The organism is Rhizobium sp. PP-F2F-G48 (assembly GCF_004342335.1).
Classification (GTDB): Bacteria; Pseudomonadota; Alphaproteobacteria; order Rhizobiales; family Rhizobiaceae; genus Ferranicluibacter.
Genome location: NZ_SLVH01000008.1, coordinates 1 through 57,671 on the forward strand (window position 1 = coordinate 1; position 57,671 = coordinate 57,671).

The 57,671-nt window shown below is 57.8% G+C and carries 48 protein-coding genes and 5 pseudogenes (1 of these 53 running past the window's edge); 26 read left to right on the forward strand and 27 right to left on the reverse strand.

Translation table 11 applies throughout. The features are described 5' to 3' along the window. Positions 1-238: 238 nt before the first annotated feature. Both C8J36_RS17325 and C8J36_RS17330 read right to left on the reverse strand, forming a co-directional pair. Positions 239-859 carry a cytochrome b gene (locus C8J36_RS17325; RefSeq protein WP_132536666.1) on the reverse strand — a complete coding sequence of 207 codons (621 nt, stop codon included), beginning with the start codon at positions 857-859 and terminating at the stop codon, positions 239-241. 118 nt (positions 860-977) lie between these two features. Further along, complete coding sequence (locus C8J36_RS17330; protein WP_245506623.1) at positions 978-1,784, reverse strand: MipA/OmpV family protein; 807 nt, start codon at positions 1,782-1,784, stop codon at positions 978-980. Positions 1,785-2,131: 347 nt separating this feature from the next. Here C8J36_RS17330 and C8J36_RS17335 point away from each other — a divergent pair, with 347 nt between their 5' ends. From C8J36_RS17335 to C8J36_RS17350, 4 genes are all read left to right on the forward strand, one after another. Then, positions 2,132-2,872, forward strand: a complete 741-nt coding sequence (locus tag C8J36_RS17335; protein WP_132536668.1) for a response regulator — start codon at positions 2,132-2,134, stop codon at positions 2,870-2,872. Continuing rightward, positions 2,869-4,266, forward strand: a complete 1,398-nt coding sequence (locus tag C8J36_RS17340) for an ATP-binding protein (RefSeq protein WP_245506607.1) — start codon at positions 2,869-2,871, stop codon at positions 4,264-4,266. The genes C8J36_RS17335 and C8J36_RS17340 overlap by 4 nt, the downstream gene beginning before the upstream one ends. Positions 4,267-4,386: 120 nt before the next feature. Further along, entirely contained in the window at positions 4,387-4,833 is a 447-nt protein-coding gene (locus C8J36_RS17345; protein ID WP_132536669.1) for a hypothetical protein, read from the forward strand. A gap of 64 nt (positions 4,834-4,897) precedes the next feature. Next, positions 4,898-5,635: a VTT domain-containing protein gene (locus tag C8J36_RS17350; RefSeq protein WP_132536670.1), complete on the forward strand. Its 738-nt coding sequence runs from the start codon at positions 4,898-4,900 to the stop codon at positions 5,633-5,635. Here C8J36_RS17350 and C8J36_RS17355 read toward each other — a convergent pair. Further along, entirely contained in the window at positions 5,568-6,671 is a 1,104-nt protein-coding gene (locus tag C8J36_RS17355) for an aldo/keto reductase (RefSeq protein ID WP_132536671.1), read from the reverse strand. The genes C8J36_RS17350 and C8J36_RS17355 overlap by 68 nt on opposite strands. A gap of 98 nt (positions 6,672-6,769) precedes the next feature. Here C8J36_RS17355 and C8J36_RS17360 point away from each other — a divergent pair, with 98 nt between their 5' ends. Further along, a complete protein-coding gene (locus C8J36_RS17360; RefSeq protein ID WP_132536672.1) occupies positions 6,770-7,660 on the forward strand; it encodes a LysR family transcriptional regulator in 891 nt (296 codons plus the stop codon). 262 nt (positions 7,661-7,922) lie between these two features. Here C8J36_RS17360 and C8J36_RS17365 read toward each other — a convergent pair whose 3' ends face one another. The 5 genes and pseudogenes from C8J36_RS17365 to C8J36_RS17385 form a co-directional block, all read right to left on the reverse strand. After that, complete coding sequence (locus C8J36_RS17365; protein ID WP_132536673.1) at positions 7,923-8,408, reverse strand: hypothetical protein; 486 nt, start codon at positions 8,406-8,408, stop codon at positions 7,923-7,925. A 42-nt stretch (positions 8,409-8,450) separates the two neighbouring features. Next, the gene (locus tag C8J36_RS17370) at positions 8,451-9,434 is read right to left on the reverse strand and encodes an aldo/keto reductase (RefSeq protein ID WP_132536674.1); all 984 of its coding nucleotides are present in this window, start codon (positions 9,432-9,434) and stop codon (positions 8,451-8,453) included. A gap of 65 nt (positions 9,435-9,499) precedes the next feature. Then, positions 9,500-10,255 carry an SDR family oxidoreductase gene (locus tag C8J36_RS17375; RefSeq protein ID WP_132536675.1) on the reverse strand — a complete coding sequence of 252 codons (756 nt, stop codon included), beginning with the start codon at positions 10,253-10,255 and terminating at the stop codon, positions 9,500-9,502. Between the two features lie 122 nt (positions 10,256-10,377). Continuing rightward, positions 10,378-11,796, reverse strand: a pseudogene (locus C8J36_RS25725) (MFS transporter). An 83-nt stretch (positions 11,797-11,879) separates the two neighbouring features. After that, a complete protein-coding gene (locus tag C8J36_RS17385) occupies positions 11,880-12,413 on the reverse strand; it encodes a TetR/AcrR family transcriptional regulator (RefSeq protein WP_132536868.1) in 534 nt (177 codons plus the stop codon). A gap of 295 nt (positions 12,414-12,708) precedes the next feature. Between C8J36_RS17385 and C8J36_RS25730 the strand changes: the two genes are divergently transcribed. Next, the gene (locus tag C8J36_RS25730) at positions 12,709-12,999 is read left to right on the forward strand and encodes a hypothetical protein (RefSeq protein WP_348631364.1); all 291 of its coding nucleotides are present in this window, start codon (positions 12,709-12,711) and stop codon (positions 12,997-12,999) included. On the opposite strand, the gene C8J36_RS17395 is transcribed toward C8J36_RS25730, so the two are convergent. From C8J36_RS17395 to C8J36_RS17405, 3 genes are read right to left on the reverse strand one after another with little or no spacing between them, the layout of a single operon-like run. Continuing rightward, a complete protein-coding gene (locus tag C8J36_RS17395) occupies positions 12,996-14,252 on the reverse strand; it encodes an HWE histidine kinase domain-containing protein (protein WP_245506624.1) in 1,257 nt (418 codons plus the stop codon). The two genes, C8J36_RS25730 and C8J36_RS17395, sit on opposite strands and share 4 nt — an antisense overlap. A 5-nt stretch (positions 14,253-14,257) precedes the next feature. After that, positions 14,258-14,626 (reverse strand): response regulator, encoded by a 369-nt coding sequence (locus C8J36_RS17400; protein WP_132536676.1) that lies wholly within the window; start codon positions 14,624-14,626, stop codon positions 14,258-14,260. Further along, positions 14,626-16,029, reverse strand: coding sequence for a histidine kinase dimerization/phosphoacceptor domain -containing protein (locus C8J36_RS17405; protein ID WP_207897554.1), 1,404 nt, complete (start codon positions 16,027-16,029; stop codon positions 14,626-14,628). The genes C8J36_RS17400 and C8J36_RS17405 overlap by 1 nt, the downstream gene beginning before the upstream one ends. A 308-nt stretch (positions 16,030-16,337) precedes the next feature. Between C8J36_RS17405 and C8J36_RS17410 the strand changes: the two genes are divergently transcribed. Together C8J36_RS17410 and C8J36_RS17415 are read left to right on the forward strand one after the other, a co-directional pair. Continuing rightward, complete coding sequence (locus C8J36_RS17410; RefSeq protein WP_132536678.1) at positions 16,338-16,916, forward strand: alkylhydroperoxidase; 579 nt, start codon at positions 16,338-16,340, stop codon at positions 16,914-16,916. 140 nt (positions 16,917-17,056) lie between these two features. Beyond that, positions 17,057-17,926, forward strand: a complete 870-nt coding sequence (locus tag C8J36_RS17415; RefSeq protein ID WP_132536679.1) for a transglutaminase family protein — start codon at positions 17,057-17,059, stop codon at positions 17,924-17,926. 132 nt (positions 17,927-18,058) lie between these two features. Here C8J36_RS17415 and C8J36_RS17420 read toward each other — a convergent pair whose 3' ends face one another. The 3 genes from C8J36_RS17420 to C8J36_RS17430 all read right to left on the reverse strand — a co-directional run bounded on the left by C8J36_RS17420 (position 18,059) and on the right by C8J36_RS17430 (position 20,155). Next, positions 18,059-18,250 (reverse strand): NAD(P)-binding domain-containing protein, encoded by a 192-nt coding sequence (locus tag C8J36_RS17420; RefSeq protein ID WP_132536680.1) that lies wholly within the window; start codon positions 18,248-18,250, stop codon positions 18,059-18,061. Between the two features lie 70 nt (positions 18,251-18,320). Then, complete coding sequence (locus tag C8J36_RS17425) at positions 18,321-19,103, reverse strand: NAD(P)H-dependent oxidoreductase (RefSeq protein WP_132536681.1); 783 nt, start codon at positions 19,101-19,103, stop codon at positions 18,321-18,323. A 44-nt stretch (positions 19,104-19,147) separates the two neighbouring features. After that, a complete protein-coding gene (locus tag C8J36_RS17430; RefSeq protein ID WP_132536682.1) occupies positions 19,148-20,155 on the reverse strand; it encodes an NAD(P)-dependent alcohol dehydrogenase in 1,008 nt (335 codons plus the stop codon). Positions 20,156-20,221: 66 nt separating this feature from the next. Between C8J36_RS17430 and C8J36_RS17435 the strand changes: the two genes are divergently transcribed. Both C8J36_RS17435 and C8J36_RS17440 read left to right on the forward strand, forming a co-directional pair. Beyond that, entirely contained in the window at positions 20,222-21,175 is a 954-nt protein-coding gene (locus C8J36_RS17435; RefSeq protein WP_245506609.1) for a LysR family transcriptional regulator, read from the forward strand. A gap of 337 nt (positions 21,176-21,512) precedes the next feature. Further along, positions 21,513-21,656 (forward strand): annotated as a pseudogene (locus tag C8J36_RS17440) (DJ-1/PfpI family protein); the annotation flags it as partial. A gap of 518 nt (positions 21,657-22,174) precedes the next feature. On the opposite strand, the gene C8J36_RS17445 reads toward C8J36_RS17440, so the two are convergent. Further along, positions 22,175-23,074, reverse strand: coding sequence for a LysR family transcriptional regulator (locus C8J36_RS17445; protein ID WP_132536684.1), 900 nt, complete (start codon positions 23,072-23,074; stop codon positions 22,175-22,177). A gap of 214 nt (positions 23,075-23,288) precedes the next feature. Between C8J36_RS17445 and C8J36_RS17450 the strand changes: the two genes are divergently transcribed. The 4 genes from C8J36_RS17450 (at position 23,289) to C8J36_RS17465 (ending at position 25,760) form a co-directional block, all read left to right on the forward strand. After that, positions 23,289-24,023 (forward strand): SDR family oxidoreductase, encoded by a 735-nt coding sequence (locus C8J36_RS17450; RefSeq protein WP_132536685.1) that lies wholly within the window; start codon positions 23,289-23,291, stop codon positions 24,021-24,023. Between the two features lie 130 nt (positions 24,024-24,153). Further along, positions 24,154-24,567 (forward strand): GFA family protein, encoded by a 414-nt coding sequence (locus C8J36_RS17455; RefSeq protein WP_132536686.1) that lies wholly within the window; start codon positions 24,154-24,156, stop codon positions 24,565-24,567. 89 nt (positions 24,568-24,656) lie between these two features. Beyond that, positions 24,657-25,256, forward strand: coding sequence for an NADPH-dependent F420 reductase (locus tag C8J36_RS17460; protein ID WP_132536687.1), 600 nt, complete (start codon positions 24,657-24,659; stop codon positions 25,254-25,256). Between the two features lie 87 nt (positions 25,257-25,343). Beyond that, the gene (locus C8J36_RS17465) at positions 25,344-25,760 is read left to right on the forward strand and encodes a nuclear transport factor 2 family protein (RefSeq protein WP_132536688.1); all 417 of its coding nucleotides are present in this window, start codon (positions 25,344-25,346) and stop codon (positions 25,758-25,760) included. Positions 25,761-25,808: 48 nt separating this feature from the next. Here the strand turns inward: C8J36_RS17465 and C8J36_RS17470 are convergent. Beyond that, a pseudogene (locus C8J36_RS17470) lies at positions 25,809-27,137 on the reverse strand (glucoamylase family protein). A gap of 163 nt (positions 27,138-27,300) precedes the next feature. Continuing rightward, complete coding sequence (locus C8J36_RS17475) at positions 27,301-27,723, reverse strand: helix-turn-helix domain-containing protein (RefSeq protein WP_245506610.1); 423 nt, start codon at positions 27,721-27,723, stop codon at positions 27,301-27,303. Positions 27,724-27,820: 97 nt separating this feature from the next. Here C8J36_RS17475 and C8J36_RS17480 point away from each other — a divergent pair, with 97 nt between their 5' ends. Beyond that, a complete protein-coding gene (locus C8J36_RS17480; RefSeq protein WP_132536689.1) occupies positions 27,821-28,549 on the forward strand; it encodes an SDR family oxidoreductase in 729 nt (242 codons plus the stop codon). A 52-nt stretch (positions 28,550-28,601) separates the two neighbouring features. On the opposite strand, the gene C8J36_RS17485 is transcribed toward C8J36_RS17480, so the two are convergent. Continuing rightward, positions 28,602-29,351 (reverse strand): helix-turn-helix domain-containing protein, encoded by a 750-nt coding sequence (locus C8J36_RS17485; RefSeq protein ID WP_132536690.1) that lies wholly within the window; start codon positions 29,349-29,351, stop codon positions 28,602-28,604. Positions 29,352-29,465: 114 nt separating this feature from the next. Between C8J36_RS17485 and C8J36_RS17490 the strand changes: the two genes are divergently transcribed. Next, the gene (locus C8J36_RS17490) at positions 29,466-30,383 is read left to right on the forward strand and encodes an NADP-dependent oxidoreductase (protein ID WP_132536691.1); all 918 of its coding nucleotides are present in this window, start codon (positions 29,466-29,468) and stop codon (positions 30,381-30,383) included. 126 nt (positions 30,384-30,509) lie between these two features. On the opposite strand, the gene C8J36_RS17495 is transcribed toward C8J36_RS17490, so the two are convergent. Further along, positions 30,510-31,451 carry an AraC family transcriptional regulator gene (locus C8J36_RS17495; RefSeq protein ID WP_132536692.1) on the reverse strand — a complete coding sequence of 314 codons (942 nt, stop codon included), beginning with the start codon at positions 31,449-31,451 and terminating at the stop codon, positions 30,510-30,512. A 145-nt stretch (positions 31,452-31,596) separates the two neighbouring features. On the opposite strand from C8J36_RS17495, the gene C8J36_RS17500 reads away from it, so the two are divergent. Then, positions 31,597-31,947 carry a nuclear transport factor 2 family protein gene (locus C8J36_RS17500; protein ID WP_165915094.1) on the forward strand — a complete coding sequence of 117 codons (351 nt, stop codon included), beginning with the start codon at positions 31,597-31,599 and terminating at the stop codon, positions 31,945-31,947. Between the two features lie 278 nt (positions 31,948-32,225). Here the strand turns inward: C8J36_RS17500 and C8J36_RS17505 are convergent, their stop codons facing one another. Then, positions 32,226-33,659 carry a hypothetical protein gene (locus tag C8J36_RS17505; protein ID WP_132536694.1) on the reverse strand — a complete coding sequence of 478 codons (1,434 nt, stop codon included), beginning with the start codon at positions 33,657-33,659 and terminating at the stop codon, positions 32,226-32,228. A gap of 191 nt (positions 33,660-33,850) precedes the next feature. Further along, the gene (locus tag C8J36_RS17510) at positions 33,851-35,974 is read right to left on the reverse strand and encodes an XRE family transcriptional regulator (protein WP_245506611.1); all 2,124 of its coding nucleotides are present in this window, start codon (positions 35,972-35,974) and stop codon (positions 33,851-33,853) included. 232 nt (positions 35,975-36,206) lie between these two features. Here C8J36_RS17510 and C8J36_RS17515 point away from each other — a divergent pair, with 232 nt between their 5' ends. From C8J36_RS17515 to C8J36_RS17525, 3 genes are read left to right on the forward strand one after another with little or no spacing between them, the layout of a single operon-like run. Next, positions 36,207-36,689, forward strand: a complete 483-nt coding sequence (locus C8J36_RS17515; RefSeq protein ID WP_132536696.1) for a hypothetical protein — start codon at positions 36,207-36,209, stop codon at positions 36,687-36,689. Further along, the gene (locus tag C8J36_RS17520; protein WP_132536697.1) at positions 36,686-39,172 is read left to right on the forward strand and encodes an N-6 DNA methylase; all 2,487 of its coding nucleotides are present in this window, start codon (positions 36,686-36,688) and stop codon (positions 39,170-39,172) included. The genes C8J36_RS17515 and C8J36_RS17520 overlap by 4 nt, the downstream gene beginning before the upstream one ends. Before the next feature lie 5 nt (positions 39,173-39,177). Next, complete coding sequence (locus tag C8J36_RS17525; protein ID WP_132536698.1) at positions 39,178-39,681, forward strand: PIN domain-containing protein; 504 nt, start codon at positions 39,178-39,180, stop codon at positions 39,679-39,681. Between the two features lie 153 nt (positions 39,682-39,834). Here C8J36_RS17525 and C8J36_RS17530 read toward each other — a convergent pair whose 3' ends face one another. Together C8J36_RS17530 and C8J36_RS17535 are read right to left on the reverse strand one after the other, a co-directional pair. Continuing rightward, on the reverse strand, positions 39,835-43,275 hold the full coding sequence (locus C8J36_RS17530) for a type ISP restriction/modification enzyme (RefSeq protein ID WP_132536699.1): 3,441 nt from the start codon (positions 43,273-43,275) through the stop codon (positions 39,835-39,837). A 248-nt stretch (positions 43,276-43,523) separates the two neighbouring features. After that, positions 43,524-44,660 (reverse strand): RHE_PE00001 family protein, encoded by a 1,137-nt coding sequence (locus C8J36_RS17535; RefSeq protein ID WP_132536700.1) that lies wholly within the window; start codon positions 44,658-44,660, stop codon positions 43,524-43,526. Between the two features lie 500 nt (positions 44,661-45,160). Here C8J36_RS17535 and C8J36_RS17540 point away from each other — a divergent pair. The 4 genes and pseudogenes from C8J36_RS17540 to C8J36_RS17555 all read left to right on the forward strand — a co-directional run bounded on the left by C8J36_RS17540 (position 45,161) and on the right by C8J36_RS17555 (position 51,734). Further along, positions 45,161-47,509 (forward strand): annotated as a pseudogene (locus tag C8J36_RS17540) (hypothetical protein). 120 nt (positions 47,510-47,629) lie between these two features. Next, a complete protein-coding gene (locus tag C8J36_RS17545) occupies positions 47,630-48,076 on the forward strand; it encodes a DNA-binding protein (protein ID WP_132536701.1) in 447 nt (148 codons plus the stop codon). Further along, the gene (locus C8J36_RS17550; protein WP_132536702.1) at positions 48,066-48,644 is read left to right on the forward strand and encodes a PIN domain-containing protein; all 579 of its coding nucleotides are present in this window, start codon (positions 48,066-48,068) and stop codon (positions 48,642-48,644) included. The genes C8J36_RS17545 and C8J36_RS17550 overlap by 11 nt, the downstream gene beginning before the upstream one ends. Positions 48,645-48,827: 183 nt before the next feature. After that, the gene (locus C8J36_RS17555; protein ID WP_132536703.1) at positions 48,828-51,734 is read left to right on the forward strand and encodes a hypothetical protein; all 2,907 of its coding nucleotides are present in this window, start codon (positions 48,828-48,830) and stop codon (positions 51,732-51,734) included. A gap of 114 nt (positions 51,735-51,848) precedes the next feature. On the opposite strand, the gene C8J36_RS17560 is transcribed toward C8J36_RS17555, so the two are convergent. Continuing rightward, positions 51,849-52,538, reverse strand: coding sequence for an SMC-Scp complex subunit ScpB (locus tag C8J36_RS17560; protein WP_132536872.1), 690 nt, complete (start codon positions 52,536-52,538; stop codon positions 51,849-51,851). Positions 52,539-52,540: 2 nt separating this feature from the next. Continuing rightward, positions 52,541-53,494: a DUF1403 family protein gene (locus C8J36_RS17565; protein ID WP_132536704.1), complete on the reverse strand. Its 954-nt coding sequence runs from the start codon at positions 53,492-53,494 to the stop codon at positions 52,541-52,543. Positions 53,495-53,617: 123 nt separating this feature from the next. Between C8J36_RS17565 and C8J36_RS17570 the strand changes: the two genes are divergently transcribed. Further along, positions 53,618-54,763: a tyrosine-type recombinase/integrase gene (locus C8J36_RS17570; RefSeq protein ID WP_132536705.1), complete on the forward strand. Its 1,146-nt coding sequence runs from the start codon at positions 53,618-53,620 to the stop codon at positions 54,761-54,763. Between the two features lie 343 nt (positions 54,764-55,106). Here C8J36_RS17570 and C8J36_RS17575 read toward each other — a convergent pair whose 3' ends face one another. Beyond that, positions 55,107-56,951 (reverse strand): methyl-accepting chemotaxis protein, encoded by a 1,845-nt coding sequence (locus C8J36_RS17575; protein ID WP_132536706.1) that lies wholly within the window; start codon positions 56,949-56,951, stop codon positions 55,107-55,109. 333 nt (positions 56,952-57,284) lie between these two features. Here C8J36_RS17575 and C8J36_RS17580 point away from each other — a divergent pair, with 333 nt between their 5' ends. After that, positions 57,285-57,494, forward strand: coding sequence for a molybdopterin-binding protein (locus C8J36_RS17580; RefSeq protein WP_132536707.1), 210 nt, complete (start codon positions 57,285-57,287; stop codon positions 57,492-57,494). A 5-nt stretch (positions 57,495-57,499) separates the two neighbouring features. On the opposite strand, the pseudogene C8J36_RS25385 reads toward C8J36_RS17580, so the two are convergent. Beyond that, a pseudogene (locus C8J36_RS25385) lies at positions 57,500-57,671 on the reverse strand (TrmO family methyltransferase) (its annotated part continues 52 nt past the right edge of the window); the annotation flags it as partial.

Genomic DNA, 57,671 nt, shown 5'->3' on the forward strand with positions numbered 1-57,671 from the left:
CCCGTTCCGTGATCTGACGAACCGCGTCCCGCTTAAACTCTTCGCTGAAATTCGATTTGCTCATGATGCTCTTCTTGCCTCAATTTAGGAAAGAAGGTGTCTACAAATCTCGGGGCTATTCACTCCTTCTTCAGAAGAGACTGAACTAGCTCGGTTTTTGAGCCTCGCGATGTCGAAAGGCGGACAAAAGAAAGGCGGTCGATCCAGATATGTTGCCACAACGTTTGTCTGAGAGCAATCAGCGTAAATCTTTGCGCGCTTTCGGTAAAATCTGCCTTGGTTGTGACGGCGTCGATGAGCCTTTTACCATCGGGTTCATACGACCCATTAATCTGTCCTTGTCCCATAACTGATGTTTTAGGGCGGCCAGCACGTGGACGATCACCAAAAGCTTGGCGATGTTGGTGAGGAGTTCGTGGGTAGCACCGGTCCAGGCTCCGAGATCGGGCATGAAGCCAATCGGAATTAGATTGAGAAATCTGACCTGTTCCACATCAAGCCGCTCGCCGCCATACGGCACGAGCGCCAGCATCCCGGTGACAGGGAGGCCAATCATCAAAAAATAGAACATCCAGTGGACGAGATGGGAAGCCCACACCTGCCACTTGGGCATGGCGGTCGGCAGCCTGGGAGGCGGGTTTGCAAGCCGCCAGAACAGCCGGGCCAGGCCAAACAGCAAGATCAATACCCCGACTGACGCGTGGGCAGAGGGCTTCCACCCCGCCATCGACCCACCGACCGGCACCCTGATCCAGTTGTCGCCAACCGTCTGCTGAAACAGCATGACCAGCATAAGAATGGCGGTGATCCAGTGCAGCCAGATGGCCGTGCGGGTGAAGCGTTCGGCACGATCAGTCATCGGCGTCTCCCCCGGAAACTAGGTGTTTTAGGGCGCCACTATCCCAGGCGCGTGCCAACCGCTCGCCAGAGCGGAGGTGAGCAATTACGCGAGGAATGAATGAACCGGCACGGTAAGTCTAGAACTTGTACCCGACCATCAACATCGCTGACGGCTGCACATCGTCCTGAACGATCGGGCTGTCGGTGGCATCGCCCGTAAGGAAGCCAACACCGGCCTGGCCACGAATGAGCCAGTTCTCCGTTGCCATGTAGGTGACGGATGCTTCGATATCGAAGCGCTTCAACCCGGCGCCGGCGTCATATTGGCTGAGGCCAGAGCGGGCGGACTGCTCGGGCGTAACGCCAAAATAGCTTTCCATATGATTGTCGTCTGCAACGGTCGCAGATGCCCCGGCAGACAGGATGAACCGGTCGTATCGCTGAGAAATGTTGGCACCGAACTTGCCTACCAGTCCGTCGCTTCCGCCGATGGTCTTGTCGATGGATGCGTAGAATTCAGCAGGGCCCGCTTGATAGGAGAGCTTACCGCCGATGACACCGCCGGCATCGACGTCACCAAGCCCTCTGAGATGATCGGAGTCATCTTCGGACCGGCCCATTTCATATCCGCCCTTGATGGAAAGGGTAAACCCGTTCGACTGGAGCACGTCGACGGTCACCCCGGTCGGATCGATCCCGACCCTGTCGCCAATTCGTGCCGAAATGACGGGAATGGGGCGGACGTCGAATTCATCCGACCCTTCGAACTTCGGCGCATACATCGCACCGGCGCCAACCACGACATTCCACTCGTGAAGCTTCTGACCGATCGCGCCGAAACGACTGTTGTCGAATCCTTGAGACGGCGGACCCGCGATAGCGTCCTGTTCATCGAGATCTGCGGCTTGTGTGCAGGTCGCCGGCGATAGCGCGATGATGGTCATCGCCAACAACGTGGCCCTCGTGGGTCGAACTGGCGTGATTTTACTTGGCGACATTGGGCGAGGCTCCTGAGGGGACGGTGCATGGGCATGAGAAGCGAACACAACGGGGTGCTTGCTGAACTCACTATCTCAGAGCTTGCGGCTGTCTTGGGTTTTGTGATGTTAAGAGATGTTGCCGCGAGAATTGGATCCGAACTGCTGGGACGTAAGTCCCGTCGGTCGGAAAGCGGCTTACGGGTGCCGCCATATGCAGCCTGGGCTTAATATTAAAAAACAAATCTTCTCGTGACGGGGCTCGCGTATTTCGCGACTATACTTGGCAAATTTTCTGGACTTGAAGGCACATTATGAGCGCGCATCTGCATCTCGTCGCCCCGGAAACCGGTTCACGCATTTTGCTTGTCGAAGATGATCATCAGATTGCCTCGATGGTCGTCGAAATGCTTGCCGACAACAACTTCGAGGCAATCGCGGTGGGTTCGGCGGCCGACATGGACGTCGTGATGCGCAATCAGTCCTTCGATCTGATCGTGCTGGACGCGATGCTGCCTGGGGAAGACGGCTTCAGCATTTGCCGGCGTCTCCGAGCGGCGTCGGTGACGCCGATCATTATGCTCACGGCCCTCAAGGACGATATCGATCGCATTATTGGGATCGAGCTCGGCGCCGATGACTACATTACCAAGCCGTTCAATCCCCGCGAACTGATGGCTCGGATAAAGGGGCTTTTGCGACGGGCATCGTACAGCAGCGATCAGCGCGTTCCCCAAGGCCCGATGGAATTCGCTGGATGGGTGGTCGATCCTATCCCACGCCAATTGATCAGCCCGGATGGTGTGCACGTCTCCATGACAACGGCAGAGTTCGACGTGCTTCTGGCCTTTTGCCGTAATCCAGGCCGCGTTCTGACACGAGAACAGTTGCTGGGATTAACGCATGCAGGTCTGGCGGGCCCGGTCGAGCGCAGCATCGACGTTCACGTCAGTCGCGTGCGTCAGAAGATCGAGCCCAATGTCCGGGAGCCGACGTCCATCAAGACTGTTCGGCTGGGTGGATACCTGTTCACGCCGAAGGTGGAGATCCGATGATGCTCAACCGAATGAAAGCCGGATCGATCCGGTGGCAAATTGCAGCCTCGGCGATCGCGCCGGTTATCGCCGTTGCCCTCCTGTTAATCCTGACCCAGCCTTTGACACTCTACGAACCGGAAAGCCTGTCCTACGCGCGAGGCACGGCAGTCAAGATCGAGATGGTGACCGAACAGGTCCGGGCAGCAGGGACCCCGGAACAACTGGCAGCACTGTTTGCAATTGTTTCCAAAAGCGGGCTGCCGGTTGAAGAGGTTTCGACCGCTGAACTGCAACCCGACGCCAGTCTGTCAATCCCTCGCACAGATGCCCGCCAGCTGGTGCGAAGCAATTTGCCGGATGCAATCCTCACCAGTTTTCGCGCTGCGACGTCGTCCGGGAAACTGCTCGACGTGCTCGTGGTTGCGACCGGCGACGGCAGAGCTCTTGCGTTTGCCCCGCCCTCGCCTCCACCCGAACCCTGGATCACCGAAAAGCAGATCAGCCTGACTCTGAAGCTTTTGGTTGTGCTCTTGCCCGTGCTGCTCGTGTCTCTCTATGCTGCGTCGACAATTACAGCGCCTCTTCTCAGATTCGCCGAGGCTGCGCGGACACTCAAACCGGACGAAGGGCCGGATCGCCCATTCGACGAGAACGGTGCGGCGGAAATACAGACCCTTGCAAAATCGCTAAACGACATGCGCACCCGAGTGCGCGGTATGATCGAGGATCGGACCCGCATGCTAAGAGCGATCAGTCACGACCTCCGCACACCTCTGACCCGCCTCAGCTTACGGGCCGAAAGATCCAACCAGCCAGAGCTCAAGGCATCGTTTTTGGCGGATATCGCTATTTTGAGCGATATGATCGACGATACGCTGATCTATCTCAGCAAGGAGATGGGAGCCGACAAAATTCTCAACGCTGACCTGCCGAGCCTGCTCGAAACGGTCTGCGCCGACTTTAACGACCTGGGATACGAAGTCGAGTACATTGGACCCGAACGTCTTGCCTATCATTGTAAGCCGCGATGGTTGGCTCGCGCCGTGACCAATCTTGTCGAGAACAGCACCAAGTTCGCACAGCGGGCCACCGTCACCCTCTCGTTGACCGAAAGCAAATCGGTGCGCATCAGTGTAACCGATGATGGTCCTGGTTTGCCCGCCGACTTGCGCACGCGCGTGCTCGAGCCGTTCTTCAAAGTCGATACCGCCCGGACGTCGTCCGATCGAACCGGCTTTGGCCTCGGACTTTCCATTGTCGATGACATTGTCCGCGCCCATGGCGGTCACATCGAACTTATGAATGCCTCGCCCCATGGCCTGATCGTGCACATCGATCTTCCGGCCGAGGAATCGTTATCGGTGGCCTCGCTGCCTTGGCCCAAGAGCAGTGCGAGCCGGGCGACCGCTTAATTCGTAGCGTGAAGTTTCAGACTCCACCAACCGCCTCTCGCGCAATAAAACTAAATCTATCCAAACACACAGAGGCTAGGCGTTTGCGTATCGTGGTGCCATTCAATCAAGGATATCGCCATGGAATACACATCCGGACAGCACATCCTCGTCTTCCTACCACAGGCAGCAGCAGCTTTGATTGCCGCCAGACTGAGCGAGATCGGTTACCTGACCTCCGTCGCATGTTCCGTGCCCGAACTCCACAAGGCCCTCATCTCGGGGGATCATAGGCTGGTTGTCACCACGCGACCCGACATTGATACCGTGCGCGATATCAAGGCGCTCCCGGTTCTCAATCTGGAGATCTTCTTCCACCCGGATCCACACGGCACGTCGGTTGAGGTCGGAACGAAGCAGTTCGATGCCAGGGCATTTCTATCCAGGGTGAGAATGCTGACGGATCCGGCCAGGGCAAAAGACAAGCCGCTGATCGCCAAAAACTCGACGCCGGCCGAGGGGCGTGGCCGCTGGTTACCGAGATTGTTTGGTATCGTCCAGCTTAACGCCGCGAAACCCTCTTCCTGAGAAAATCCAACCTCCCGTCATTCCAACGGACGCTTCCTCGTAGGGAGCCACGAAAGGTTATGTCATGAATATCGATATCATTGGCGCGTGGATGGACGCTTTGCTCGACGCCGTCGATCTGAAGACCGTGTTTCTCGCATCCGTGCTCGAGAAATTCATCCCCTTGCTGCCGTCGTACGTTTTGTTTCCGGCAATCGGCGCCGGAGCTTCGACTGTCGAAGACCTGATCGTGAAATGCCTGATTGCCGCCTCGGGGTCGCTCTGTGCCGCACTCGCCTGGTATGGCGTTGGCGTCGCTGTTGGCGAGCAACGTGTGAGATCTGTCGTCGAACGTTATGGGAAATGGCTGCTTCTCAAAACAAGCCTCTACGAGCAGATGTCTTCGTCCTATCGCAATAATCCCTTCATGATCACCGTGCTTGGCCAAATGGTACCAACGGTGCGCATCTTCCACGCGCTTCCTGCCGGCGTGCTGAGATTGCCGCTTGCGAAGTTTTTAGTTGCATCAGCGCTCGGCTCTCTGATGTGGGTGAGCATTCTCGCCGGCTGTGGCTATGCCTTGCATCTGCAGGGATGGTCGGTCTCGGAAACCGGCGCAGGACTTCTTGTCGTGCTTATCGTGACCGAGGGGGTGGGACTAACGGTCGTCGTCACCGTGAACAGGTTACGCAAGCATCTATCAACGAAGCGCGGCACCACCGCCGTCGCAATGCGCGGGCGGTGGTGCCTCTCGATCATGCAGGATGCCAGGCTTCAACCGTCTTTCCTCCGAAAATCCGCTCTGTCGGCATTTCGAAAATGAAATACGGGTTCAACACGGGCAACGCTGTTGCCTGCTCCAGTCTCTGGAGATGATTGTCCCCCAGCGCTATGTCGAGCGAAGCGATATTCTGGGACAATTGCTCGACCCGGCTGGCGCCAATCAGGACCGACGATACGCCGGGTCGTCTCGCCACCCAGGCAAGCGCTACCTCTGCCGGCGAACGGCCAACCTCTGCGGCAACCGCCTTCAGCACATCGACGACATCGAAGTTTCGCTCGGTAAACAGCATACCGCCAAACGGATTGTCGCCGTTCAACCGGCCGTCGCTGTCGCCTTCTGGCGCGTCTGCGGCCTTGTCGGGCAGACCCGTGGCTCGCCCGGCATCGGCAATCTTCTCGCGGCCGTATTTTCCGGTCAACAGCCCAGCAGCAAGCGGGCTCCAGGGCACAAGGCCGAGACCAAATTCGGCGCCAGCCGGGACAAGTTCGAGCTCGACGCCGCGGTCGATCAGCGAATAGGCGTATTGCAGTCCGATCGGTTTCGGCAGACCATGAGCCTGCGCCAAGGTCGCGATCTTTGCGACGTACCAGGCTGGCGTGTTGGAAAATCCGTAATGCAGGATTTTTCCGGCCCGCACGGCGTCAGTCAGCGTCTGCAGCACTTCGTCCGCCGGCGTCGTCCGGTCCCAGACATGCATCCAGTACATGTCGATGTAATCCGCCTGCAGGCGTTTCAGCGATCCCTCTATGCCGAGACGAATGTTCTTGGTACCATTACCGCCCCAAAGGGGTGTGCCCTGACCACGCGGAAAACCTGACTTTGTGGCGACCACAAGCCGGTCGCGCAGGCCACTATCAACCAGGAACGTGCCAAGCATCTCTTCGCTGCGGCCGGCGGAATAAACGTCAGCCGTATCGAGAAAATTGCCGCCGGCATCGACATAGGCATCGAATAGCGCGCGCGAGGTTTTTTCACCGGCACCCCAGCGTTCGGCGCCAAAAGTCATGGTGCCGAGTGCCAGCGGGCTGACGATCAGGCCCGAGTTGCCGAGTGTGCAATAGCTGGTGAGATCCATGGTCGTTCTCCTTCATGTTTGCACCGAGGCATGTAGCGCTGCCGGCGACTAAGAATTAGCGGTTGCCTGTTGCATGAACTTGTGAGCAGCATGCATCAATGGAGCGGAACGAACTCAACGATCTTTTGGCTTTTGCCGCAGTTGCGCGCGAGCGCAGCTTCACCCGCGCAGCAGCCATTCTGGTAATGTCACCGTCTGCGCTCAGCCATGCCATGCGTGGGTTGGAGGAGCGGCTGGGTGTGAGGCTTTTGGCGCGGACGACACGCAGCGTATCGTCGACCGAGGCGGGTGAACGGTTGCTGCAGTCGCTCAGTCCGGCCTTTGCAGATATCGAGAGCGGGCTGGAGGCTCTGGCGGAATGGCGCGACAATCCGTCCGGCACGGTGAGGATTACCACATTTGCCTATGCGGCAAAGATGGTGCTGGTGCCGAATCTGCCGGCCTTCCTGCTTGCCAATCCGGACGTGCGGGTCGAAGTGAATATCGATGACGGTCTGACCGATATCGTCGCGGCGGGCTTCGATGCTGGCATCCGGCTCGGCGAGACCGTCGAGAAAGACATGATAGCGGTCAAGATCGGACCGGACCTCAGAACAGTGGTGGTCGGAACGCCCTCCTATTTTGAGCGCATTGCGCCGCCAAAGACGCCTTACGATCTCGATCGCCACGCCTGCATCGGTTACCGCCTGACGACATCGGGCGGATTGCTACCTTGGGAGTTTGAAAAGGACGGCAAGGACATCAAAATCCGCACCAGCGGACCCTTGGTTGCCAACGACGGCGACCTGCCCGCCGCAGCCGTCAGGGCCGGCGCCGGGCTTGGGTATATCATGGAGCATGATGTAGCCGACGAGATCGCATCAGGGACACTGGTGCAAGTGTTGGCGGACTGGTGTCCGACGTTTCCGGGGTTTCATCTTTACCATCCGAGCAGGCGTCAATCACCGCCCGCGCTTCGGGCTTTGATCGCTGCGTTGCGGTTTAGATAGAACGGCAAGGCTAGCTACCTGTTGGCCGAGGCGCCGTCCAAAGAGAGCACCCTGGTCTTGATAGGAATCGAACCAACGACCCCGCTCTCATATGTCTAACCTATTAAAGGTGTTCCTATTCACGCCTATTGGAGCGCGGTCGCGCTTTATGGTTTGGCAGCAAATTACTCCTCCCACATCGCCCTGGCGATCCCATCACCCAACGGCTTGAGGAGATACGTGACAATATTCTGGCGGGATTGCCACATACGCTAACCGAATGTCAGCGTGCGCGATCGCCGTAACGGGCCAAACAGTAGATCTGAGCTGCAAGACCCGATACAAATACTGCCGCTATGAGCCCGACAGCGCCCTTTAAAACAACCGAATTTGGGTCTGTTACAAACGGATGACCGTCGGGTACGCGTCGCAAGGTCTCAGAAACGGATGGAACCATCAACAAGAAGACAGTCAGGCTCAAAAATGACGTCTCGATATACTTCCGAAGCCGCCCCAGAAATGCGTACCTGTTTGCTGCGTAGCCGCCGAACAGACACAACATGGTAACGATCGCGATAGCCGGGCTGATTGGCGCCTTTGCCACGAGAAAAATTGTCAAGCTCCCGACCAGCATGCACACAAAATAGATGTATCCCGGCACGCTGTCCGGCTTGATCCGCCCAAATCGAAAGATCATGTAGGCGGCTGCGGGTATTGCCGGAAGACTTCCTAACGTGTGGAGCCAGCCGAGTGGTGTTATTCCGAACATAATCATTCCTTCAATAGGTAAGCCGGCTTCAAAGCCAAGCGGTCATGAAAACCCAACCACAGAGTGGGGAATGTAGCTGATCTCAAGAGCTTGTATCTCCGCAGCAGTGAGCCTGATGCGCAGCGCCGCGACAGCGTCATCCAGGTGATGCAACTTGGTCGCCCCGATAATCGGCGCCGAAATTTCGGACTTCGATATTAGCCATGCGAGGGCTATCTGGGCTCTTGGAACCTCCCTATCCTGCGCGATCTTTGCTACTGCCTCTACCACCCGCTTGTCGGCATCCTCTGTGTTTCGAGTGTAAAGGCCTTTACCGAACTCGTCGGTTTGGGAACGCTCGCTTTGCTCGCTCCAAGCGCGGGTCAGACGACCACGCGCAAGCGGGCTCCACGGTACGACACCGATACCCTCTGATTTGCAGAGCGGCAGCATTTCCCTCTCCTCCTCGCGGTACAGCAGGTTTAGATGGTTCTGCATGGAGACGAACCGTGTCCAACCGTTTGCCTGCGAGACAGCCAGCATTTTCGAGAACTGCCACGCGTACATGGAAGACGCTCCGAGGTAACGGGCCTTGCCTGCCTTAACGACGTCATGCAAGGCTTCAAGGGTCTCCTCGATCGGTGTGTGGTAGTCAAATCTGTGGATTTGGTAGAGGTCGACATAGTCGGTGCTCAATCGCTTTAGGCTAGCATCGATCTCCGAGAAAATCGCTTTTCGGGAGAGGCCGGCACCATTTGGTCCAGGCTTCATCCGGCCATTGACCTTGGTGGCGATGACGACGTCATCTCTGGCCGCGTAGTCCCGGATGGCGCGGCCGAGAATTTCCTCGCTCGTCCCGTCGGAGTAGACATTGGCGGTATCGAAGAAGTTGATCCCGAGTTCGATCGCTTTGCGGATGAAGGGGCGGCTCTGCTCTTCTGTCAGTGTCCATGGGTGGCTTCCGTGATCGGGTTCGCCATAGCTCATGCACCCGAGGCAGAGGCTTGAAACTTCTAGGCCCGTATTTCCAAGGCGCGTATATTCCATGTCTATCTCCAGTTTCGCTGCGAGAGCGGACCTTCCCAAGGTGGAAGGGCCGCTTCGCGTAATGCTCAGGCGCTAATGCCGCCGTCGACGAGAATGCCAGAGCCGGTGATGTAGCCAGCGCCTGTCCCGGCAAGGAAGGCTACGGCCTCCGCGACCTCTCTGGTCCGACCGTAGCGGGCAATCGACAGGCTCGGCAGGATAGCAGGTGCGAGAGCGCCGTCAGCAGGGTTCATGTCGGTGTCGATTGGGCCTGGTCGAACCAGATTGACGGTAATCTCCCGCGGACCCAGTTCTCGCGCGAGACCACGTGTAAAACTCTCCAGCGCAGACTTAGTCGCTGCATATACAGCAATCCCCGCGAACGGGACCGCCAACCCAGCGTTACTGCCTGTACTGATGATGCGGCCTCCGTTCGGGATATGTTTCAGCGCTGCCTGGGTCATCAAGAAGACGCCGCGGACATTGACGTCCAGCTGCAATTGGATCTCTTCCAGAGGCTGTGTGGCAAAATCACCGGCGAACAGGACGCCGGCATTGTTGACCAGGATGTCGAGGCCGCCGAGTTCAGTGACCGTTTGATCGACAGTAGTCTTCGCGGTGTCCGGCCTTGCGGCATCGGCCTGAATGGCGACCGCCTTGCGACCCAGTGCGCGGATCTCTGCGACGAGAGCTTCGGCCTTTTCTGCCGACTTCTCATAGGTGACCGCAACGTCGGCACCATTCTCCGCCAGTTTCAGCGCGATTGCCGCACCGATGCCGCGTGCCGCACCGGTGACAAGCGCTCGCTTACCGCTAAGAGGAAAGTTGGGGATGTAGTCCATGGAGGGTTACCTCAAAATGCTTGGTTTCGATCTGTAGGGAAATGATTATCTGATAGTTGCGACGGCGGAATGGTCACACCGTCAACGGACGAACCGATGTCCATACCCGCCAATATGCGCGCTCATCGAAGCACATCCTTCTTCGCTCCAAGGCCAGTGGAAAGCCAACCTGCAAGGAGAAGACAAAAAGCGATCGCGACTGCTGCAATGCTGTAGGCATGGCCGATGGATCTCACATCGGTTGAGGAGCCCAGGACTGAAAAGAACAGTCCCCCGATAAGAGCTGTCGCTAAGGCGCCGCCGATCTGAAGCATCGAATTGACCAGACCGGAAGCCAAGCCAGATTGCGCCGGATCCACCCGCTGAACGACTGTTCTCACGAGATTGGGAAGCGCTATGCCCTGTCCGGCACCAACGAAGAAAAGTGCTACGTAGAGAAACTCTGGCGTCCCAAATGAGACGAGTGCTGCCGTCCCGAACAATCCGGCCGCCTCCAGGGACATGCCCGCGGCGGTGGAATACCTGCCGAAGACGCGAAAGATGTAGCCACTCGCAAGTGGCCCGAAAACGAAGCGACCGCTGCGGGAAGGATTGCAACGCCAGCCTCGAAAGGTGTGCGACCAAGGCCGCCTTGTTGATAGACAGAGAATGTCAGCCAGAAGGCCGCAAAGGCATAGAAGAACAATGCGGCGAGCAGCCCGCGCTTCAATCCAGCAACCCGAAGCAGGCGCGGTGCGAGGATAGGATCTCTATTGGCCGCCTCCACCTTCTGCTCGTGATGCCAGAACAGGAAAAGAAGCGGCAGCGAGGCGGCGAGCATCAGGAGCGACCAAATCGGCCACCCTTGTTCGCGGCCCTCGATGAGCGGCGAGATCAGCGCAGAAAGCGCGAGTGCGATCAGCACTGCTCCGCCGAGATCCAGCTTGCTTGCGTGCTCTGATCGCGTTTCGCGCAGTATCATCATCGCCGACGGCGCTGCTATGGCGATCACCGGAAGGTTGATAAGGAAAATAGCCCTCCATCCGAGCCCAAAAATATTGAGCGTAATCAGCGCTCCCCCCCAGAAACAGCCCAGCCATCGACGCCACCCCGAATGTCAGCGCATAGAGGCTGAGTGCCCTCGATTTCTCGTGATCGGGAAAAATCGCATTGATGGATGCCAAAGCCTGCGGCGCCATGATTGCCGCAGCAAACCCCTGAAGGACCCGTCCGACAACGAGCACCGTTGGAGACCAAGCAAAGCCGCATAGGGCGGAGGCGGCCGCGAAAGCGAGCATTCCTGCTAGAAACACGTTTCGGCGACCATAGAGATCCTCGAGCCTGCCACCGGTGATCAGCATAACCGCATAGGTGGTAGCGTAGCCGGAGATGATCAGTTGCATCGTCGATGCGGAAGCATGGAAGTCTTCACGGATCGAGGGGAGCGCCAGGTTCACGATGAAGAAATCCAGGGGCGGCAGGAAGGCCCCGGTCAACAGGATGGCCAACGCGGTCCATCGGTGCGGATCAACGTTAGCTTTCGGATTACGGGAATGTTGCAACTTTCTCTCCATATCGACCGGCAAACCGGTCGGGCGATCTACGCGAATACCTTATTTCGGAACCATTCGGTTTCTAAATGAAGTCAGTCGAGCGGTTTCAGCGCGAAGTCGACCAGAGCCTTGGTAGCGTGGCGATCAGCGCCAGCCTTCCCCAGTACCCTCATTCCTTGGATCTGACACACGAGGAACCTGGCCAGGGTTCGCTCGTCCAGCGCGGGATCGACCTCGCCCAGGGCCTGAGCTCTTATGATCGCCGCCGCGTAAAGATCTTGCAGTCGCCGAAACAGTCGCGAAATTCGGGCAGAAACCTCTTCGTCCGCCGGAAGCATTTCGACAGCCGACAATACGACAAAGCATCCGCGCAGCCCCTCTTTGCCGGAGGATTCTTCAACCTGCCGCGAAAATGCTTCTTTGATTGCGGCCTTCGGCGACGGATTGGAGCGCAAGATTTCGCCAACCTTGCGAATGGCATCTTCGATGTAGACATCAAGGGCACGGAGATAGACGCCCCGCTTGTCCACGAAAGCTTTGTAGAAACTGCCTCTCGATAGTTCCATGCCTTGGAGCAGGTCGGGGAGAGACGCATCATGATATCCGCGATCCCAAAAGACTCCCATCGCCTTGCGAACTGCATCATCGAGTTCGAATTCGCGAGGGCGGCCAACGGATGGCGATGTTTGGGTGCGTTTATCCATCACGGCAATATGGAACCATTCGGTTTCTATAGCAAGTAAAATTTCCAGACGCTAGGAGACGGTCGTGATGGCGTGGCGCCGCCCTTCTCTAACTAGGGCGGCCTCTCTCTAACAGGAAAGTGCAGGACGAAGGATCAAGAAGTCAGTATTCCCGAGGAAATGCGCGAGATCGTCTCCCGCGCGGGATATTGCCCCGGCGGTTAACGTCGGCGATACGATCTACGTCGTTGGGCAAGTCGGTCGCACCAGGGACCTGCAGGTTATCGAGGATCCGCAAAAGCAGTTTCGCGCCATATGGGAAAACCTCCGCATCGTCCTAGAGGCCGCGAACTGCACCTTGTTAGTCAACTCCCTCGCTGGCGCAAGGAACTTTGCCAGATCGGCAAGCCAAAGGTCGGACACCGCGACTTTGGTGCCGGTGATGGTGTCCGAGGCCGCCTCCGGCAGCCGTCAACGGCGACCCTTCTCGTCGGAAGCGCCGCGATGTAACGATTGTGGATCGATCTAAGAACCGATATCCTGCACCATGACCATCGGCGCCCTGAATGTCGCCGTGAAGCCAGTAGGCAGATATAACTTTTCGACGTGACCGCTCCCCGCAATTCCCATGCGGATCAGCCGCGATCCGAAACCTCGTCTGGTCGGCTCGGCAATTTCCGGCCCGCCGCTTTCGGTCCAGATCATCGAAAGGGTCGGAACGCCCTCGATATCGTCGACAGACCACTTTACTGAGACGCGACCAATTTCGTTGGAGAGCGATCCATACTTGATGGCATTCGTGGCGAGTTCATGGAGTAGAAGGGAGAGAGACAGCCCCGCCTTGGGCCCGAGGGTGACCTTGGGGCCGTTCAGGTCATAGCGCGTGCCGTCAGCGTGGAGGGTAAGCACACTTAGCATCACCTCGGCGATCTCGGCAGAGGACCAGTTCTCGCGCAGCAGTACGTCGTGTGCCTTGCTGAGCGCATGGAGACGGCCAGTGAACGCGTCCACGGCATCGCGTTCGCTCACGTCCTTCAACGTCTGCGCGGCGATCGCCAGCACCATCGACAGTGTGTTCTTCATCCGATGGCTGAGTTCGGCGTTGAGAATTTTGCGCTCTTCCTCCGCCCGTTCCATGGCCTTTGTCCGAGCGAGACGGCGCTCGCTCAGCCTGCGCTGAGCCTCGGCCTCGCGGGATTTTTCGCGCAGGGATTTGCGGAGTTCGAGTTGAGCCATAACCTGGCGCGCGAGAAGCTTCAACGTGTCCTGCTGCAACTCGTTAAGAACCTGCGGTTCGTATCCAAGGACGCAGACCGTCCCAAGTGCGAGGTCGTCTGAAGTTTTGAGCACCGCACCAGCGTAAAACCGCAGATGGGGCTCCCCGGTGACAAGCGGGTTGCAATCGAACCTGTGGTCCTTGGTCGCGTCCGGGATCATCAGGAATTCGTTTTCGAGGATAGCCTTGGCACAAAACGAGCTGTCCAGCGGGGTCGATCTGACACCGAGACCGACCTCAGCTTTGAAAAATTGCCGCCGATCCCCGATCAGGTTGACGACGGCGATCGGCGTACCGCAGATGCGGGCTGCAATCTGGGCGATGTCGTCGAAGTCCTTTTCCGGCTCAGTGTCCAGAACCTTATAGGAATCCAACGCCGCAAGCCGACGTTCTTCAGAAAACTCTAGCACTGCCTTATTCAACGAAGTGGTCCAGTTGCCCGACAAATTCTGACTCTCGCTGAGCGGTACACCAACGTTTGTCGTGAAGCGATGATTATCGGCCACGCGGCTCAAATGGCAACCGATTTGATGACGGTGAGAACTTCGCGCTCCGAAAAGGGCTTGCCGACGAATCCGATCGGCTGCCACTGCATCGCCATTTGCCTGGTGCGCTCGTCCAGGTTTCCGCTGACGAACAAGGAAGGGATATTCCATCGTTGTCTGAGCGCTGCTGCCGTTTCGACACCATTCGATCCACGTGCCAGATTGATGTCCATAATCGCGACGTCGATCCCACCATCCATATTTTCAGCGAGCGCCAATGCCTGTGGCATGTCCGAAGCCTGGCCTACGACCGTGTAGCCAGCGTCAACCAGCATGTCCTCTAGGTCCAGCGCCAGCAGCATTTCGTCTTCAACGATCATGACCCGCAAAGGCATCAGCTGTCTCTCCCATGGAAGGAAAGGCTGAGACGATAGCCATCGGCGTTGGTTGCTTCGACGACAACGCCATCGAGTTGCGATGCCATCGTGGCGATGAGTCTTTTGCCCAAGTCCCTGTCTTTCGAGGGCAAGATCTCATCCTGCCCGGTCACAGAGAGTTCAATCGTGCCGTCAGGTAGACCTTTCAGCGAAACGGTGATCGGATTGCCCTCTTCGCCGGAGAGGTTCACCGACCCGGCAATAAGCTCATTGACAATGACCGAGATCGGGATCGCACGCTCGGTGTACAACTCCAGAGCATCGATATCGAGGACTACGCGATTGGGGCCGTCGCCCATCAGATCGAGGCACAGCTTCGAAAGATGGTTTTGCATGTCCACGCGCAGCGTGTTGTCGTTTCGGTAAAGCCGCTCGTGAACGGATATGATGGCTCGAACCCGGGAGATCGCTCGGGAAAAGGCCTCGCTCGTCGCCGGGTCTTCCAGTCGCCGCGCTTGCAGGCGCAGGGTGCTGACGACCAGCTGGAGACTGTTCTTAACGCGGTGATTGACCTCGGCGAGCAGAAGTTCTTTCTGCTCGAGCAACTCGGCCTGGGCGGCGAGCGCCTTGCTCAAATCGGCCTCCCTTAGACGGTCGGCGGTGACGTCCATCAACACGCCGATCATGCGAACCTTGCCGGTAGACGTGCGCAACACCTCTCCCCGCGATGAGACGTGCCGCTCGTCGCCCGAAGGGAGAACAATTCGGTAGTCGAAGGACATGGTCGTTCTATCGGGGCAGGCCATGACATCCGTGACAACCTGCGTGACGGATGAGAGGTCTTCCGGGTGCATTCTCGCAAAGAAAGGCGCGGCGACCGGGCCGCCCTCGCCAGGCGCAAAACCGAAGATGGCATCGACTGCGTGGCTCCGCCTCCATATGTCGGTTTCGGGCTCGTATTCCCAGCTGGCAAGGTCGGCGGCGTGGTGAGCGACCCGTAGCCGCGCATCCGCCTCTTTGGCCTTTAAGACGCTTTCGGTGACATCCATCGGATTCTGGATGATGTACTCAATCGAACCGTCGCCCGCGACCACAGGCGTGTGGACAGGTGTCCAGAACTTCTGAGCGAAACCACCGCCCGGCTGCGGGATGTCGTACTGGATGACGGCCATCTCGTGAGGCTTTCCAGTTTCGAGCACATGTCGCAGCGAGACTTCGAGCGGGCCCTGCTCGACCGTTCCAGCCGCATCGGGATTTTCGGGAAAAGCCACCAGAATGCTCTGACCGACGATGTCATCGAGAGTGCGGTCAGTGAGCGCAAGATACGCATCGCTCGCCCCGACAATCGTGAGGTTCGTGTCGAGGACCAGATAGGGCTGCGGCATTCCCTTTAGGATCGCTGCGAAATTTGTAGACGGCATGGACATTGTTCAGCGACACCCGGAAATTCTTTGCCAGCATACACGATCAGGTTTTGAATTCCCTTAAACTTATGCGGACGCGGATGTAGTGCGCCGCTGGTGCCAGACAGGAAGTAGGGATTTTCGATACTCCGCCTCACGAGCTAATGAGCGCGCGTTGCGTGGACAAATGCGAGGTACGTCCGACGCTGAAGGACCAGCATCAGCCGATCGTCAGTCCTCACCAGTTCTACCCATTGCTAATAGGAAGTGTCACCGGGCCAATATTCGGCTACCGTGCTCAAGCTTTGGGTAATTGGAGGCTTTGGATGTTCATCCGGACGGTCGAACTCGACGAGGCAACTGGCGAAATAGCTGAGCTATATAAAGCCGAGAAAAAAGCGATGGGCTGTGTGATGCAGGCCACGCAATGCTGGTCCGCTCGCCCGGATGTCATCATTCCGATCGAGAACCTGCTGGATCAGATACGAGATGGCTTCTCCCTTGGCCTCCTCAATTTTCGCTTGATCACTTTCGTGGTTGCCGGAGACGTGCCATCGAGCTATTGCTCCCACGTGTACTTCCGCAGCCTATCCAGTATGCTCGGGCGTGATCAGGCGCTTGCGATCAGGCAGGATTACCGCAACGCCGGACTGACCGGCCAGCAGGTTGAGATGCTCGCTTATGCGAAACAGATCACGCGCAACGCTTCTCAGATCACGCAGGCCGACATAGAGCGGTTGCGGAATGTGGGCCTTACCGACGTCAACATCGCGGACGTTGCGTTGGCTGCCTCGTTTCGAAACTTCATGAGCCGCTACTTTGACGCGGTCGGGGCGACTGTCGAAGAGGATTTTCTCGATGATGATCCAGAGGTAAGAGAGATGATGGCAGTCGGGCGAAAATAGATCGATCAAGAGCCAGCGTCGTCCAGCTATAACGTGGTGCTCGCGGCATCATTGTCGCCTACGCTAGAAATCGTCTTATAAAATTTCCTCTGACGTCGAAACCGGTTGCTGCGACTTCACACCGTTCCGGATAGGTGCCAATGAGACTCGAGATCACTCACCGAACCGCCTACACGTATTCCAGGCCTGTCGGGCTGCTGTCACACCGCATGTTGTTAGCGCCTCGAAACGACCAACACTTGCATACGATTTCTTTCTCGATCATTTGCTCTCCAGAAGGCTTGATTGATTGGTCACAGGACGTCTTCGGCAACACGGTTGCGAATGTGACGTTTGCCGACCACACAAACGAACTGGTGATAACGAGCACGGCCGTCGTCGAGCAGACGGCGGAAAAGTGGCCAGTTTTTAATATCGACCCCGGTGCACACTCCTACCCTTTCGCGTATTCGGGCGCTGACCTGACGGACCTTGGAGCGTTTGCGATCCCGATCTCTGCCGACGGGCCGGTCGTATCATGGGGCCACACTTTTGTTGCCAGCCGTCCCACTGACACGCTTTCCCTGCTGAAGGACATTAACGCAGGAATTTTGACCAAGGTCAGCTACCGCATTCGAGACGAAGAAGGCACGCAGTCGCCCGAACGGACTCTCGAAATCGCCAGTGGCTCGTGCAGGGACATCGCAGCCCTGTTCATCGAACTCGTCCGCGGTCTCGGATTTGGAGCGCGCGCCGTTTCCGGCTACGTACACGATCCCGACGCTACGGTTGACGATGGCGGATCGACACATGCCTGGGCGGAAGTCTATCTCCCGGGTGCTGGCTGGATCGCCTTCGACCCGACGCACCGCAGGGTAGGCGAAGCATCGCTCATTCCTGTCGCCATTGCCCGAAACAATGGACAGATTATGCCTGTTACCGGTGGCTACACGGGAGTACCTGAAGATTTCGTAAGCCTTGGGGTTTCAGTGCAGGTCACCGAACGTCGTTTGTTCGCAGCGGCGAATTAAACCTGTCGAACGCTTCTACGCGGTTCCGAATGCCAGAGGGAAAATAGGCAAATGAACCGCTTTCCAATCGACCAGCGAAAGAGGCCGCATGCCCCAAAGGTCAAACACTTTTGGTCTTGATGGGAATTGAACTTACGGCATCGTCATGACGGTGACAGCCCGGGCGGGCGTGGCGAGGTCGGCGGCGACCTTCGCAACCCGAGCGGCGAACGGCTCGGCCTTGGCCCTGTCCCGGTTCCAGACGGTGACTTGGTGACCGGCCGCCGCGAGATTGTCGGCCATGCTCGAGCCCATCTGCCCGAGCCCGATAAATAATACGTCCATTTTCATCTCCTTTAGCTCCAAAGGCCCCGGCGATCTGAGTTGACCAACCAGGCGACATCGGCGTTGCTCCCTATGCGTCGCCCAGATCGGCAACGTGCGCGACGAGGCCAGTTTGGCCCGGCGCGACATGGTCGGCCATGGTGTGGCGATCGGGGAAGTCGCCGCCGTTTTGCGAACGGAAGGGAATCGGCTTGTCGGTGAACAGCCCGGCAAGACGCACACGCCATGCAGCCTTGATCGCCTCCACTTCCTCCGCCGTGGAAACGTGACCCGCGCCATAGACCGCGTGCGTCGGGAGCACATCCATGCCGGGGTAGAACAGCGCGCCATGGGTTAGCGGGAACAGCAGTTGATCAAGCGGCCCGTTGATACCCCGCGGTCCATAGTCGGCCGCTGGGCCGCCTGCCTGCACGTTGACCAGCGCTCGCTTGCCCTTGAGGATGCCCTCCCCAAAGCGGAACTGGTTCGAGCCATTCTGATAGCCGTACCCAAAACCGAAGGCATAGACCCGCTCGATCCAACCCTTCAGGATTGCGGGCACGCCGAACCACCACATCGGGAATTGCAGGATCACAGCATCGGCTGCGAGCAGCTTCTGCTGCTCGGCGATCACGTCGGGCGTCTGATGCCCGCTTGCGTAAGCATGGCCGGACTCCATGATGAACGACAGTCGTTCGGGATTGTCGCGCACTGGAAAGTCATCGGCGTCATACACCGCCTTCCACTTCATGCCATAGAGGTCCGAATGGACCACAGTGTGCCCCGCTGCCGACAACGTCTCAGCAGTCACATCGACCAACTGCCGTGTCAGCGAAGTGGGTTCGGGGTGCGCGTAAACAATGAGAATTTTCATGATGACCTCTTATTGATAGTTTGGAGTTTGATAGTTGGGGGTAGTCAGTATTCGACGACAATCTTGCCGAAATGGCCGCCAGATTCCTGGAACCGGAAGGCGTCCGCGATATCGGCCAGCGGAAAGGAGCGGTCGATCACTGGGGGGCTGTGAACGGCGTCGAGACCGCGGATCAGGTCTAATTGGTGCTGGCGACTGCCGACGATCAGGCCCTGGAGCCGTTGCTGCCGCGCCATGAGCATGGCTGTCGGTACAGCGCAAGCGCTCCCGGTCAGGACTCCGATCAAAGAGATGTGGCCGCCGACGCGCGCGGCCTTAATCGATTGCGCTAGTGTACCTGGGCCGCCGACCTCCACGACATGGTCCACGCCCGTTCCGCCCGTCAGGTCCCGCACCCGGTCGCCCCAGTTCTCGTCCTGGCGGTAGTTGATGACGTGTGCAGCGCCTATCGTGCGAAGCCGCTCTAGCTTTTCGTAGGAGGAGGAATTCGCGATGACCGTGGCTCCCATGGCCCGCGCGATCTGCAGCGCGAAGATCGACACGCCGCCCGTGCCGAGGACCAACACACTGTCGCCGACCTTGAGGCCGCCGTTGACCACCAGGCCCCGCCAGGCCGTCACACCGGCCGTAGTCAGGGTTGCTGCCGCGGCCTGGCTCCAGCCGGCTGGCGCGCGCGTGAACGACGTGGCGGGCGCCACCACAAACTCCCGGGCGAACCTGTCGATCCCGTCGCCCGGCGTGGCGGTGAAATCTGCAAGGGAGGCTTCACCGTCCAGCCAGGTTGGAAAAAAGGTGGATACGACATGGTCACCGGGCTCGAACTCCGTGACTTCCGAGCCGACCGCCTCGACCACCCCGGCGCCGTCGGCCATGGGAATGCGGCCATCGACGGCCGTCAGCCGTCCCGTTACCACACCCAGGCCATGGAAGTTCAGGGAGGTCGCATGCACCCGCACGCGGATCGCGTTCGGTCCGGGAGTGCCGGGGTCAGGAAGGTCTATCAGCGTCAGGCCGTCGAGCCCCTGTTGCGGATGAGCCTGAATAGCTTTCATAGGCGAACTGGTATCCATGTCGTCGATTGAGGCGCCGCAGGATCTGACCTGCTCTCCGACAACGTAGTGCAACTACTTTGGGTGTTGAAATCAAACGTTTTATGTGTTGCTATCGACACGATGGATACCAGGAACCTCGATCTCGGACTTCTCGTGACGCTTGAGGTCCTGCTTGCGGAGCGCAACGTCACACACGCCGCGCGCCGGCTGAACCTCAGTCAGCCGGCCTTGTCTGCGCGGCTAGCACGACTTCGCGATGCACTCGGCGATCCGCTTCTGATCCCAGGCCAGCGCGGGTTGGTTCCGACCCAGCGGGCACTCGAGCTGATGCAGCCACTGCACGAGGCACTGGAGGGTGTTCGCCGCGTCGTCGAGCGAGGAGCGACGATCAATCCGGAAACCCTGCGTGCGACCGCGGTGATCGCGGCGAGCGACTACGTCCAGTATGCGCTGCTGGCACGCTACTCGGTCGCCTTGCGGGCGGAGGCGCCGATGATCCGCATCGCCTGGCGTGCGCTCGACGTGATGGCACTCACGACACAGTTGGAGCGTGGCGAGGTGGATCTGGCCTTGGCAACGCCCGAACACGCGCCGGCGGCGATGCGCCAGCGCCGACTCTTCGAGGAAGAATATGTGGTCGTCGCGCGACATGGGCATCCAGCCGTACGCGGCGTTCTTGATCTGGACTTGTTCTGCGCGTTGGACCACGTCGTCGTTTCACCTCAGGGCGGAGGCTTTGCCGGGCCTACCGATGCGGCTCTTGAGGCGATCGGCCGCCGTCGTAACGTCGCCTTGTCCACATCGGGCTTCCTGATCGTGCCTGAGATCGTGTCACGATCCGATATGATCGCGCTAATCCCACGCCGAATCGCAGACGGTTGTTCAGACCGGGTGCAGGTGCTGGGACCGCCGCTCCCCATACCCGGATTTGTCATCGCTAGTATCTGGCACGAACGCACGACCAGCCATCCAGCACAAAGCTGGCTGCGTGACAGGCTCGCGGCGTTGGCACAAGGGTAGCCAGCCTTCCGTCTTGTTCACCAGCGTCCGCGAGGTGGGCGAGACCGAGAGCGCCTCCATGCTTTTGGTCGGCCGCATGACAGCGTTTGTGGTGCCGAAGCGAGCTGCCCGGCAATCAGATCGCCTCTTTCCGCGCCGTCACGCAGGCGTGGCTGCTCGCGTGCCTGCCATGAGCGCGGCCGGCGTATGGCGAGAAGGAGCAGGCCCAGCGGCGCCGCCGCCATCACGGCTCCCGCGACCGCGATGCCAGGATAGCCACCAGCGCTCAGCGCGGCTCCGCCGAGCGCGTTGCCCAGGTTGAACGCGCCGATGAGGCGAGCGTCCGCGCGCCACCGGATATTGGGCGATGATGGATGATCTCACCAATGCCGGCGCGACGGCGATCGACGGGACGGTGGTGGTCAATGGCAACGTTATCACCAGCCGCTATATTTTCGTCATCCCGCAATTCGTCGAAGCAATCATCACCCAGCTTAAATGACCGGCGGCGGAAGGTAAGAGGAGGGCACATGAAACTCGGTCGTCACGGACGCGCCGGGGAAGAACGCCCATCGGTCGTTGATCCCGTCGGGCGGTTGCGCGACCTATCGGATCATTGCGCCGATATCGGCAGGGCCTAACTCTCGCCTGAATTGAACGGCCACCGAAGCGATTGGCCCGTGCCCAAGCGATGGATCTATCCGCTTTGACCATTCCCGTTCGCAGCTATTGCCCTGAATGGATGTGACCCGTCGCCCCCTACTATGATTCGGCTAAGCTGCCGTTTTTCCGCCGCTTTGCGGGACATGAGAATTCTGGAAGTGTTCTTTATGTAGCCGCGGGCGCAGAGACCGTCTTCTGCATCGGGCTCGCGCCTAGTGGATAATCTACGGTCGAAATAGTTGGATTCTTCAATGCTGTAATCGGTGTAAGGCATGTCATTTACCGTATTGCCGCGCTTGTCCCGCGTGTAGAAATTGTTGCAACGGGAGCAGTCGGTATCGTCGGAACTGCGGGCGGTTAGTCCAACGACATGGACTGCCCCGCAAGAAGCTGACCGTAAGCAGTGAGCTTGCGGGATACGAACTCGGTGAAGAGCTGCACGCGCTTGGTCTTGCGTGTTTCCCCCTGCGTAAGAAGCCAGAGCGTCCCGTACTTGTGGAGATCGGTGCCCGGCACCCGCGCCAGGAGAGGGTCGGCATCGCCGAGGAAGCAAGGCAGTGTCGTGATCCCGAGACCTTGCCGAACTGCAGCTATCTGCGCCTCTGCGTCTGTTGTCCTGAACGGAACCCCTGCGGTGCGAACCTCTCCCTCGGTGGCCCAATCCGGAATGCCGTGATTGCTGATGACAATCCACCGGATGGGATCAGGCGCACCTGCACGCCATGTGGCGAGTCGAGCACGGGACATGTAGACGCCGCCACACACCTCCGGTCCCTTAAGGCCGTGAAGATTGAGCGGCAGGGTTTTACGGTCATAAACGACGCGGATCGCGACATCCGCCTCCCGGTTCGTCAGATTTGCCAGCTCGCCGGACGACAGGATGTCCATCTCGACGTCACGATGCAAACGCGCGAACTCGACGAAGTCAGGCATGAGCAGGTGCGCCGCAAGTATCGGCGTCAAGGTAATCCGCAAAAGGCCCTTAACGCTCTGGTCACGCCCGAAGACACGCGTCTCCAGTTGATGCGACGACGCTTCCATTTGGTTTGCAAGTTCGAGCACCTCCTCACCCGCAGGCGTTATGCGGTAGCCAGTAGGGAGTTTTTCGAACATCTGCGAATGGAGGCGGGCCTCAAGTTGCGCAACGCGCCTTAAGACCGTCGTGTGATTGACTTTGAGCTGAGCGGCGGCAGCGCGGACAGAACCATGTCGCGCCACGGCCAGGAAATATCGAACATCGTCCCAGTCAATCGTCATTGTGATCCTGTCCAATGCCCTTGAGCGCTGACGCGGTGCGTCTGGAACCGCGTAGGAGTGCACGCGGTGTTATTATGCACCACGCTTGTGCGCACTTCCACACTAATGCAGCTTCCCTCTCCATCCCACTTTCAGGCTGTAAACAAAGAGCGTCGGCGAACTGTCACATGACGGCTGCCTCAGATTTGGCGCAGGTAAGAGAAAGGTGCATGGCATGAACAGATTGAGTGGAAAGACAGCTGTCGTTACCGGCGGCGCGACCGGCATTGGCCTCGCCGCCGCAAAACGTTTCATCGAGGAAGGCGCTTTTGTGTTCATCTATGGCCGCCGTCAGGAAGCTCTTGACGTCGCCGTAGTCGAACTCGGCCCCAATGCCCGCGCGGTCAAGGGTTCGGTCTCCGACATGGCCGACCTCGACCGCCTCTATGCTTCCGTGAAGGCGGAGCGCGGAACGCTCGATATCGTCTTCGCCAATGCCGGGGCGGGAAGCCCGCTTCCTCTTGGACAGATCACTGCCGCGCACATCGACGAGACCTTCGACACCAATGTGAAGGGTACCATTTTCACGATCCAGCAGGCGCTGCCGCTGATGGGCAAGGGTAGCTCGATCATCCTCACCGGATCCAGCGCCGGTACCACGGGCGCTCCGGGATTCACGGCCTACAGCGCCAGCAAGGCGGCGGTGCGCAACCTCGCGCGGACCTGGGCGGAGGACCTGAAGGGCACCGGCATCCGGGTTAACGTGTTGTCGCCAGGGGCGACGGCGACCGAACTCGCGAAGGAGGCATTGGGCGAGGAGGGCCAGAAGGCCTACGGTGCGATGACTCCGCTGCAACGGATGGCCGATCCCGCAGAGATTGGCGCAGTGGCTGCCTTTCTGGCGTCGGACGACAGCAGTTTCATGACCGCCAGCGAAGTCGCCGTCGATGGTGGCCTGGCTCAACTCTGACGCACCACGCCGGGCGGGCGCTCCACTCGATTAACCGGAACGCCCCGTGGCTCGAGCACTACCAAACGAACTTTGATCCCGGGTGCAAGTCACAGCGATTTTCCACGGCACAACAGAGAGAGGTAATAGAATGTCGAAAGAAACCTACCATGGCTCGTGTCATTGCGGTGCGGTTACGTTCGAGGCCAGGATTGACCTCGATAAGGGAACGACGCGTTGCAATTGCTCGGTTTGCACCAAGTCACGCTTTTGGTTTGCGATCGTGCCGCCTGAAGATTTCAAAGTCGAAAAAGGCGAAGATCAGCAGGGCGATTATTCCTGGATTCCGCCGGGCAAATCCGAATCCCACCTTCATTATCGCTTCTGCAGGACCTGTGGTGTCCGCACCTATGCAGAGGGAAACGGCGGTACGTTCTACGCTGTGTCAATCGCCTCGCTGGAGGGGATTGTGCAAGACGCCGACCGACTCGTCAAAACGCTGAAATACAATGATGGCCGACACGACGACCTCAAGCATGCGCCGCCCGAGACGCGCCTACTGTGAACCTGGCTTAACGCGTTCCAAGTGATGAGCAAAACAACAGTGAAAACAATGATCGGACTCGATCCGACCCAAAAAATGGAGACGTTATCATGAGCTATGCAATTATCGGCTTCGGCAAAATCGGCCAGGCCCTGGCAAAGGCATTTGCCCGCAACGGCATCGAAGTGTCGGTCGCGACCTCGCGCGACCCGCAAAGCTTTGCATCCGCGGCGGCTGCGATCGGACCCACGATCATACCCAAAACACTGACGGACGCCATTAAGGCGGACATTCTCTTTTTGGCCGTCCGTTTCGAGGCGCAGGCCGACGTCGCGAAAGCGCTCTCAACCTGGCAGGGGAAGACTATCGTCGATGTGACCAATGCGTACGGCGTGCCCGCTGAAGAACTGGGAGGACAGCCTTCGTCGAAGTTCATCGCACAAGCCTTTACTGGCGCAAGACTGGTCAAGGGCTTCAACCATTTGGGCGCAGCGGTCCTCGACCAGGATCCGGCCGTGCATAGTGGCAAGAGAGTGGTGTTTCTGGCGAGCGACGACGACGGCGCTCTAGCCGAGATTGCAACGCTTGCGGAGAATCTCGGCTTCGCGCCGATCAAACTTGGCGGGCTTTCGGAAGGTGGACTGCTTGTTCAGGCGCGCGGAAACAGCTGGGGTCACCTGATCTTCAAGGACCTAGTGAAATTCGACTAATCAGTCCAGATCGCATTTTTCCAGTGCGATCCCCGGTAAGTTCAACATGTTTGACAAATTCCTACGCAAGGAACAGGGAGAGATACAATGAGCATCGAAGAAAATGTCCAGATCGTGAAGGATTTCTTTGCAGCAATGGGCAGCTACAATGAGCAAGCTCTGCTGGCGTTGGTTGCAGAAGATATCGAGTGGATCATTCCGGGGAACGGCTGGCCGCTGGCCGGCACCCATCGCGGGCACGCGGAACTGGCGGTGGTGCTTCAAAAGGCGTTCGAGAAGGTGGAAATGTCATACCCAACGCCGCCCGAATTGGTGGCGCAGGGAGACCGGGTTTTCGTCATTGGCGTCGCTACGGGAAAAATCAAAGCGACGAACAGGTCTTTCAGGGACGACTGGATTTTCGACATTACGGTCAGAGATGGCAAAGTGGCGAAGATCAGGGAATATATCGACACGCAAGCGCTGGCTGAGGCTTCTAAGACAGCCGCAGACCCAAGTCATTGACCACAGTCCCGGTATGTCTCTGCTTTAGTCCATTGAAGCGATCGATGTTCAAACGCCGTCGAGCCAGCCACCGGTGAAGCCGGCTCGACGCAGTCCATTGATGATGTAGGGAGAACGCGACACGATCTCTTAGAGGAGATTGGATCGGTAATTTTCGATCATGAGGGCGATTGGCCCCTGATTGACCCCTATATGCTCTGGTGCGACCCAGCCGCGTTCCGACCCGTCGTCACAGAGGGTCGGGTTGAAACTGGCCGTAAACCCGTAAGGATGATCGTCGCGCAGTCCGATCTTGTGGAAGTGACGAAGCGCCGGCATCACGATCTCAGGCGCAAACGGGAGGGACGCGGCTGTTGCCCACGGCGACAACGTACCATCGTCCGGTCCATTGGGCGCACCGCGCGCGATGTACCCATGAAATTCGCGATCTTTGCCATTGATCGTTCGGCGCAATGGACCCGGGCCATCGCTCGCCGTCACACCCCAGCTGTTTTCATGATAGCCGCTGAACCCCTGCGGGTTCTCGCAGGCATACCGACGCTGGGCATAGGTTGCGCGGCGGCTGTTTTCAAAATAATCGATTCCGACTTTCCGCATCGGTGCATCCTGGATGCCGCGGAAATCGATCCAGATATGCGACATCTGGTGAATGAACAGTGGTCCGGCGTGAAAATGCTCTTCACCCCCGACTTTTGCCCAATCGTATCCACTGGAGCGGGCTTGGGGACAGGTGTCGTGTGGGATGGGATGCGTCGGCGAGCCCAGCGCCAGAACATACATGATCATGCTCTCGTCAAAGCCGGTCCATCGGTGTCGGAGAAAACCCTGGTCCGGCATCCATCCATGGGTGAGCGTGGCCTCCCCGTTCAGCGCCCAGGCCCAATCTACACGCCGATACAGCCGGTCGGCATAGTCGCGGATCAAAACCTCGGTCTCGTTGTCCGCTTGGTAATACGCTCCCGCGGTAACCACACCTGCCATGAGAAGTGCGGTATCAATTGTCGAAAGTTCGCAATTCCACACCCTGCGACCCGTGTCGATGTCGAGGAAGTGGTAGAAGAACCCCTTATATCCAGCGGCATCAAGCTCACGGCCTTGAGGCAGCTCGTACAGGAAGCGAAGGACCTTTAGCGTGTATTCCGCCGCTTGTGCGCGCGTTACCACTGAGCGAGCGACACCGACCGGGAGGGCGCTCAGCCCCATGCCAGTTGCCGCGATGGAGGCTGGCGCGCCGTCTCGATTTCGGTCGCGAACGAGACCGTTCTTTGAATTCACGACCTCCATGAAGTACTGGAAGGAGGCATCCTGAAGGTCGGCGAGCAGGGCTTCGTCCGACCAATCACAGCGCTTGTCCGGTTCGACACTATGATGAAGCATTTTCGCCACCTATCGTAAGGGTTCGACTTAAAGCTTGTTTGGCACCCGCTGCTCGTCATACCCCGTAAATACCTGGACATGATTTCCCACTTAACAAGTGGACGAATGCTGATGGTCAGGATATCGCCGGAGCAGTCGAAGCCTGCCGGGGGCCGGGACGCGGTCAGTACCGGCTGCGGTCGTAGTCGTCCTGCGCACGCTCGAGCTCTGGCCCGTAGGTCATGGACCATTCATAAAGCGCCTCGAACGGTTGCCGCAGCGAGTGGCCGAGCGGGGTGATGGTGTATTCGACACCGACCGGCGTCGTCGTGGTCAGCACCTCACGGCGAATGAGACCGTTGCGCTCGAGACGCTTCAGCGCGTCGGCGAGTGCCTTGTGCGTGATGCCGTCCAGGCGGCGCATGATCTCGTTGAAGCGCGTCGGCCGGGTGCAAAGGACGGTCAGGATCAGAACCGACCATTTGTTGGCAATCTGCTCAAGCACAGGGCGCGCCTTCTGAACGTCCAGCAACGCTTCGACGGAAACGGGCTTGGGACGACGCGGTAGGCTGACTTTGACGGGCAGGTCTTCGATTGCAGCGGACATAGGTATACTCCTCGATATCTGCTTTACTTGTAGTGCGTAATTGATCGTAGGTATAGAGAATATATCTAAAGCTCCATCACTATTTAATGGAGTTCACATGAGCAGATTATCAAACAAGATCGCCCTGGTTGTCGGCGGTGTCGGCGGTATCGGTGGGGCCGTTTCACAACGGTTTGCCAAGGAAGGAGCGCAGGTTTACGCGACCAGCCGCAAAGAAGCAGATGGTGCGTCTGAGGCGGCGGGCGCCGGCAGCATTCGCGCCGTCCGGGCGGATGCGAGCAGTAGCGCCGATCTGAACCGCGTCTTCGAGCAGATAAAATCGGAACAGGGTCGCATCGACATCCTTGTCATAAATGCCGGACTTTCTGAATACGCTCCCCTGGAAGATATATCCGAGGACCATTTCGACCGGACATTCGGCCTGAACGTCCGTTCGCTGGTTTTCGCGGCACAGGGCGCAGTCAATCTCATCCAGCCCGGCGGGACGATCGTGTTGATCGGCTCTATTGCAGGCGACATCGGTACCAAGGGATACGGCGTCTACGGTGCCACCAAGGCGGCGGTCCGGTCGTTTACCCGCACCTGGGCCAATGAACTCGCTCCCAAAGGCATTCGTGTCAACGTCGTCAGCCCCGGCCCGACCGATACCGCGATGATGGCCGCAGCCTCGAAAGAGATTCGGGATGCGCTTTCCGGCATGATTCCACTCGGGCGCATGGGCCGGCCGGATGAGGTCGCCGCGGCGGTCCTTTTCCTCGCCAGCGACGAGAGCAGTTTTACGACCGGTTCAGAACTGGCTGTCGATGGAGGTATGGCGCAGGTCTGACATCAGCAGAAAATCATCGGCGGGGTTAGGCGAATACGCTGAAGCCCCGCCTTCAAATTGGATGACCAAGGAACATCGTTGGTGTCATGGCCGTAACCTGTCGGAAAGCGCTTGAGAACGAAGCCGTACTGGAAAAACCGAATTCCACGGACACGCGGGCGATGGCATTGCCTCTTGCAAGCCAGTCCATCGCCTGCACGATCCGCGCCCGTTGTCGCCAGGACTTGAAGGTCATCCCGGTCTCCGCCGGAAACAGCCGACTCATCGTGCGAACAGACGTTGCGGCGCGCGACGCGAGTTCATCGACGTTCAGCCGGTTCTGGCGATCCTCGAAGGCCAGGTCGGCCACACGCCGCCCGACTGGACTGGTGGGTAAGGGCAGAAAGGTCGGCGCGTGAGCTGTTCCAGTCAATTCATGAAGCATGAGCCTGGCCACGAGTTCGGCCTTTTCCGGCGTGATATCTCCGCTAAACGCTGTCGTCAGCAGCGAATGCATCAGCGGTGTCACCCGCAGGGTAAACGGCCGGTCCAATTCGGTCTGCGGTGCCCAATCCTTAGCCACCGATGGTTGCCAATGCACCATCCAAAGTTCCGCATCCGTCAGCACTTCGACCCGGTGCAAAACACCTGCTGGAATCCAGGCGGCAAGCTGAGGCGGAACAAGCCAGCGTCCATCATCTGTATGGACCTGTACCATGCCTGATGCGGCGAAAGTCAGTTGAGCGTCGTCATGGAAATGTGTCGGCATGCCCATGCCGCGCTGCTTGAAGCCACGTTGTAGTGTGAAAGGGTGTTGGGACATGTTTGGCCTCTACGCGACGCGGATTGGCGTCACATCGGTGAACTGCGCGTCTATCATGCAGGTTATCAACAGTCGAGCACACACCAAGGGCGAAGCAAAATCATGTGCGCAGAAATGAAAGCAGTCGTCATCAACAAATATGGCGATAACAACGTGGTCGAGTACATCGATGGCGATCGCCCGGAACTTAAGGCTGGCGAGGTGTTGGTCAAAGTCCACGCTGCGGGGGTCAATCCGGTGGATTGGAAAATCCGTGGTGGTCTGGGCCAGCGCTTAGGAATGTCCTTGCCGATCCACCTGGGCGGTGAAATCACCGGCACTATCGAAAGGCTTGGAGAGGATGTCAGCGAGTTCCAGATCGGCGATGCCGTCTACGGCATCATAAGCTCCGGAGGCTTTGCGGAATACGCCGTTGCCAAGGCCGGAGACCTGTCACGGAAGCCCGCCAACCTCGACTTCGTCCAAGCAGCAGCAATACCGCTTGGTGCGCTGACCGCATGGCAGGCGATATTCGACCTCGCCAAGCTCTCCAGCGGCCAACGTGTTCTGATCACCAACAGCTCCGGCGGCGTTGGCTCGCTTGCCGTGCAACTTGCCAAGGCTGCCGGCGCACATGTCACCGCCATGGCCTCGGCGCACAACGAGGATTACGTCCGCAGCTTGGGCGCCGACGATTTCATCAATTACCGCACTCAGCGTTTCGAGGATGTGGCCCATGATATGGATGTCGTATTCGACACGGTCGGCGGGGAGACGTTTGAGCGGGCATTCTCGACCCTCAAGAAGGGCGGGTTTCTCGTGACGGCAGTGGCGTTCCCGAAAGACGAGGCGGATCAACACGGCGTTGGCGCTGCCCGCGTTTTCTGCAAGCCCAGCGCAGATCAGCTTGCGTCTATTCGCGAACTCGTGGAGGCGGACAAGGTGAAAGGCAACATCGCCAAGGTTTTCCCTCTTGCCGACATCAAGGAGGCGCTTGCGCTATCCGAAGCTGGTCGAACGCGGGGCAAAATCGTCTTGCAGATGATCGCGTAAATCGACCGCATGGCCAACATCGGCCTCGCCGTTGCATCTCGGTATGGTGCTTCGGCGAGGCGAGCGCCGTGCGAAGTCCTCCGCTCGTGTCCTTTTGAAGTCGAAGATATCCGCCGAGCTTACGGTTCAGATACGACCGCTGCCAGATTGGCCCATCGAATATCGGCGAGCAAATTGCGTCGGCGGGCATCCGACTTCTCTAGCAAAAGCCGAGCTGAACGCGCTTGAAGATTGGAAACCGACAGCGTACGCGATCTCCAGAACGCTCTTGCGGCCGGAGCAGAGCTCGTCTTTCGCCAACGCCATTCGCCATTGCAGCAGATATTCGATCGGCCCGAGCCCGACGACGTGTTGAAACCTCGTCGCGAATGTCGATCGAGAGACGCCGCAGAGTTTCGCTAGATCCGCAACTGTCCAACCCCGTGCAACATCTTCATGGATTGCGACAAGCGCATGCCGTGTGACCTTGTCTGCCATACCTGCGAGCAGACCGTTTCGTTCCTCGGCTGATTTCACCTGCCCCTTGCGAAGGATTTCAACGAAGATCAACTCGACCAGCCTGACGATGACGAATTCACTGGCAGGTCCCGGCTGACGCGCTTCCGTTTCATTCATCTCCAACAGAGATCGCACGCGTCCAAGCGCGGGGTCGCCGGCGGCAAGGTGGATCAGCTGCGGCAGCAAGCCAGACAACAGATCTTCGTTTACCGATTCAACGACAAACTTGCCGGCATGAAGCGTGACAGGGTGCTCGTCGCCTGAGCCAAGTCGAAGCCTTTGACGTTTGGATGCCAATACAGCCGCCTCGCTATCGATAGGGTCGATCGACCCCATCGACGCCAGTGTAAACGGGGTCACTGTTCGGATCAGAACGAAGTCTCCCTTGCGGACGGTCAGGGGATCGTTGCCCGGTCGTAACAATTGGCACTCGCCCTCCTCAATCCAGCAAAACAGAAGATCGTCGCGCTTTCGAAAGGATAGGGCCCACTGGCCAGACGCGTCGAAGCCAGCGCCGAACAATGCGGCGCGGGGGCGAAGGACGCGGATAAGGTCCAGCAAGAGATCCATATCAGTTCGGACGCATGATAATTTGTTTTGGGCTCCTGATTATCGACCGTGTGATCACTGTCACTTATTATCGAGAATATTCCTTCGCGCTACGCTTAAGCAGCGCACAATGGGTCACCACACCGAACTAAGTGAGGTTCAAGTCATGGACACACAGACACTCGAACAAAACTGGGCCTCGTATCTCGCCGCGTATAGCGACATTGCCGACGTCGAGCGCAGGCAGCTTCTCGAACAGAGCGTTTCCGACGACATAGTGTTCACAAACCCAGGCGGACAAGGCGAAACTCGGGCTGGCTTGATCGCTCATATCGAGAATTTTCAAAAGACGATGCCTGGGATATATTTCAGCACCGAGAAGGTTTTTGTCCACCATGAAGAACTGCTTGCCATCTGGGCAATGCATAAGCCGGAAGGCACCAAGGTCGCGACCGGTTATAATTTTGTTCGCCCGAACAATGAGGGCCGGTTTATCTATATGACCGGCTTTTTTTGACGAACCGGCTGGCGTCCTCCCGTGATCCAAAGTCATTGAAATGGAGCCAGCGTAGCAGTCAACGCCGATATGGCGCGGGCCGAAGCCCTGCGCACTTCACCAACTCCGAAGCAACGATACCGCATCAATTATTGATGCGGTAGCTCGATCCAAACCGGCGCGTGATCGTTGGTATGGCTTGGCGGCCGACAGCTGTTGGCCGCCTTGAAGGGATACGAACCTACGACTACTACCGCGACTGCTTTAAACGTCTGAGAAGCTTATAAAATCACCGCAGCCTACGACCATCGGATGTAATCTGCAGACAATCGCTTAAATTCGGGGCTTAAAGCGCAACGTCCATCCGCCTCGATTCGATCTATCAGATAAGTTATGCACTCAAGCAGCCGCGGGTTAATGATGTTAGTCCTCGCCGCTTCGAGTGCGAGTTTTGCCTGGGTCCGGCAGACGCCGCGACCGAGTGCGGCTAGTACTTCGTAACCCGCGAATGTTGCCATAATGTGTGGTGCGAATTTGTCGCCTCCAGAGGCCAAAATCATATCGTAATAACGCTTCCCGCCCGGGGAGACGCCGTCATTATAGGTCACCCCACGACCAATTCTGCAAAGGAGGACGGTCTTGAACAAACGTGATGCGAGATTATCGAAGATCGCGTTCTGATCAGGAACGTAGGACCAGAGTTCGGCAGCAACCGGCGGTTCGTTATGAAAATTGTCCCAACCATCATGTTTCTCCTGCAGCGAACCAATGAGATTATCGACAATGATCACTCGCTCGTTCTGCGAGCGGTAGACGTTACCGCCAACGATCCCGAAAAATTGTTCTCCGAGAACATATTTGTCTCGGTAAAGATTGGAGTTGTAGCCTTCAAGAACGATGCCCAGCTTGTATCTCGGTTCGTCGAGGCACCTTGACCATAACGAGACCGCCAGCGATGCGATATTCTTGCGCACCGCCTGATCTGTATCAGGTGCAACGTAGATCCCGAATACTGTGCGAAGCAAGTTGCCACAGAGGTGACTGGGTAATTCTGCGAATCGACGCTCGATCGTCTGCTTAGTGTTTGCGTCAAGCGGTGCAAGGTGGGTTTTCAGGTTCGTTATGAAGACCTGAACCTGGAGAGCTGCCTCGGTCGGTTGATCATTGAGAACGTCTTGGACGCAGGTTTGGAGCCATCCAAGTAGTTCGAAAGCGTTAATCGAATAGGTCGTGGGATGCGAGATCCCGACGTCGTTACGCATGTCCAATATATGCTTGAGTTTTTTATAAGTTGTATCAGAAATAAGTTCAAGCTTGCGGCATGTGTCGAGCAAGACTGAATCTTTCAGAGCCGCGAGGTCATCCTCATTCTTGTAGAATTCTCGAGCTTTCCCTCCACCAACGGCCGCGTCGAAGAAGATATCAAGCCCATAGAGAGCTGCTTTCTTGCGCAGATCCAGAACGACTTCATTCCAGATTGCGTTCAATGAATAATCGAACAGCCCAGATCCAGCACCGATTACAAACTTTGAGAGGTACCTTGCATCGCGTTTGACTTCGGCCGGCAACGCTTGCAGATAAGTCGGCAGATTGGCTGCGATGATCGCTCGCTCCCCCGGATCTGCCATGATGTTATCGTAGGGAAGACCGACGTCGCGAAGGAAGTCAATAAGGCGCTGCGCTTGGGGGTCTACGAGGCTGTTATTTCCGCCTTGAAGAATAATCGAGTTCATGGCGATCCAAAGATGTGAGTGTCGTCGCTCCAACTTGGCGACCGACGGGTGAAGTTACTTCAAGCTAGCATTAGCGCGTAATAGTTGAAAGGGCGAAGGACGGAGCCCACGCGCTATCTGCGCGAATTGAGGATCTCACTCATGGCCGGTCGCGCAGACAACCTGATCGAATGACCGGCCGTTCCGTGGAGCTATGGCTGCACGGCGTTCGCCTGTCCTGCGGCCTGACTCAGTGGCCGAATGAACGTTTTTAACCACGCCCTTGCGATGCGTTGATCGAGCTTTTCCCGCAATTCATCATGTTCTTCGAACCACGTGCGTAAAGTGCGAGCGACATGGTCCCTGTAGTTCCCCTGGCCTCGACCATAGGGGTCCTCGCAAGCCTCCCAGAGATCACGGTCGCCGCTGAGCGCAGTCCTATAGACAGCGATTGCATGGTGTCTTGCCGCGTCGACAAAGTCCGCCTCCCACTGGTTTGCGTTTTCTAGAAGCTCCGTTAGGAACCCGTAAGTGCTCTCCAACTCGGGATCGGCTTTACGGGACTCAATCACTTCGACAAGACCATCGAGAACTTTCCTCGACCTCAATTTTGCAACAGCTGCGGCACCGTCTCCAAGCCTCTGGAATACATCGAAATTCCAGAACTGCCCGGCACGAGTGGTGGCAGCCCAGACGGTGCGGGGATGCAAGTTGCCAACTGCTGAAATCAATCTGTCATGGGCAGGACGAGGTGGCGTGATGAGCCGATGATGCCTTTCAGCGAAGCGACCAAGGTCATTGTTCACCAACTCCAGCGCCGCTAAAGCCTGCTGCTGCTGAAGGTTCGCGAACATTTGTTCGATGGCTGAGATTGTGGCCTTTCCGGCCTCCGTCTGGGTGCGTCGAACAGCCTCGATTCGTTCCATTACGAAGGAAGTCAATAGTTGCGGATCATCTTGGCCCGCATCGTAGACGAAGGCCTTCAGGCCCATCAATCCGATTTTCTGCAAAGCACCTTCGATCTGGCCATGCTTGATGTCGTAGCCCTCTTCCACATCCTCCGCCGCGTCGCCGGAATCGTGGCGCATTGAAAGAGCATCTCCGGGGCGGGCAAGAGCAATCACAGCTGTTCGTGCAAAGAGGGTGGGATCCGCGTCGGTATCTCTTACGTACTGGAGAAGATCTTGGGATGTTGGATCGGGTGCGCTACCCCATTTTGAGCACAACAATGTCACGGCTCGCTGGTTTTTCATGTGTCCAATGATGTCCGAACGGATAGCCGTCCCATCCACACCTCTGGTATCAACAAGAGTGACGGACAGACGCTGATCGGGAACAAGCGCGAATGGAACTGTTACGGTGATCTTGTTCGGCAGTGTGAAATCCTCATGGCGACCGTTGTTGATCTCCGTGAACGTCGTTTTCAGCCACTGACGACCCTCACGTGGGTCCGATCCGTCGAACTCGATAACACGGCGACTCCGCCGCCAAAGACTAAGGCGACTTGCGAACTCAGCAATGAACTCCTCGAGATCGGCAAAATGATTGCATAGCTCAAGCGCCGGGTCGGGCGCAGCAGGAACTCCCTTGCGAGCTCTCGGACGTGGCAATTGCGCCATGTTACGCAATGCTCGCTCCACCTCCTCAGCCGGTTTGAAGTCTCCTTGAGCCGCTCCACTCTCGCCCGACATTTTCTCACGGATGCCGCGGCAGGCTTCGGTGACAAGCTTGTAGACTTCTTCATCTGGGACAGGCTCGACCGTCAGCGAGAAGCGATCACCAGTCTCGACGCGAACATCGCAGAGAGTCGTTCTTCCCCCTCCCGTATCAAGTAAAAGACCCTTAAGATCCGACGCCGTTTGTGGATCAATTACCAAGCCAGCCTGACGGCACGCAGCGGTCGTCTTTCCTGCGCCAATTTCGCCCACGTAGACAGTTTCATGATTCAGTTCGAACAGGAACCGTCCAACATCCTCCAAGCGAGCAAGCAAAAGCTCCGCTTGTCCGGCGAGAACCTTCGGCACCTCGCCGTCCGCTAAGAACGTGCGCAACCGATCCAACGCTGTCTCAATTTCCATAAGAGTTTCGATATCGGGGTGGCGAAGCGAGGGGGTAGGGAGGTTCTTCCAATTGAACTGAAGCTTTGCTGCAAGATCAACTGCTTCCTCAGTCCCAATTGCGTTGAGATAGAGGATTGCATCATCAAGGGCGCCGTCCCCTGCTTCCAGACGCGACACCCTCGTCTGATTCCCACTCATGGCAACGGCGATGTCCTTCTGAGTCTTGTTAGATGCGCTGCGGACGGCAGCGAGCAATTCCCCAATTTCCCTATTCATGTCACATCTCCGTTTATTTTGGCATGATGTGAATATATTCATGTTCACTTTGAATTGTCAACATCTGGTGGCGGCGTTCTGTGGTCTGGCCCGCGCGCACTGTAAGACATCAAGCAGCGGGAGCTCGTTTCGAGAAGCAAGCCAAACTAAAATGGCGTCGGACAGGAGTGGCTTGCCATTACATATCGGCTCGTTTATCTTGTTGTTCACAACAAGATAAACGAGAAAATCCGTGACTGTACTCTATACTCCTGGCCAACTAAGAAACGCAGTGTCGATCGCGCCAGAGACATATCGCCATTGGAAGAAAGCGCTGGGACCGCTGCGACAAACCCGCGGTCACAGCCCATGTTTCAGCTCGGGAGATCTTGTCGCCGTCGCTGTAGTGAGGTTGCTGACCATCGACATAGGCATTCGTGTGGGGGCACTGACGCCGATCAGTGAGCCGCTGTTTGATCTCTGCAATCGTTCGCTTTGGCCAGTGCTTGAGCGGACCAAGCTTGTTATCGATCTGCACAACGCGACGCTGCAGCTCCGCAATGAAGTCGCCGAAGCGGTAGGCGATGGGCCGTCAATCGTAATTCCATTATCACCGCTCGTAGCCGAGCTTCGCGAGCAGCTGCTGAGCGCAACCAGCGTCGAAGAACAAACATCACTTCGCTTCCCGCCTGTCAGCGTTGGTGGGGTGGCTGTGTCACGTGGAGGTCGGCCGTGAACGCAGTAGAACACATTGCCAAAGCGGCTCGCAATGTTGGATATCGGCAGGAAGCGGTCGTGTCCGATTACGCGTTCGCAGACGTGTTGGTTGAGAACAATCCGACTAGGACCGTTCAGCTTGCAGCTTTTACGCGGACGCCGCCCTCCTATCGATCCGCTGCACTTGCAGTCGTAGAAGGCGGGGGTCGTCGTGCTCTAGACGTCGTCAACGAGCATCGAGCCTTGGGCGCACCTCTTCTTTTCGTGATTAATCAAGACGAGGTGACTGTATGGGAAGTCCGCAGCGCAGCACCGCCGCGTGCAATCGAGACCGTCTCTCTCCGCGGCATCGACGATCTGTTCACGCGTCATCGGACTTCTTGGCACCCCGATGCAATTCACCGTGCAAAGTCGGTCGGTCCTTCTGAAGGGGGATACCAGCTCGATTTTGTCGATCTCGGCCTTCTTTCCGCGATCGAAGGTGAAATCCACGTCAAGTTGGACCGACTTCTCACAGAAACCTTGGACCTCTCTCGGAAAGCCCCTGGCGGGGAATCGATCGACGTGCGCACGATGTTCCGAGTTGTTTTCCGTCTTCTCGCCGCCAAAGTCCTTGAAGATCGTCGGCACCCCTATGCAGACGCATGGCACGCCGAGGACCTCTCATCCGTCCTCACGGGTATTGAGACTTTCTATTCCCTCGGACACATCCAAGGTCGCACCCCCGCCGAATTGCCGACTATTTTTAAATCTGCGTGGCAGCACCTGCGCGCCGGTATCAGCTTCTCGAATATTTCGGCGGACGACCTCGCTTTTGTATATGAGAACACGCTGATCACGCCACAAACCCGTAAAGTCTTCGGTACCCACAGCACCCCGCGTCAAGTGGCGGAGTACGTGGTTCAGCGCCTCGAGCTCCATAACCACAAACCCGAGGTCCTGAAAATTTACGAGCCGTTTGCTGGCGCCGGTGTTTTCCTAGTCTCGGCCCTACGCCATCTACGCGACCTGCTGCCAGTGGAATGGTCGGATCAGCAACGGCACGACTTTCTGATCGGGCATATCTCAGGTGACGAGGTCGATCCGTTCGCGTGCGAAGTTGCAACGCTGTCGTTGATCCTCGCAGATTATCCAAATCACAATGGATGGCACGTCAAAGAAGCGGACCTATTCGCCGACGACGTGCTCGCGAGGCGCATCGGCACAAACAACGTGATCCTTTGCAACCCCCCGTTCGAAGCTTTTACTGAAGAGGACAAGGCTCGCTACAAGATCGCGGGCACCACGCACTCGAAGGCGATTGCAGCGCTGAGTGCGGCGCTTGATGCAAAGCCCCTTGCCCTTGGATTCGTCCTGCCGCATTCATTTATCCTCGAACGGCAGTTCATGGAGCAACGTCGGCGAATTGAAAGCCTTTACGGATCTGTTGAAGTTCTGAAACTTCCGGACGGGATTTTTGGCGCGGCGGACACTGAGACGGCGGCCGTAATAGCTCGTGACTTGCGATCCGATGCGACAAAGGCGATCGCGTTACGATCCACTGAGGTGGCGGAACGCGATCGCTGGTCTTTCCTCAAAACCGGGCAGACAACGGTCCATCGAGTGGTGGCTCGGGACATCAGCGATAGCCCGGAAGGGTCCCTCTGGATTCCTGCACTTAACGATCTATGGGAATATTTCCGAGACTACTCGCGGCTTGGTGCCGTGCTGAATCCGAGCGTTGGCCTACAGTGGTACGATCAAGATCAAGGTCGAAGCAGCTTTGACACACCAGGATACCAGCCAGGCTTTGCGAATGCACGACACCTGCATCAATATCAATCTCCCGCCCCTGTGTGGCTCGATTTCCGGGAAGAAAATGTTCGTCGCGGTTTTAATCATGACTGGACACAGCCAAAGCTCATCGCCAGTGCGACGCGTCTGAGACGCGGCGCGTGGTGCATCGGTGCGTTTGTTGATCCCAAAGGCATGCTTTGCTCTCAGCAGTTCTTCGGACTTTGGCCAGTCTCTCCCCTAAACCAATCTGAGCTGTTTGCTCTGTCTGCGATCATTAATGGGCCTATCGCAAATGCATTCCTAGCGGTGAATTCTCCGAAGGACCGTTTTCGCGTATCAGTCCTTCGGCAGGTACCATTCCCGAAGTCAATTCCCACAAAACTGGCAGAACTGGCTGAGGAGTATGCCGAGCTGCTGACCCGTCAAACAATATTCGAAAATCCGGATGAAGACCTGTCGCTATTATTAACGAAGATCGATGCCGAAGTCATAAGGGCCTATGACCTGCCCCTGAGACTGGAGCGGCAACTGCTCGCTTATTTTGAAGGCTCGGAACGGCCTGTCACACACGCTTGGAAGCACTGGAATGACGCCTATCCTGTGCCTGGCTTAAGTCTGGCCGAACGTTTGTCCGGCCGGTTTAATCCCAGCGGAGACTGGGTGAAAAAAGTCTTCCGTCCGCTGCCCGACAGCGAAATTGCCTTGCTCCGCGACTATGTGGCGTAGACGCGATGGAGACCTATCTGCTCGACACCACCATCCTATCAATCTACCTTGATCCAACACATCCTCACCACGCAACAAAAAGCCAATCGCTCGCCGCCTTGTCCGCGGACAGTCCCCGGTTCGTATCGGCAATAGCCCTTGCGGAGCTTGGCTTCGGAACAAGGCTGGCATCGCTTCTCGGAAAAGGGAACCTCTCAGCACTACAGGCAATAATTGCCCAAGCGCAATCCCATGCGGTTCTCGACATCACCCATCATACCGCGTCGGTCTATGCCGAGGTCAAAGCAAACGTCGCGCACAAGTATCTCGCCAAGACGCTCCGGAAGGATCGCCCAAAATACATCGAGGAATGGGTTGACAAGGCGACCGGACAAAAGCTCGCTATCGACGAAAACGACCTGTGGATGTGTGCCCAGGCAAAGGAGCGCGATCTGATCTTCGTGACTGCGGATGCGCGGATGAAACGAATTCCGGATGCCGATCCGGATGTCCGCCTGCTTGTAATTTGACGGCTAGGGCGCTGATGCGTCTGACTCTGTTGAACAATCCAGGCGATCAATAGCAGTTTCGGAAGACCCGCGTACGCCCAAGCGTACAACCGCCGAATATTGGCAGCTCTTCAACAATAGTCCGGTCAGACAGACCAATCAAACAAGTCAAGCTTACGTCTCGACCGAGCTGACAGTCCGCCAAGGCCATGACGCTTCGGCACACGCCTGGTAATTCGCGTCAAGTTCACCAGCCATTAATCGCAGCGTTGCGAGCCGGCGCGCCGTATCTCGAAAATAGTTCACCTCCGACAGACTTAGAGGTCGATCGATCACCGCGTGCGAACGATATGAAAGCCACTTCTTTAGAACTTGAAACCCGCCTATGGTGAAGTCCCAAACCTCTGCAGGTACATTTCGCCAAAAAATCTGCTCGTTCAGATAGACATCGTTGGTTGTTTCGCCAAGAGTCGTAAGCTCTGCGCTACTCGGCAATTCACCCTCCGCATAAGCCCGTTGATCAATGCGACCGGGTCCCGGCATTACCGCGCCTCGGCTATCACGCGCTCCCCATCTCGCGGTCATGGCAAAGTCGATGCCCGCGGCTGATCCACCACCCAGTCGCTCCAGGACTGCGATGTGCCGAAGAACCGGCCAGATAGCACCTGTTGTCACTCCATCCACCGGTTGAGACGGATCAAGCAGATTTGCAACGTGTCGGCCGAGCGCTACCGAGGATTCAAGAACAGTCACGCTTGTTGGCAATGGGATGCGCGGCCAATCGTCAACTATACCTTCTTCGTTCTCGTCCAGCCATGCCGGAGCATAGGCAACTGCTAAGCTATGATACCAAAGGGCATCAAGCTGAGAGTGCCCGGCCGCAAGCCAACTAGCGGCTCCTATTCCGTCTAGGTATTCGCGTGCGCGGTTTGAAAGATTGGGAACAATGTCTCCACCGTGCAATGCCAAGCCCCCTGATCCTGGCAACGCGTCGAGTATCCGCTTTACCGGAAAAGGCCTAGCATTGGGATCAAAAAGGTGATCACCAGGCAGGTCGCTCGTGAAGAACACCGGAATGCCCTCGCCAGCTTTGCGTGATTGCACACGAGTTACAATGAAGCGATTACCTGCAGCTTGCTGCGCCGCCAGCCCTGGACGCGAACGATTCCACAGCGGGGCGGCGTCGGTGTAGAAAACCCACCTCCGATCGAACGGATGCTCCATCATCTCCGCAAAGCGCCCCGAGCTTACTCCACCGCTGGCTAAGAAACGAGCCCGCGCTGTACGAGCATTGAAGCCCGCGGCGTCTATAACGGGACCAATATTTTCAGAGCGCAATGTCTCAAAGCTCACCGCCGGATCCTCGTATCTCTCCATACGATTGCGGATGGTGCCCTCCTCCAATGCCAGTAGTGCGCCTTTTCGTTTCTCAAGTAGACCGCTGCCTTCATCGGATTCGGAAAGTTCGGCGAGCGATGGCCAAGCACGGTAGACAGCGAGTGTTGTATCTGGAGCAAGCTTAAAGCGGTTATCCACGGATGGGTTGGATGGCGTATAGCTATCAACAAACTGCTGCATATCCATTGCCAAGGTCGCCTCGAGGTTTTGGCGCTTTGCTGATCCCCAAAAGTCGCGATGGAATACTTGTGCTTTTTTCGGTTCGCTGGAGTCTCGGCGAACGAGGGTGGCGATAGCAGTGCCGACCCGAATACCCTCGGGATTAAAATCGGTCGAGAAAACTGACGGATCAGGCAGGCCGTCCGGCGTCAGCTTGCCTGTTTGCCGACTATCGCCATGTAGCGCGTCGATAGAAATATGGTCGAAAGCTGTCACTAAGCGCTCTCGCATCACCGTAAATGAGCGATAACCGAGATAGGAAGAATTGGTAATCAGACATACGATACCCCTGCCCGTCACGTCGGCGATACGCCGTTCCGCCACGCGAAAGAAGCGGACATAGAGCTCGTCTAAATTGAATTTACGAACGCGCCAACGTTCGCGAAGCCCCACTTTATAGGGAGCTACAAGATCTCCTTCAGGATTGGGACTGGTCCCATCGAATGCTGAATAGGGAGGATTTCCTATAACAACGAGAACCGGAGAAGATTGCTTCACTGTATTTGCAAGATCGCGTTCTCGCTCCAATTCTGGGAACGGAAGGTGTGGATTGACCGATCCTGCCTCCCAACCAGTCAGCGCATTGGACAAATAGATTGCTGCTCTTTCGCCGATATCGTCGTCGAACGTTGCTCCGACTTCTGCAAGCAGTGATGCGACTTGCCAATGGGCAATGACGAACGGCGCAGGTAAGATCTCAAAGCCAGCTACCCTACGCATCGCAGCATCTTTAAGTTCGGCGCCGAGGGTGGCGCTTGCCCCCTTTGCTTCGAGAGTTCGTCGAATGTGACGAAGCACTTCGATCAGAAACGAACCTGTTCCTGTACAAGGATCAAGCACCCAAACATTGGGATCGGCCAGGCCGTCGGCTATGCCTAGCTCCGTACGCAAAGAACGATCGACCCGTTCAACCATGTAACGTACCACCTCACCGGGTGTGTACCAGACGCCGAGCGCCTTACGGAGGTCAGGATCATATGCAGCCAAGAATGGCTCATAGAAGTGCTGAACCGCCTCCGCCTGGTCAAAGCGACCAAAAAAGGCAGAGCGATCGATCCTATTGAGGGCATCAGCAGCCCATCCAATAACCTCAACCAAACCAAGTGCACCTAATCTCCCTGGTGTTGCTAACTGCTCGAAAAGCGAACGGACCGCAGGAACATGCAGACCCCAAGCCGTCGTGCGCCAATCAAACGGAGTTGATGAGGATCGGGCATGCGAGGCCCAAGCGGAAAATAGACCATAGAACAGCGTTTGCACTAATGTGGATCGGAAGAAGCGGTCTCCCTTTGGACCAGGTTCGAAGTTGAGCCCCAGCGACGATCCCAATGCGTCTCGCAGTGCAGAGAGCGACGGAAGCGCTGAGCTAATGGTGACTCTGGCCAGTCCCTCCCGGGCGTAAGACGCGAGAAGAGCCGCGACATCACGCGGCTCGGCAAGTGGTGCGCGTCGGAGCATGGCACGGCGGAAGAATTCGGTGAACGCCATAGCAATCGGTGCATCTTCCGATCGTCTACTTTGGGCGGCCCAAGCGAAGAAAGCGTTCACATCTCGACCAAAGCTGAAATGTTCAACAACTTGCGGACCAGTGCTACCCGCCTCAAGCAACTCGAAATCGCGAAAATTGGTGATCAGGACAAGGCCGTAAGCGGAAAGATAATTGGTGACCTGCTGCGAACCGCGCTTAATGCCAAGGGAGGCCGGAACGTCATCCGCTTCAATAACGCCGCGCTCGGGACTTGGCCCGCCGTTACGCCAGTTGAGCGGCTGCCCGCGACTAACCTGCTGCTCCACAAACAGACCGAAATCAGGGAAACCAGCGCTTCCTCCAGACAACTGGCTGAGGCAATATACGTGCGGTTGAAGCTCAGAACCAATCGTGTTGAACGCGCCTTGCAGCGCGCCATAATAGGAGGTTTCTGCCGTCCCGGCAGCTGTCGCACGAACTCTCGCGATTTCGCTCAGATATGCAGCGAGTATTCTGTCTTCCACGATCATCGCTTGCCCCGCTTTCCGTGGAGCCCTCGACTTTCAGGACACGTTTCAGCCCCTCAGAAGAAGTTCACCCGAATCATTTTACTTTTGCAAATTCAGGGTAAACAGGCAGCGCCTGGAAGGCTAGCGCCGGTTGTGATTGGAAGTCATTCACACCCCTAATCCATTCAATCCTGTGCGCTGTCGCAACGTCGTTGGAGATCTGAGCAGCGACCATGGATCCCGGCCGCTAGCAGCTCTGTTCAAGCCCGTCAAATTATCCCCCACGCCCGAAACCTCCCCCTCCCCGTCATCTCTCTGAGGCCGAGTTCCAAAACAATCCGCCGCGCCGCCTGCGGCGTCACCTCGAGCGTCTTCGCCACCATCTTGGCCGACACCAATGGCTTCGCCATTACCAGCTCGACCAACTCCGGCAGTTTTGAAGACGTACGCCGTCCATCGAGCTTTCGCTCCATGAGTCTTCGGGCCAGCGCCAGCCGGTCATGTTCTTTCATGCCGATCTCGGCGGCAGCCAAAAAGCCGTGGGCAATGGCCAACAGCCGCTTCCCCCGATCGCGATGCCGGCGCCGATCGACGGGTATCGTTTTAAGGCCAATGTTGATGGCGGCGAGATGGGCGCCGGTGGTGATGCCGGCCTGGCGCAGGATCGAAGCGCACAACAGCCTGCCAAGCCAAGGCGCGTGCTGAAGGACCGAAAGCTCGTTCCAGGCATCGAGGGCGATGATCGCCTGCAGCGCTGCCGGCAGGTTTTCGACCTGGCGCAGCACGCCGCGCCATTCGTCGAGCCGGGCATCCTCGTCCCAGTCCAGATCATAGATCATCGGATCTCTTTCCGCCGCGCTGCCCACGCCGGGCGTCTTGGCTTGTGCGATCGCCGCCTCCGACCGGGCGAGCACTGCATCAATGGCGGCGTAATCCACGCCGGGGGGATTTTCGCCGTCCCCGTCTTCTCCCTCCCCGTCCGGATCAATCGGGACCACGCGCCGAATGGCCGCGGCCGCCTCCAGCTCGCCAGCGTCGGACGACGTGATCTCCGCCGTCTTTCGCAGCGTCCGAATACCCTCGGCCGACAGTGCCCAGGCCGGGAGCTGGGCTGCAATGCGCCGTCGGGTGCGAAGCACGTCACGGGCGATTGTCAGTTCATGAGTAGGTGTGCGAATATCCCGCGTAGCGTCGTGAAGGACGAGGTCTTCGAGGTGGACAAGTTCGCCGTCGATCCAGAGGGAAGCGCAAGCATCGCCGAAATGCGCCCGGTCGATCCAGCCCGCGCCGACCGGCGAACGGGCAACCCGTTCATCGAGACGGGTGAGCGCGACACCGGCGTCAAAAGCCGGGCGCATTAGAGCCGTTATGCTGATTTTCGCGAGATAGTAAGCCATTGATATTATGCTAAATGATCTGTTATAAGAACTCTATATTAATATTACAGCTCCTCACATGGTATGATGATCAGTTGGGCGCATAACCATCGATAAATACTCCTTATCGATGGCATATATACCGATATCCATATTTCTGTACTTAGATATGGGCACTTCTATATTCAAACAGGTGATTGCCTCCGGTGCGTCCTAAAGGGATGTGTGTCATGAGAAAAGACCCAGGAGACGTTTTACCTTTTCCGTCGTGCAGTTTGGCATATGCGCAAAATGCTCATGTCGCCAAACGCTATGCTATATGGCGAGGTCGAGGGCTTCGCTCGCGAGTTTCATGATGCGGATTGCTCCGCCAAACTGGCTTCCAAGACCGCCCGCAGGGCACCATTCATCCGAACCTATGCAGCCAAAATGACATCTCGCCTCCGCGGAAGCGGCCACATCTTTTATTAAGAGATTCCTTTTATTCCGCACGCCCTCGGCATTGGTGCCGAGAGGACCGGATCTCTCGCATGCCAAAACAAGACAAATCTTCCCTCCATTTCGAACGAAAGATATCGCAGTTCTGCGACATCCGCATCGCGCCTATCGCCTCGAAGCGCAGCCTCGAGAGTATCAGACCCTACCTCATCAGCCTCGTGATATATCGCAAAGCACCACCGTTGCTGCATGGCCGCATCGATTGGAAGAAGATCTCGCAAGCCTGTGGGATCGAAAGCGAATTGACAGAGATTCTGAAGAAGCAGCTGCGTCCTGGCCTCGATGCCATCATCCGGTGGCTCGAACTACCGCCCATTTCAGACGAGGTTTCACCGTCAGCCGCAAAGGCCAAGCGCGATCACCCTTCGGCAACCACACTCGCATCCTCTACCCGCAAGCCTCGACGAACAGGCAGCGCCGGTGCGTCAGTCCCATCGACCTCAACCCGGTCTGGCCCTGAGCCCAAGCCAATCAAGGATTTTCCGGATCCGTTGTTTGAGGTGACGGTGGATCCCAAAACGTTCCAGGACGCGCTCGCCTATCACATGCGCCGGTTTGGCGAAACATACTGGCAGCTCTATCGGGCTATCATTCGGCTCGGCGAGACCTTTGACGAAACGACGCTGCTGTCCTGGATCAAGGGCGAGCGCGCCCCGCGATCGTTGGCAAGCTTCGAGATCCTGTCCCGGATCGAGAAACGCTATCGACTGGAGCCCGGATATTTCAAGGCGAAGCTGCCTCACCAATCCCGGTCGCCGCAGGGCCATGACCTGCATGACATCAGCCCCGCAGAACGGCGACGTCTGGCATGGCATTTGCCGGACGACTTTGGCAGCTTGCCGCACACCAAGCGCGAGGAAATCCTCAACTGGGTGCGCCGTGTTGTCATCTCCGGATCAACGGACTACCGGCGCTATCAGGCGGCAGCGATCAAGCAGCGGTACGCTATTCGCTTCCCCGGCGTCACATACGGCGGTGGATCATTGTCACCGCGGGCACCCTCTTTGCTGATGAACAATGGGCAAGATGCCATAGAGACTTTCGATGATCCCGATCTATTGTCCGGCGTGGTCGATGCACCGCCGCGGCTGGCCATGGAAATGGCCGATCTGATCTGCTTCAAGACGTCGACGCTGACGGCGGCCGGTTTCCAGAGAAATGGGGTCTGGGGTGAGGAAACCGCATCGCAGAAAATAGAGCATCTTGGCTTGATGTTCGGCGCGCTGGCCGCCTCGCCCACCGGCATGGTCAAAGGCCGAGGTGTCCCCCTCGGTCACCTGACCTTCGGCCTGCTAATTTTTCCAGGGGTCTGGGACTGGTACCTGCAATGGCGGGAGCGGCGCCGCGGCTTCTAGACCAGATGGGAGGAGGACATGTTGATGATCGCGCAAGCTCTTTCCCGCGCAGAGGTCGGCTGGATTCGACAGCACTCCGAGCTGCTGAAACATGTCAGACCCATCGAAGGTCTGATCGCACGTGAAGAAATAGAGTACGCCGCACGCGACTGGCACGGCGCCTGCGACGCATTTCATCGGCATGCCGGCAATCGGTCGAGGGAAGTCCAGCGCGTCATGCGGGTGCACCGCGATCCGTTTGAACCGATCATGGTCGTCCTTGAGGCAGACAGTCCGCTGGCGGAGTATCGCAAGATCACAGACGAGATTTTAAAGCGCATGCCAGACGAAGATCGCTACCCGCGACCGGCGGCGGAAGCAGTCCGTTCTTTCCTAATGCTTCGCCTGGGCCTGCATCTCGGCCTTCGGCAGAAAAACCTTCGTCAGCTCCGCCTCTGCCCGCGCGGTCATTTTCCGACATCTGAGCGCCGCCTGGAAGATATGAGATGCGGCGAGCTGCGGTGGAGCGACCGCGACCGTGGGTGGGAGGTCCTGATACCCTCCGTCGCTTTCAAAAATGCGGGCTCATCCTTCTTCGGGCAAAAACCGTTTCGGCTGATCCTCCCGGACCTGTTGGGGCTTTACACCTATCTCGAGGCCTATATCGACCGTCACCGTGGCGTGCTGCTCGGGCGGGCCGGCGATCCTGGCACGTTCTTCGTCAAGACGGTCAAAACGACCAGTCTGGACGCGGCCTATAATTCCACGACCTTCTATGAGGCCTGGCGAACCGTGATCCAACGGTATGGCATCTACAACCCCTATACGGGTCGCGGCGCCATCAAGGGCCTGTTGCCGCACGGGCCTCACAATCTCCGCGACATTCTGGCAACGCATATCCTCAAGCAAACAGGATCCTACGAGCAGGCAAGCTACGCAATCCAGGATACCCCCGATGTGGTTCAGCAGCATTATGGACGTTTCCTTCCGCAGGACAAAGCAGCATTGGCGGCAAAAATCCTGAACCAGGTCTGGGAAGCTGCATAATCGACAGCTTGGGTAGCGTGGTTGGATCGCGATATGCCGTGAGCGAGGTAACGTAGACTATTTTCAGTTATTGCAGTTACAGGCCCTTTAGGCCATATTGGCGGTTGAGGAGACACTGTTATGGCTAGTCAGCTCGTTCACTTCGCCGGATTGTCAGATCGCGACCGTAAGGCGGCTTTGCCTCTACCAAAGTTGGCTGCGGGCGACACGCTGGAACTTCGTGTTCGTCATGAAGGCGGCCGGGAGCAGACGCTCTCCATACCGCCCTCGGCCACGGCTGCCGTTGAAACGCTCTTGGCACATATGCTGCGCGGTGAACGTGTCGCCGTTCTGGCCGAGGATCAGGAATTGAGCCCAACCGAGGCGTCCGTCATTCTCGGCATCTCTCGTCCACTCGTCGTCCTACGCATGGACCGAGGCGATCTGCCGTTCCGCTATATTGGTAAGCACCGACGGGCGCTTCTGAGGGACGTGCTCGCGATGAAGGCCAAGCTTGATATGCGACAGGCCGCCATGGATGCGCTGACTGAGGACACCGAAGATCTGATCCAGAACCATGGCCTCTAGCGCGCCCGTCGCGGTCTATGATGCCTGCGTCCTCTACCCCTTTCACCTCCGAAACATCCTGGTACAATGTGCCTTCGACGGACTTGTCGAGGCGCGCTGGACCGATGATATCCATGATGAATGGATGCGCAATCTTGCAGCCAATACGGATTCCTTGTCGATCGAGCGCCTGACGGCTACGCGGGACAAGATGAAGGCCGTCCTGCCGGAAGCGAATGTTGCACATTATCGCTCCTTGATCGCAGATCTTGAACTACCAGACCCTAACGACCGACATGTGCTGGCTGCGGCCATTGCTGGAAAGGCCTCCGTGATCGTCACATGGAACCTCAAGGATTTTCCCGTGCAAGAATTGATGCGATACGGCGTGACCAGCCAGTCACCGGACACCTTCCTGACCGAGCTTCATACGGTGTTTCCCGATGCCCTTATCTCAAGTGTTGAACACGCGCGGCATAATCTGCGCAAGACGGCGTCATCGGTCGAGACGTTTGTCGATGCTCTCAAGCAGAATGGTCTGGAGGCATTTTCGGAGCGGCTTCGCAGAAACATCGCACTCCTGAAATGACCCGTCCACAGCATCTGCAGACGGATAGCTGGAGCCACTGCTCTTTTGAGAGAACCCCGTTGCGCTTGAGCGAAATGTCCACCGCTTAACCTTGATTGATAGATCCATTACAGCAGGCGCAACAGTTGGTTGCAGACGCTCAAACATTGACTACAGTGAGATGGTAATGGGGCGGGGATCGACATGCTTAACATGAGGACAACAGGTTGCTGCGTTCTGCTGGCTGCCAGCCTGTTGGGAGATGTTGCGCTCGCCGCGCCGCGCGCTTTTCTGCATCACCGGCCGGCATTCGGTTCGCCCCTCGCATATAATGTCACTCTACAAGTACCGCTGGCCAATGCGATCTGGTTGGTAGTCTCAAGCAGGCCCACATACGAGCAAGCCAGTATCGTTGCACAATCCTTTGCTGCAACGCTCGGACCGACGTTGATCGCACGTTCGCGCAACGGTTCCTTCGCGGTTCTGGCTGGCACTCTTTTTAAGGACAAGGCAAAGCCGAACCTGCGGACCCTGAAGGAGCTCAGGCTCATCCCGAATGATGCTTTCCTTAGCAATGGCGAAGGCTTTAATGAGCTCATTTCGCACAGCTACACGGCAGGGTCTTCGACGGATCTGATGACGCAGGCCCCTCTGATCAATTCTGTCAAACGACTGCAAATGGCTATGGCACGCGTCAAGCTCTACTCAGGCACGGCAGATGGCCTAATGGGACCTGGAACCGTAAAGGCGTTTACAGCCTACACGTCGGCATTCGGTGGGCCTCCGGGTGACTACCTCGACGCTTATGCCATCGAGATGATCGAGCAGAGCGCCCGAGACGGGTTTCAATCGACAGCGGAACGCCAAGTGGCGCGAGCGATGGGTTTTGAAGATGGCGAAACCTACACCGAAGCTGTGAAGGGCGGGTTTTCTTCCCCGCAAGCTTTGTTTCAGGCGAGGCAACGCGGTTTTCAAACGCAGCAAGATTTCGACGCGGCAATGAGCGGCGGGTTTGACTCCGCGGAAGAGTTTCAGACAGCGCGCTTCGGTGGCTTTCAAACCGTCGATGAGTATCGCACCGCAATCCGCTTCCGGTTCGGAACGCGAACCGACTACGTGGCATTTCGATCGTCTGGGTTTGCTGACAAGGACAGTTTTCAGAAAGCGCGAGAGCGCGGTTTTGTCGACAAAACGAGTTTCGAGCGTGCCGTTGCTGCGGATCTCAAGGCTGCGCGTGCGAAAGCCGGTATCCTGCTTGACGACGCGCAGGTCTTCATCCGCCTCAATCCACAGATCATCAACTTAATCGAGATTGCCGACAAGGCTTCGGTTCTTGGCGTGACGTTGTCGACAGGGAACCCGTCCAACCTTGAACAGGCCTCATCTCAGCTTAGCGTGCTTCTGACACCCTTGCAGGGGTATAGCGAGTTCGTGTCGGCGAGGGACAAGGAACGGGCCGAAGACCATCGCAAGCACGTTTTGGGCGATCAACAAGAGCTGGAGGCGGCACGTGCTGCGCTTACAAAATGGGTCGCCGGCAACATCTCGTCTTCAAAACTCCCGCAAGTGGTTCAGGAGCTGAAGCTCCTCGGCGATGCTATCCCCTCGGATGACCTTGATCGCCTTCAGGATGCCAAGCAATCCGTCAGCGTGCTGATCGTAAAGAACGAGCTGGCGCGGGAACTACCGGGCTACGCTGGGCTGGGTACTGAAGGCGCGCCCATCGAGCAGACAGAACCGAACGCTCCGTTCGCTGTGACGCCGGCCAATGCCGTCCTCTTGCGTGGCGCCGCCGATGATGTTGTTGTTTTATTCAATGCATCCGCGGATGCTCCATCACTCGTGCGCACGCTGAACGGCGGGTTCTCATTTTCGCAAAAAACTGCGAGCGTCTGCTTGCTGGGCATCGACGAGACGCCGGCCCTGAAGCGCGGACTTCGTACTGTCCTCACGACCTTTGGGGCCTCGGTCCTCAAGACCACGGTTTGCACAAGCCGCAGCCCGCAACGTAACGACATCCTCATCATCGGCCGAAAAGCCTTTTTGGAAGCCACGCCGAGCTTCGCGGTGGCTTTTTTGGATGCGCTTGAAGGAAAAATGCTTCGTCCATTCGCGCCGATCGATTATGGCAAACTCGCATCGAGGCAGAAGGAAGAGACAGCGCTTGTGGCCGAGATCGCCTCCGGTATCAGCGCGGGCACTCGACTTGGATTTGGTGCGTTCGAGGTTCCTTCCAGCGAGGGACATCTCTGTCTCGCCATCAAAGAGGATGCGGTCGTTCATCTGGAGATGACACAAGAAGTTGCCGCGCTTGTAGAAACCAACAAACCGATGCCGGTTATCAGCGAACCCAGTCTCGATCGACTCTACCCCTTGATCCTGCGCGACGAGTGCCGGGTGATCTATGGCCCTACAAGTTCCCTGCAGCAAATTACGCGAGCCCTGAAGCGAGATGAGCGCACTTTTACCTTCCTCCCGGTCTGGTTCGATAACGAAACCGTCACTAAAGCAGCCAGAAAACTCGCTGATATCGAACTCGCACAAACGCGGCGACTCGAAGCTGACCGGCTTGCAGCGGAGGAAAGGGCGCGCCTGGCGGAAATTCAACGCAAGGAAGAGTTATCACAAAGTGTCGTTATCGAAGCCGAACTGCGAAAGGCAAGCGGTCCAGCGGCAAATGCGCGGCTAGCAAAATTTGTGACGATACTGAAAGCGGCCGTTACGCCCGTCGCCGGCCAGCCTTTCGACGCCCGAAATTCCAAGTTCTCTAATGTCGACTTCTTGGCATGGCTACACGCTCAGACGAATGCCGGCTGGGAGTTGGACAGCGTCGACACTGTGGTCAGCGACTACGGGGACGTGCTTTGGAAGAGTCGCAAGCTTGATGCGTTGGTGACGCAGGCAGCGTTTAAACTCAAGAGCCGGGAACGTGGTGAATACCGTACCGAGTGCTTCCTGTTTGCCATCGTGCTGGATGACGAGTTCGAGATGGAACGGGATCTTGTTGCCGCTCCTTGTAAAGACGAGGATACCAAAATCGGCACATGGAAGATCGGCCATGAGTTTGCGAGCCGTTGGCGCGCAACAGCGTCGGTGGACGAACAACAGTAAAATGTTTACTCTAGCGATAAGATGCTGGATCGCTCCACCCGTTCGCCTTCGTCTGCTGGTGTAATCGGCTCGACAAACACGGCTATCCTGATGGGTTCATTGAACCAAGCAAGATCACGCTTCGTCCATGTCGGCCTCTTCACCGCTATCGAACGTTAGCGCCACGTCAGTTCCGCGCCCCTGCATCAGCCCCGCATCCTTGAGCATCTCCACGTCCGGCAGGTCCAGCAGCGTCTCCATACCGAAGGCCGAGAGGAAATGCCGGGTGGTCACGTAGGTGTAGGGCGCACCGGGCGTCGGGCTACGCGGCCCGGAGGCGATCAAGCCGGCGCTGCGCAGGCTTGCAATGGTGTCGCGGCTGATCTCCTTGCCAAAGGTCTTTGACAGCTCACCACGGGTGACGGGCTGGAGATAAGCAATAGCCATCAGGACCGTTGCTTCGTTCTGCGAAAGAGCCGCCGCCAGGGAACGCGTCTGGGTGGTGGAAGCGCGAATGGTTTCAGCATAGACGCTGCGGGTGCGATGTTGCCAGCCACCGGCGACGGAAACGAGCTCATAAGGCCGCCCGACCAGATCCTCACGGAGATTGTCGATCAAGAGATCGATGGCGCAATCCTTGCCGACAACGCGGGCCAGCGTTTCGCGCGTGACGGGCTCTGCGGAGGCAAAGATTACCGCCTCGACCCGCATCATCCATTCCCGCCAACGTAACGCCGCCGGCAGGTCCTCGAGCTCTTGGTCGAAGGCGCGATCATCGTCCCGTTTCCCGGTGCGACAGCGGGAGCCTGTACTTGCGCCCGCCATCGTCACAGCCCGTAGATCCGAAACGTGCTGCGGCCGGAGAGCTCCCGCACCGCACCGAAACTCTCAAGCCTCTCGAACATCCGCCGGCTGGCCCAGCGCGAAAGTTCAGCGCCCGGAGCGGACGCCGACACCGCATCCTCCTCCAACAATCGCCGGATTACACCCTCCCCGCCTTTCGTTCGCAATTTTGGCGCCACCGTCACGAGCTGCCGGGCGCGCCGGTCGATCTCGCTCGCCGCCTGCAACGCGGCCCGCGCACCCTCGACCAGCGCCAAACACACCGCACGCGCAAAGCCCGGCTCGCCGGGTCGCACCCGCCCGCGGCCGCCAAGCGTGCGGAAGGCGGGTCCGCCGCGTTGCGCCATCAGGAGAAACAAAGGCCTCTGCCAGCCGAGCCGCTGCGCAATCAACCCGTCGGCAAGCGCCCAAGCCAGTCGCTCTGCCTCCGGGCGAACGGCATGGATGACTGATACGAGATCGGCTGCAGCAAAGGGCGCCGATCGCGGCGACTGCAGCGCGCCATCGACCAAGTCGACCACGCCCGCCAGATGATCGTCCCACCGCAGTGAAAGCATTGCGGCGAGTTCCCGAAGAAACGCCGTGTTCACGGGACCCTTGCGGGCGCCGAGCTTCCTGTAGGCGGAATAGACGTTTCCGGCCGGCCCTAGATCACCGGCGTCCGAGGACAACAGCATGGCGTCGCGCAGCTCGGCTTCCCCCTCGGTGCGCCCTGTCAGGCGCACGGCGGCAGCGGCGGATCGAAGGGTCAGACGCGCGCCCCAGCAGCCGCTCCAGATCGGCTTAGTGCGCAGCAGATCATCCAGCGTTTTCAGGGCGATGCCGGCTGAGAAGGCCGCATCGCTTTCCGTCTCGACAGGCCGCAGTGATACGGACCATGACGGCAGGATGAAGCTTGATGCAGCGGCAGAGCCGACCGGGATATTGCGCGAATCCATGAGAGGAGCGTAGCGCGGATGTGCGGATTATGCCATCGAAAACCACACAATCCGCACACACCGTCGCTTACAAATTATGTCCGATAATGTTGCATTATCGGACATATTGCTCATTATAGAGAAATGGCCCAAATCATCGAGCAGAGCAAAGAAATTCACGTCGAGGAGACCTCAGCGAAGTCTCTCGGCACGGCTTCTGACCGTGATGTTTCTGCGCCGGACGTGTCGGGCGATAGCCCCCTCCCCTCTCTAGTCGGCGAGGATCAGACGCCATCTCACCTCGCAGGCCTTGCCGATCGCGCCAGGGGTTACGTCGAGGCGGCGAGTTCGGCGAATACCCGCAAGGCTTATGCCTCGGACTGGAAGCATTTTGCTACTTGGTGTCGGCGGTCCAATCTGGCTCCGCTCCCCCCGCACCCGCAAACAGTTGGGCTCTATATCACCGCCTGCGCCTCCGGCAGTGCCATTGGCACGCCTATAAGAGGTGCCAAGGCCAACTCCGTCTCAACCATCGAACGACGCCTCTCTTCGTTGTCCTGGAACTTTGTCCAGCGCGGCCTGACGCTTGATCGCAAGGACAGGCATATTGCCTCGGTGATGGCCGGCATTCGTAACAGCCATGCCAGGCCGCCCGTCCCGAAGGAAGCGGTTCTAGCAGAGGATATCATCGCCATGGTCGAGACGCTTGATCGCGGCTCTCTGCGCGGCCTGCGCGACCGTGCCATGCTGCTCATCGGCTTTGCAGGAGGTCTTCGCCGCTCCGAGATCGTTGGCCTTGATCTGAAGGCAGATCAGACCGAAGACGGTCGCGGCTGGATCGAAATCCTCGACAAGGGAATGCTGGTTACCCTGCGCGGCAAAACGGGATGGCGGGAAGTCGAGATTGGCCGCGGTTCTTCAGACTCCACCTGCCCGATCGCGGCAGTCGAGACTTGGGTCAAATTCGCCAAGCTTGCGCACGGTCCCCTCTTCCGTCGGGTCATGGGACAAGGCAAGGCGGTTGGGCCAGAACGGCTGAATGACAAGGAAGTGGCTCGGCTAGTGAAGCGGGCCGCGATAGCGGCTGGCGTCCGCGGTGATCTCAGCGAGGTCGAGCGTGCATTCAAGTTTTCCGGTCACTCCCTTCGTGCTGGGCTCGCTTCATCTGCCGAAGTCGATGAGCGGTATGTCCAGAAGCAACTGGGCCACGCGTCCGCAGAGATGACCCGCAGATATCAGAGACGCCGTGATCGCTTCCGCGTGAATTTGACCAAGGCTTCAGGTCTTTAGCTGGCCCCTTCCCTCCCCCGCATGAAATCTTAAGCGGAGATTCTGGCTTCGGAATTATCGGTTAGCGCTTCAATTGAAATCGGGAGCTAAAGCCACAATCAGAATCACGACTATCGGGGCCAGCAGCTTCTGGTCTCCCAACGATCATCGCAACGGTCATCTACATGAGTTCGTCTTATAAACCGGAAACATCAGTCCCCCAAGGAAGCAGCACCAAAACCTAATGGGACACTCCGCAAGGCCGGTCTGAGCGGATCGATGCTGCTGTAAGAGGGCTGCCGGGCTTGTCCCGGCACCCGCTCAGATGGCAGCAAATTGACGCAGGATCGCGCGGGCGTTCATCTTAGGCTGCCATGTTGCGGACAGTCGATCGCAGCATGGAGGGCGGAGCGTGAGTGACCGAGCCGAGCTTGAACTGAGACAGGAGCTGGGTCAGTGAGGCAGCTTCCCTGGCAAGGCTATGGCTGGCCGCCGTCGACTGCTCGACCATTGCCGCGTTCTGCTGTGTGCCCTGGTCCACGGTGTTGACGGCCGTGTTGATTTCCTGGAGGCCGATGGACTGTTCGCGGGCGGCTTCGACAATGGCAGCCACGTGCCGATTGATCTCCTGGACTTCACCAGCAATCGTCGCAAGGGACGTTCCCGTTTCGCCGACAAGCTTGACGCCGGCTTGAACGTGACCGCTGGATGTTGCGATGAGGGCCTTGATCTCCTTGGCTGCTTTCGCAGAGCGTTGCGCCAGCTCCCGGACTTCCTGTGCCACCACGGCAAAGCCCTTGCCCGCTTCCCCAGCACGCGCAGCTTCCACGCCGGCATTCAGAGCCAGGAGGTTCGTCTGGAACGCGATTTCGTCGATGACGCTGATGATACTGCCGATCTCGCCGGACGACGTCTCGATCGCCTTCATAGCCGTGACCGCATTGCTGACCACCTGACCGGATTTTTCTGCACCCTCACGGGCACGGGCAACCAATGCCCCGGCTTCTTCAGCGCGACGCGTTGAGTCACGCACGGTGGTGGTGATCTGTTCGAGAGCTGCTGCCGTTTCCTCGACGGATGCGGCTTGCTGTTCGGTTCGTCGCGAAAGATCATCGGCCGCAGAGCGGATTTCGTTTGCACCGCCGTCGATGCCGCGGGCGTTTTCACCGACCTGGATCAATGTCGACTCCAGTTTTTCCAGTGATGCGTTGAAGTTCTCGCGCAGGAGATCGAGTTGCGCAACGAACGCTCCGGGGATGCGGTAGGCGACATTGCCTTCAGAGAGTTCCTGAAGCCCCTTCGCTAGGTTGGTGACGGCATGAAGAGTGTCGGCGGCCTCCTGTGCCTTTTGCGCTTCACGCTGAATACGCTCGTTCTCCGACATGGAGCGGTTTGCAACGGTCTCCTGCTCGAGCCTTGCGCGTTCGATGGCGTTGTCGCGAAACACCATTACGGCTGCTGCCATTTCGCCGACTTCATCGCGGCGATCGGTCCCTGATACCGGAGCGTCAACGTCTCCGGCGGCCAGGCTGGTCATTCGCATTCGGAGGGAAGCGATAGGTGCCGTTATGCCGCGCGCCGTAACGAACAGGGCCAGTGCGATACCTATCGTAAATACGACGCCGAGGATTAGAAGACTGTAGAAGATCGTTGAGGCGGTCTCGATGGTCAGAGCCGCAGTCTTGCTTGCAATCGTTTTGGACAGGGCATTAATCCAGTTCCGGATTTCCGGAAGTGAGGCCGCAACCTCCTTGTCGGCCTGCGCGAGAAGAGCCTTCGCCTCCTCATTCCGACCAGAAGCGCTTGCGGCGATTGCCTTATCTGTCACTGCAAAGATCGCCTTGCCTTTCTGCTCGAAGCTGTCGAAGGTCTGGGCATCGTCTGGAAGGGCGGTTCTGGATTGACCGACAAGCTCCAGGTAGCGGGCAGTACTCGCGCCATAGTCTGTTGTTGCTGCTGCAAGTTCAGGCGTTCCGCTCGCATAAGCCATAACCTGGTATGCATCATAAACAACGGCGACCAGCCGTTGGCTGGCGATGGCCATGTTGATCTCTGCCGCGGCTTCTTTCGAAAGGAACCTGGAATAATTCGCATCCGAAGCACTGTAATTGTGAGCGACGACGGCAACGCCGCCGATGCCCGCGGCACACAGAGGGATGAGGAGAGAGAGAATTTTCGTTCTGATGCGAGCGTTCTGGAGGAATGACATCGACGGTCCCTTGAAGGGGGCGCGCTGCAAATCCGCTTGCGAGATCGTGGAGCCCCTATAACTAGGATAACGCTCAATCACCTAAGATGATGTTAAGGGAATCTTAACGTTAGGTTGCATGTGTCCTTAGTCGGGTAACGCTGGCGTGTTTCAATATAGGCCAACGAAAGGGTAGGCTGCAGATTTTCGTCAGGGGAAAACTCGATTGCTCGAAAGTCAGTCGTAGTCTCCGTCACTTACATGCTGGCTTGTTTCCAATAACAGCTTGTGACACAGCGGCCGTTACAAATCGGCCGTGATCTCGCGGCCCCCGCACGACCACGGGAGACCAGCATGAAAATCAGCGCACGCAATCAACTCAAGGGTACAGTCGTAGAAATGACCAAGGGGGCCACGACGTCGCATGTCCGCATCGACATCGGCAATGGCACCATCGTGACGGCCTCGATCACCAATCAGGCGGTAGAAGAACTCGGTCTCGTTGTTGGCGGGCCGGCTTATGCGGTGATCAAGGCGTCCGATGTCATGATCGCCGTCGATTGACAAGGTCACGCATTCTGGCAATGCGGTGCAGCGCCATCGTCGCCGGTCGGAAAAATGGCCCGGTTGCGGTGGAGCGATCGGCTTGAAAAACGCGCGGTCGGTTTCAGATTGATCAGCGGCGTGTCGTCAAGGCAGTCGAGCCGCGCACAAGAAGGATGGCATATTCGATGGCTTCGA

Excerpts from the sequence above, each read along its gene's own strand:
- C8J36_RS17325 (WP_132536666.1), bottom strand. The coding sequence starts at position 859 with ATGACTGATCGTGCCGAACGCTTCACCCGCACGGCCATCTGGCTGCAC.
- C8J36_RS17330 (WP_245506623.1), bottom strand. The coding sequence starts at position 1,784 with ATGACCATCATCGCGCTATCGCCGGCGACCTGCACACAAGCCGCAGAT.
- C8J36_RS17335 (WP_132536668.1), top strand. The coding sequence starts at position 2,132 with ATGAGCGCGCATCTGCATCTCGTCGCCCCGGAAACCGGTTCACGCATT.
- C8J36_RS17340 (WP_245506607.1), top strand. The coding sequence starts at position 2,869 with ATGATGCTCAACCGAATGAAAGCCGGATCGATCCGGTGGCAAATTGCA.
- C8J36_RS17345 (WP_132536669.1), top strand. The coding sequence starts at position 4,387 with ATGGAATACACATCCGGACAGCACATCCTCGTCTTCCTACCACAGGCA.
- C8J36_RS17350 (WP_132536670.1), top strand. The coding sequence starts at position 4,898 with ATGAATATCGATATCATTGGCGCGTGGATGGACGCTTTGCTCGACGCC.
- C8J36_RS17355 (WP_132536671.1), bottom strand. The coding sequence starts at position 6,671 with ATGGATCTCACCAGCTATTGCACACTCGGCAACTCGGGCCTGATCGTC.
- C8J36_RS17360 (WP_132536672.1), top strand. The coding sequence starts at position 6,770 with ATGGAGCGGAACGAACTCAACGATCTTTTGGCTTTTGCCGCAGTTGCG.
- C8J36_RS17365 (WP_132536673.1), bottom strand. The coding sequence starts at position 8,408 with ATGTTCGGAATAACACCACTCGGCTGGCTCCACACGTTAGGAAGTCTT.
- C8J36_RS17370 (WP_132536674.1), bottom strand. The coding sequence starts at position 9,434 with ATGGAATATACGCGCCTTGGAAATACGGGCCTAGAAGTTTCAAGCCTC.
- C8J36_RS17375 (WP_132536675.1), bottom strand. The coding sequence starts at position 10,255 with ATGGACTACATCCCCAACTTTCCTCTTAGCGGTAAGCGAGCGCTTGTC.
- C8J36_RS17385 (WP_132536868.1), bottom strand. The coding sequence starts at position 12,413 with ATGGGAGTCTTTTGGGATCGCGGATATCATGATGCGTCTCTCCCCGAC.
- C8J36_RS17400 (WP_132536676.1), bottom strand. The coding sequence starts at position 14,626 with ATGCCTTTGCGGGTCATGATCGTTGAAGACGAAATGCTGCTGGCGCTG.
- C8J36_RS17405 (WP_207897554.1), bottom strand. The coding sequence starts at position 16,029 with ATGCCGTCTACAAATTTCGCAGCGATCCTAAAGGGAATGCCGCAGCCC.
- C8J36_RS17410 (WP_132536678.1), top strand. The coding sequence starts at position 16,338 with ATGTTCATCCGGACGGTCGAACTCGACGAGGCAACTGGCGAAATAGCT.
- C8J36_RS17415 (WP_132536679.1), top strand. The coding sequence starts at position 17,057 with ATGAGACTCGAGATCACTCACCGAACCGCCTACACGTATTCCAGGCCT.
- C8J36_RS17420 (WP_132536680.1), bottom strand. The coding sequence starts at position 18,250 with ATGGACGTATTATTTATCGGGCTCGGGCAGATGGGCTCGAGCATGGCC.
- C8J36_RS17425 (WP_132536681.1), bottom strand. The coding sequence starts at position 19,103 with ATGAAAATTCTCATTGTTTACGCGCACCCCGAACCCACTTCGCTGACA.
- C8J36_RS17430 (WP_132536682.1), bottom strand. The coding sequence starts at position 20,155 with ATGAAAGCTATTCAGGCTCATCCGCAACAGGGGCTCGACGGCCTGACG.
- C8J36_RS17445 (WP_132536684.1), bottom strand. The coding sequence starts at position 23,074 with ATGACGATTGACTGGGACGATGTTCGATATTTCCTGGCCGTGGCGCGA.
- C8J36_RS17450 (WP_132536685.1), top strand. The coding sequence starts at position 23,289 with ATGAACAGATTGAGTGGAAAGACAGCTGTCGTTACCGGCGGCGCGACC.
- C8J36_RS17455 (WP_132536686.1), top strand. The coding sequence starts at position 24,154 with ATGTCGAAAGAAACCTACCATGGCTCGTGTCATTGCGGTGCGGTTACG.
- C8J36_RS17460 (WP_132536687.1), top strand. The coding sequence starts at position 24,657 with ATGAGCTATGCAATTATCGGCTTCGGCAAAATCGGCCAGGCCCTGGCA.
- C8J36_RS17465 (WP_132536688.1), top strand. The coding sequence starts at position 25,344 with ATGAGCATCGAAGAAAATGTCCAGATCGTGAAGGATTTCTTTGCAGCA.
- C8J36_RS17475 (WP_245506610.1), bottom strand. The coding sequence starts at position 27,723 with ATGTCCGCTGCAATCGAAGACCTGCCCGTCAAAGTCAGCCTACCGCGT.
- C8J36_RS17480 (WP_132536689.1), top strand. The coding sequence starts at position 27,821 with ATGAGCAGATTATCAAACAAGATCGCCCTGGTTGTCGGCGGTGTCGGC.
- C8J36_RS17485 (WP_132536690.1), bottom strand. The coding sequence starts at position 29,351 with ATGTCCCAACACCCTTTCACACTACAACGTGGCTTCAAGCAGCGCGGC.
- C8J36_RS17490 (WP_132536691.1), top strand. The coding sequence starts at position 29,466 with ATGAAAGCAGTCGTCATCAACAAATATGGCGATAACAACGTGGTCGAG.
- C8J36_RS17495 (WP_132536692.1), bottom strand. The coding sequence starts at position 31,451 with ATGGATCTCTTGCTGGACCTTATCCGCGTCCTTCGCCCCCGCGCCGCA.
- C8J36_RS17500 (WP_165915094.1), top strand. The coding sequence starts at position 31,597 with ATGGACACACAGACACTCGAACAAAACTGGGCCTCGTATCTCGCCGCG.
- C8J36_RS17505 (WP_132536694.1), bottom strand. The coding sequence starts at position 33,659 with ATGAACTCGATTATTCTTCAAGGCGGAAATAACAGCCTCGTAGACCCC.
- C8J36_RS17510 (WP_245506611.1), bottom strand. The coding sequence starts at position 35,974 with ATGAATAGGGAAATTGGGGAATTGCTCGCTGCCGTCCGCAGCGCATCT.
- C8J36_RS17525 (WP_132536698.1), top strand. The coding sequence starts at position 39,178 with ATGGAGACCTATCTGCTCGACACCACCATCCTATCAATCTACCTTGAT.
- C8J36_RS17530 (WP_132536699.1), bottom strand. The coding sequence starts at position 43,275 with ATGATCGTGGAAGACAGAATACTCGCTGCATATCTGAGCGAAATCGCG.
- C8J36_RS17545 (WP_132536701.1), top strand. The coding sequence starts at position 47,630 with ATGGCTAGTCAGCTCGTTCACTTCGCCGGATTGTCAGATCGCGACCGT.
- C8J36_RS17550 (WP_132536702.1), top strand. The coding sequence starts at position 48,066 with ATGGCCTCTAGCGCGCCCGTCGCGGTCTATGATGCCTGCGTCCTCTAC.
- C8J36_RS17555 (WP_132536703.1), top strand. The coding sequence starts at position 48,828 with ATGCTTAACATGAGGACAACAGGTTGCTGCGTTCTGCTGGCTGCCAGC.
- C8J36_RS17560 (WP_132536872.1), bottom strand. The coding sequence starts at position 52,538 with ATGGCGGGCGCAAGTACAGGCTCCCGCTGTCGCACCGGGAAACGGGAC.
- C8J36_RS17565 (WP_132536704.1), bottom strand. The coding sequence starts at position 53,494 with ATGGATTCGCGCAATATCCCGGTCGGCTCTGCCGCTGCATCAAGCTTC.
- C8J36_RS17570 (WP_132536705.1), top strand. The coding sequence starts at position 53,618 with ATGGCCCAAATCATCGAGCAGAGCAAAGAAATTCACGTCGAGGAGACC.
- C8J36_RS17575 (WP_132536706.1), bottom strand. The coding sequence starts at position 56,951 with ATGTCATTCCTCCAGAACGCTCGCATCAGAACGAAAATTCTCTCTCTC.
- C8J36_RS17580 (WP_132536707.1), top strand. The coding sequence starts at position 57,285 with ATGAAAATCAGCGCACGCAATCAACTCAAGGGTACAGTCGTAGAAATG.